The organism is Veillonella montpellierensis DSM 17217, assembly GCF_000426745.1.
In the GTDB taxonomy this organism is placed as follows: Bacteria; Bacillota; Negativicutes; order Veillonellales; family Veillonellaceae; genus Veillonella; species Veillonella montpellierensis.
Window position 1 is genome coordinate 115,343 of record NZ_AUFY01000001.1, and the last position, 57,671, is coordinate 173,013.

Genomic DNA, 57,671 nt, shown 5'->3' on the forward strand with positions numbered 1-57,671 from the left:
TGATCCATATATGGCATATATTTCATATGATCTGTTTTATTATTCGGAATAGCAACTCCATTCATATAAAAACTCCTATTCTAATTAGCAATATGTTTACTTTACTATCACCTATTCATGTATAAATGGTCGACCAAGCTAAACATACGACTAATATACATCACAAAATTCTAACTATTTAAATTATCACGCAAGCAGATTAAGAAAACCACTTAATCTATCAAAAATCCTGTTAATGGAGATGATGCTTCAGCCCCCGAATCTAATATGCGTCCTAATTTTGCTAAATATCCTAAACGGCCTGCTTCAACGGCTTGTCCAAAAGCTCGTGCCATCATAGGAATATCGCCAGCTGTAGCAATGGCCGTGTTCACCATAACTGCAGTAGCTCCCATTTCCATAACCATCGCTGCTTGTGATGGTGTACCTATGCCTGCATCTACAATAATAGGCACATCCACTTCATTAATTAGTAATTGAATAAATGCTTTTGTTTCTAAGCCACGATTGGAACCAATAGGTGCTGCTAAAGGCATAACTGCCGCTGCTCCAGCATTTACTAAATCTCTTGCCACATATAAATCTGGATACATATAAGGTAGAACCGTAAAGCCCTCATTAGCTAATATTTCTGTAGCCTTTATGGTTTCATAATTATTAGGTAGCAAATATTTAGAATCACCAATAACTTCTACTTTTACTAATTCACCACAACCACATTCTCTTGATAATTTAGCAATGCGAACTGCTTCTTCTGCTGTTCTAGCACCACTCGTATTAGGTAACAAACTAACCGTATTAGGAATATAATCCAATATATTTTCTATCTTTCCACCTACGGCACGTCGCAATGCCAATGTAACAATTTCTGCATGAGCTTCATTGATTGCTGCCTGAATTAAAGGTAAAGAAAACTTACCTGATCCTAAAATAAACCGCGATGTAAATGTATGATTTCCTAATGTCCATGTATCCATTATTATGTCTCCTTATTATATATCACTAACTATTACTCAAACACTGTATCATTTTATTCGCCATATGCCCGGCACATACCATAACACGAGCTGCGGTAATTTTTCCCAATTCATCAATATCACTTTGAAAGTCTCCGCACACATACCAATTATGACGGAACTGTCTACACAGGATATCATTACTATCACCCCAGCCGGCCATGCCAGAACATCCAATCAAACAAATAAGGTTAGGTAACTGCAAAATCTCCTCTGTAAGCCACGCTTTCGTAGTCGCCTTATCAACTGCCTCTATAATAAATTGTTCTTTCTCTAAAATATCTCCTATCGTATCTTGACTTACCCATCGTGATTCAACCTCAATGTGTACATTAGGATTAACCTGTTCTAAATACGCTTTTAAAGCTATTACTTTATCAATCCCAACGTCTGCATGCGTATAACATTGTCTTCCCAAATTACTCACATCTACCGCATCTCGGTCAATTAACCGTAAGGTTCCCACTCCAGCACGACACAAAGCTACCGCTACATGAGATCCAATTCCACCAACGCCTATGATTGTCACCCGCTTATGACTTAATGTATTTTCCATATATACCCTCTCTAAAACGACAATACTACTCTCTACTGTGCATTAGCCGCCACCAACAAACGATACAATTTCTATAATGGCTCCAGCTACGACTAATGTATGATTCCATACATCGCGCTTAACAATATTTCCATTATATTCAACCGCTACTCGTTCTAAACGATATCCTAGTCCTATAATTAGCTGTTCTAATGTTATTGATTTTTCTTGTTCATATCCAAGTTGCTCCAATAATATAGAGTACGAATACATCTGTCCATTAATCCTAAGTGTACACTCATCTTTCATACATATCACCTCTGTCCTATATATTATTATATATGTCTATATAGTATGTACCAATACAAATCAGTTACTAAAAAAAGACACCAAGAAATCATACCCGTGGTGGTATGCCCCTTCGTGCCTTAGCAGTCTAATCATATCTATTTAATTAATTAGTAATAAACTATACTATACTATTCACTATAATTAAAATACAGGAACACCAATGTAGTATCCCTGTTCTCTATTATGCATCCCTACGTTGGCATTATCCAAATCAGGTTCTAGGTCAAAACATTCGTTTACTCTCAGCCAACCAGTGTTAGCTCCCTTTTCATATATAATTATATTTTCATTATACTAAAATTTTCAAATTTATCAATAGGAATTTACTATTTTATAACGATCAATTCTATAGTAGTCAAACATTGGCGATATAAATCTATAAGAACCCTATATAAGAACTAATTATTATAGAAAATTATTTCTCATATTTCATAACATCTATCAAACTGTTTAAAAACTGACATCTACTAACATACTATCCTATTGATATGAATAGCCTACGGTGCATCAATTTTTTACCTATCCTCATAGCCTTTTACTATTACTAGGAAATTATTATACCATTACAGAGCTTCTTCTATATCTAATAAAACAGGCTTAGAAACTTTTAAACTTTTTTGTATATCAATAATTCGTTGATTTGATGATCCTCTAAATGGCAACGATGGATCTTTTAATGCATCTACAAATAATCCGTCAACTAATACATCGCACAATACTAATAATCTATATTTATGAGGGCACGCCATAATTTCTTCAAATGTATAACCAGAATACGCCCAAATGTCTTTATCCGGTATTGCCGCCCGTACATTAGTTACCAATTCTACTAATCCATCAACATTTTGAAAAGGTTCTCCCCCAAGTAATGTAAGTCCGCGAATATTTTCATCCTTTATATACTCAATAACTTGCTGTGTTTCTGTATCCGTCCATTCTGCACCTGCAGTAAAATCTTGATATGACTCATTAAAACAATTATAACATTTATGAGTACAACCAGTTACAAATACAGACGTACGAATCCCTATTCCATTAGCTATATCATACTTTCGTATTTGTCCATATCTCATAATAAATCCCTACCATCATCATAGCTATACAAACAATACTTATCATGAGAATTGCTTGTATAGCTATTTTTAATTTTACACGATATAAATCAACTTGCTCGTATATACGCATTTTTCTTACATTATATAATCCGCATCATATAAAAACATACCGTCTAGTAAGCTGATGCAACCTAACATGTCATCTAAATATGCATAACTCGATCTTTAATTTCTTTAGTGCGTCCTTCATTCCAAAAATTTTCACCTAAATAACCACAAGTGCGACGAATAACAGTTAATGTATCACGATTTGTATTATGACATCGTGGACATTCCCACTCATTATCATCATTTACAATGATTTCTCCATCAAATCCACATTCATGACAATAATCAGATTTTGTATTAAATTCAGCATACGAAATATTATCATAAATGAAACGAATCATTGATAGTACCGCTGGTATATTATGCGTCATATTAGGAATTTCTGCATACGAAATACATCCACCAATTGATTTTTTTTGAAATTCAGATTCATAAGCAAATTTATCAAACACATTAATCTCTTCACGTACATTCACATGATAGCTATTAGTATAATACCCCTTATCTGTAATATCTTCAATCATACCAAATCTAGCCCGATCAATAGATGAAAAACGATTTGTCAAACTTTCAGCTGGTGTTCCATAAATAGCAAACCCTATATTGGTTTCTTTTTTCCATGAATCTACGGCTTCATTCATAACGTCCATGATTTTCATAGCAAATTTTTTACCACGAGGGCTTGTGTTAGATTCACCAGTAATTAATCTAGTAGCTTCATAAATACCAATATATCCTAAAGAAGCAGTCGCATACCCTCCCAATAAGTATTTGCCAATACATTCGCCTTTTTTCAAGCGAGCAATGGCTCCATGTTGCCAATGAATTGGTGATACATCACTTGTTACATTTTTTAATAAATTATAGCGTAATAATAGTGCTTTTTTACAAAGCTCTAATCGTTTTTTCATAATTTCAAAAAATGTTTCTTCATCGCCATTAGCCAAGATTGCCATTTGTGGTAAGTTAATACTAACTACACCCATATTAAATCGTCCATCAAATACATATTCACCTTTTTCATTTTTCCATGGTGATAAAAAGGATCTACATCCCATCGGACTAAATACGTTACCTTCATAAATTTCTTTCATTTTCTTAGCGGAAATATAATCAGGATACATTCTCTTAGCTGTACAACGAGCAGCTATTTCCGTTAAGTAATAATATGGTGCATCTGGTGTCGCATTATGCTCATCTAACACATAAATCAATTTAGGAAACGCCGGAGTGATATATACATTAGCTTCATTCTTAACGCCAATAATCCGTTGTTCCAAAATTTCTTCGTCAATAAGTGCCGCTTCTTTGGCGTATTCACTATGAGGATCAAAATACATAAATAATGTAACAAATGGAGCCTGTCCATTCGTAGTCATTAATGTATTAATTTGATATTGAATCGTCTGTATTCCATCTTTTACTTCTTTACGTGTACGTTTCCATGCAATTTCTTTAGCTTTTTCTAAATTAGGTTCTATACCATAAATTTCAACTTGTTCTTCTAATACATTAGCCAAAATTTTATCATATGATTTTCTCACAAAAGGCGCTAAAATTCGATCAATACCGTTAATACTTTGACCCCCATACTGACCTGAAGCTACTTGTGCAATAATTTGTGTCGTTACCGTACAAGCCACTTGAAATGATTTAGGTGTATCTATTTTTTTACCATTAATCACAGTCCCATTTGTTAACATATCTTCTAAATTAATTAGACAACAGTTAAACATAGGTTGAATAATGTAATCCATATCATGAAAATGGATAGCCCCACTATCATGAGCTTCCAAAATATCTTCAGGAATCAGTTTACGTCGAGCAATATCTTTGCTAATCTCCCCGGCAATCAAATCTCGTTGTGTAGATACAATAGCTGCATCTTTATTAGAATTTTCATCTAATACGGCAATATTAGTGCTATCTAACAATCCAAGGACACCTTCATCACTGGTATTTACCTTTCGTTTAAAAGCTTGAACCGCCTTATATCCTTCATAAGCACGTGCTGTAGCTGGATTATTATATTCCAACAAACGATAATATACTTGATCTTCAATAGCATAAATCGTTATATCTTTATGTAACTTATGAGCATATTCCTCAATTTCAGTAGCAATCTTATCAGCTAGACCTTCTTCATATAAACCAGTACTACTGTGCATTGCTTTTTCAATGGCCACAACAATTTTATTTTTATCAAAATCAACTACTGTACCATCCCGTTTAACGACTCGCAACATAACGTCTCCTCCCCTTATACGCCATCTATTTAATTGCTCTATTTAAGATACAGATGCAAACTAATTGTAAAACACACTAGCCACATCCTATATTGCATAATATGTTTCTTTTCATAAATTAGAATTCTTATCAATAAGTATACTATATATAGTAATTTTACTCAACACAAATACTATATATACCAATTATGCGATTTTTTCATATGTATAGTATTGACATTTTATAAAATCCTAAACACCTCTATTTTCCTTAGCTATTACTCATGCATATAAAAATAAATGAATATTTTATCATGTTACACATCTTTATAAAGTAGCATAAATACTAGATATATTATTTTGGCATAGTAATAGCCTCACTATACCAATTACTCACACTCTTCTTATAAATGGCTTCTGTAAAAGTATCTATAACTATGCTAATCATCTAACTTCAAAACTATATATCTACAATTCAACGTATATAAAACTTCATAGAAAAAAGCACTCCTATGATATGTCCTCATAGGAGTGTTTATTATGTATTCTATATATTTGTACTACTACATGACTCATGATGAATATATACTTGCTCTCTCACTAAAGAGGCTATCTACTACCAATAGTCTGCTAAATTATTCACCGCCCATTAAGGTTTCCCACACTTCATATAAATGATCTAACTCTTTTTTCTCCATTTCTAATTCACAGGCTACTCGTTCTAATTCACCTATATCAGATTGTAGTGCTGGATCCATTAACTGTGTTTCATACATTTTTATAGTGGCTTCTGCTCTGGCAATATTCATTTCTACTTCCCCTATTTTCTTCTCGGCCATATATGAATTAGTAGGTTTAAGAATATGTGTATCCATTATACTCGTATCATCAGAGTCTTCAAGTTTTTTTCTAGTGGAAATAGTACTTTCTCCTACCTTGTCATCATTCGTGTTTTGAATAATACCTTCTTTATGCTGTTGCGACAAAAATTCTTGTTCTTTTATTTTTTCTTTATAATACGAATAGTTGCCTATATATTCTGTTATATGTCCATCTTTTAATGCCAATGTGCGCGTCGTTATTTGATCTAAAAAATACCGATCATGAGAAATAACAAAACAAGTCCCTTCAAAATCTTGCAAGGCCTTCTCTACTACTTCTCTAGTACCGATATCTAAATGATTGGTTGGTTCGTCGAGTATTAAAAAATTATTCCCTTCTAAAAATATTTTCAATAATGCTACTCTAGCTTGTTCTCCCCCAGATAGCTCCTTAACACGTTTAAAAACATCATCTCCTCGAAATAAAAATCTTCCTAATACATGTCTCGCTTTTTCTTCAGATCCATCAAAATAGCTCTTCACTTCATCAATCACTTGCCATTGTGGATGCAATGTTTCATGTTCTTGAGAAAAATACCCTACTTCTACTCGGTTTCCTACTGTAATTGTCCCATCAATAGGCGCTATATCTCCCATAATAGTCTTAACTAATGTAGATTTTCCTGCCCCATTAGGCCCAATCAACGCTACCGTTTCTCCTCTACGAACGACAGTTGATAATCCACTCGCAATAGGCTGCTGACGGTCATAGCCTACTGTAACATCATCTAAAATTAGTACCTTATCCGCACTCATAGACGGTTTAGGGAACGTAAACGCGATTTGTTCTGTTATTACCGGTGCCTCAATTCGTTCTAATCGATTTAATTGTGATTGTCGTCCTCGTGCCATTTTTGATTTAATTCCTGCACGATATTTATCAATATATGCTTCCGTTTTCTTAATATACTCTTGCTGTTTTTCATAAGCAGCTGCCATTGCTTTCATAGCATGCGCACGCTGATTAATATACTTTGTATAATTACCTTTGAATACATTGATTTTACATTGCTCTAATTCTACTACACTGGTAACAATATGATCTAAAAAATATCGATCGTGACTAATGACTAGAATTCCTCCTTTATAAGAAGATAAATAATTTTCTAGCCATTCTAGCATATCCATGTCCAAGTGATTCGTTGGTTCATCTAAAAACAAAAAATCTGGACTACGTACAAGTGCTTTCGCCAAATTAATACGTGTTTTTTGACCGCCAGAAAATTCATTAGCCGACTTTCTTAAGTCACTATCAGAGAATCCTAATCCCTTAATAATTCGTTTTGTTTTTAGTTCATATTCATAGCCGCCGAGCCATTCTAATCGATTCTGCAAATAATCTAATCGTTGTAATTCTTCTTGATTAGGTTCATGACATGCCATATAAGAAGTCAACTCTTCTAACTGACGTTCCAAGTGATGAATATCTGCCCAAGCAGATTGAATTTCCTCCTCTAAACTACTATCCCCTAAATTGACATCTTGTTGTAAATAACCAATTTTAACAGTACCGTTTTTAACAACCTGCCCTTTGTCTAGTTCCTCTAACCCTAAAATACATTTCATCAAGGTAGATTTTCCTGCTCCATTAGGTCCTACTAGGCCTATACGTTCACCTTGTTTTATCTCAAAAGACACATTAGAAAATATTTGGTCAATACCAAATGATTTTTCTAGCCCTATCATCTGAATGCGTTCCATATCATCCTCCTAGGATTTTAAACTCAATACTATTATCTTACCACGAGTACAGCAATTAAAAAAGAGAACTTATACGGCCTATCATGATAGAAATTTCTAATCTCTTTTACATATGATTAGAATAATACTTTCATAGTATACCTATAAGTTCTCTTATTATGTTCCATCGATACACGTATATAGAAATTCTCGTATACACATATATCGTCTTACTTATAAAATAGTAGCTTTTACCAATATCATAAGTTCCACCTTATCATTAGTTTTTCTACTATGTTTAAATAAATTTCCTAACAAGGGAATATCTCCTAACAGAGGTATTTTCTCTATTTGTGTGCCTTTTCTATGGTCCATTAGCCCCCCTATAATTAATACATCTCCCGGTTTCATACGCACTCTAGTTTTAGCTTGTCGTGTTGATATTTTATAAGCTTTCATTTCTGATACCATTACAGGATTGCTTACTTCTGCAGAAATCGTCGCATCTACCATACCATCTTCTAAAATATATGGCTTATAGTACAAACGTATACCTGACTCTTCATATCGAACAGAAGCCTTATGTCCGCCGTCACTATATATATCTTCTAAAACGGGAATTTTTTCACCTATAAGAATACTCGCTTCTTCTCCATTCATAGTTACAATAGATGGTCGAGCTACAATGACTGCTCTTCCTGAATTTTCCATAGCTCTTAATTCTGGGTTAATAAAAAATTTATTCGCCGCCCTTGTCGTATCTGTTTTAAAATGTATGCTCCCATCCCCACTTGATATATTCTGAGAACGGCTTAATAAATTGGCCCAGGACCATCTAAGTCCTACTTCTCGTACATAACTATTTTCAATGGCAACTACGATAGCCTCCAATTGCACTTGTTTAGGAATTTCATCAATCGTCTGTATAACAGTTTCTACTTGCTGGCGTTCTTGTGCTGTTCCATATACTACTAATTGATTCGTTTCTGGTACAATCGTCATACCTTCATCACCAACAATACCTGCAACCGATGCTTTAATAGACTCTGGTCGCAAATGAACAGGTTTTATTAACAATATATCTTTTTCTATATTGTTCCCCATTCCTCTACCATCAACAATAATCATTTGATTTTTTTCTTTTACTACAAAATGTTGTATCATTCCTAGTTGTCGCAGTATATCAATACCATTAGCACCTTTGATTTGTGCAGTAACTGTACCCTCTAATGTTTCAATACCTATAATATTCATTTTATACTCACGAGCAATGCCTCTTACCACATCAGAAAGTGATGCATCTTTAACAGATAGTTGTACTGTATTTTTCCTGTCTACCCTACTCCTATTCTTTATAGGATCTATATGATTTATAGTAGTCACTGACAAAGATTCTTCCTCATGATTATCTATTAAATTATTATTATCTCTATGAGAAGATACAGATGTTGCCATAGACTTTGAATCAGCGTTCCTATTCGTTTCCTTTCTATACGTACTAGATTCATTTATATCATTATTATTCATTGCATAAGCGGTATAACAATCTACATTGGTATCAATTAATAGGTTCGCATATACACCATGTATAACCACATATACAAGCAATACTTTTTTTATCAATCTAATGTAATCCATCGATCAACACTCCCTACTCGTATCAATACTCTCTCTGCCTCAATAGAAATAATCGTGCATCCCCTAACTATATCGCCCTCTGTACATATATAGTGTTCTCCTCCAATCTCTAACGCCGCTTGTCTTACATTCCCAATCATAACACCAGTCAACTTTATCTGTTGAGTTGGCCCCGTATTATATGTCAAGGTATTATGATGATTTCCATGGATATCACCTGATGAACTCATAGACGTAGTAGTATTGCTTTCACTAATGCCTTGCCATGTTCTAGAATTTGCCATGCCCATCCTCTGATCGATGTAATACCTAGGCATAGATCTAGGTTCTCTATAATTAATCGGCCTATTTTCATTTTCTATAGATTGGTTTACATCATAATCATCGATGGATTTCTCTTTCTTCATACTAGTGTCTGTAGAACCAAATACTTCTTTCAATGGATATGGTCGTATACTGCTCACAATATCATAAATACGGTGTCCTCTATTTTCTTGATCCTCCTCTACTTGTGTACTTTCTCCTTTAGTTTTACTATGCTCATTTGACCGTATAGTCTCTCTTCTTAATGATTCATTTTTATCTGATCTATTCTCTGAATAACTGTAGTTTTCTTCATTACTCCTATATTGGTTAATAGACCACGCATCTTTATAAATACCATATCCACAAACAAGGCAAAGAAAAAAGGTCATTCCCAAAAGGGAGCGACCTCGTTTACGTATCATATATTTTATATTTTCTTTTGTTGGCAAGTGTTGATCTAATAATGACATAAAAACTCCTTTATATTCGTAATCCCACGACAACTAGTAATAAATATGCATGCTATATATTTGCTATTAGTCATGCCATAGTCATATAAAAGTTCCACGTAATATGTCAAAATCCTTTATTGATTTAGAAATTTTATCTATCACCATAGCCATATGGATGTTGTTGATGCCATTGCCATGCATCGCTAATTATCTTATCTACATTACTATATTGAGGATTCCATCCCAGTAATCGCTTAATTAAATCGGACGAAGCAATGAGCACACTAGGATCACCAGCACGACGCGATCCATAAGAAACCGGAAAATCAATTCCTGTGACTCGTTTAGCCGTTTCAATAATTTCTTTTACACTAAAACCATGCCCACTACCAAGATTAAACGCAATAGAATTGCCGCCTTCTTTCAAATATTTCATTGCTAATACGTGTGCTTGTGCCAAATCATTCACATGAATATAATCGCGAATACACGTACCATCAGCCGTATCATAGTCAGTGCCAAACACTGTAATTTCTTTTCGTTGTCCTAAGGCTGTTGCTAAAACAAGTGGAATTAAATGTGTCTCTGGTGTATGATCTTCTCCAATTACACCCGACTCATCCGCACCAGCAGCATTAAAATAACGTAGTGCTACATAGTGCATGCCATAACTATCACTATAATCTTTCAAAATTTGTTCTATCATCAATTTAGTACGCCCATATACATTAGTCGGTGCTAAGAAAGCTGTTTCTATAATAGGTATTCTATCTGGTTCACCATATACCGCTGCCGTAGAAGAAAATACAAAATGTCTGATACCAGCTCTACGAGCCGCTTCAATTAGCCGATATGATCCAACTACATTATTTTCATAATATATAGATGGGTGTACCATCGATTCACCTACTTGTGAATGTGCTGCAAAATGCATAACACCTTCAATTTTATGCTCTTTTAGAATATTTTCCAACTCTGGATTGGCAATATCCATAGCAATATATGGTACCTCAGGCGGAATAGCACTACGATGTCCACGAGAAAAATTATCCAATACTATCACTTCATATCCTGCAGTCAATAATGCGCGTACTGTATGACTTCCAATATAGCCCGCACCGCCAGTAACCAATAGCTTCATATGTCCACCTCTTGCTTATCTATAATATTCCTTTAGAACATTTAATATCTCTTAATTTAGGTCCTAATATTTTTTTATATACTTCTACACCTGGCTGATTAAATGCATCAACACCTGCTAATTGGGCTTCGTAAAAAATCGCCCAAAAAAACATGAACATAACCTCGCCTAAATGAAAGGCATTTAATTTAGGAATTTCAATCGTCATGTTAAATCGATTATCGCTATTTAAGGCCTCTTGATTAGAAGCTAAGGCAGCCTGCATAATTTCATTTAAAGAAATACCTGTAAAAGCTTCTATCTTTGGAAATTCTTCATACACATGAGGAACTATAGCATCAACGTCCCACTCTCTTACTTTAATAAATTGAACCACTTTATTATATCGTCCTTCTTGATGCTCTTGTACTTGTGCATGCATATCAGTAGTACCTACCGCTGCAACAGGTGTACGTCCATATGGCAATCGACCTTTTTCACGATGTTTGCCCAAAGACTCTGCCACTAATTGTACATACCATTCACCTAAAGACTTAAATGAGTCTCCAAAGGGCATAAATATTTCTATGATTCGATCATATACTTCTGCACTAAGATATTTCAATACAGCACATAATAGAGCTGGATTCTCAAATAACTTCTTCTTACGACAAGCTATATCCATAGAGCGAGCTCCAGCCAAAAAGCTTTCTATATCAAATCCTATCAATGCAGCTATAACAAATCCTACGTCTGAAAATACTGAGAAGCGACCACCTACACCTGTAGGAACGGAGAAAATCTCCCATTCTTCGCGGCGAGCAATCGTATGTAACAATGTTTCTTCCATTCCCTCTGTTGGGTCTGTGACAGCTATCACCTCATAGGAAATGCCTGCTTTTTCTAAAGCATCACGAACAATAAAAAAATTGGCCATAGGCTCTATAGTAGATCCAGATTTAGAGATAACTACTAACATTACTTTAAAATCATCAGATCGGACTAATTTTTCATGGACTAAGTAGTTAATTAATTGAGTGACACTATGACCAGATGCAGTATTTCCAGAAAATAAAATTTTAGGATAGCCATGACGCGCTTCATCAGACAGTGTATTCCAATATTCTCCGCATTGTACGTCAAACAAAACTTTACTGCCTAAATAGGATCCACCAATACCAAAACTAATAACAATATCTATCGTTTCTTTTGCGTGCATGCCTAGTTTTTTTAATCTTTGAAGCGTAACTGTCGTATTAATTCCCTCATCTTCTATATATGGCAACTGAGAGAACATTACTTTTTCCGGTACTCCATCTTTTGATACATGTCCATCAATAAATCCTGTTTCGCACATTTGATGCGCCGCTACAACGGCAGTATCAATATTAGACTGTATACGTTCTATATCAGACAACGTCACAGCTTTATCGTGATATATACCCGAAATGTCTAAAGCAAAGCCAGATGGCAATTCTACAACACTCATTCTCTCTGTCCTTTCAGATGTTAAATTATAATCCATATAAAAAGAATATATAGCCTCCAAAAAATGATTGCACTAATGTGGCTACCCCCACAATAATTCTAAATTTCCACTTATTGGTTTTATGACAGAAAACTATCATTCCCATAATGGCCCCAATGCTTCCTAATACTATAGCACTGATTAGCAATGTTTTTTCAGAAATACGGTTCATATGCGTAATAGCTAGTCTCTTATCAATAGCATACATAATAAATACTATACAATTCCATACGCAAATTCCTATTACGATATAATCAAATATAGTCTTCATATTTATATATCCTTACTATACGTATCAAGATAAAAGCAATAAAAATCAATGCTATCAAGCACACGTATATATCGTTAACTTTTTCTACATGATTACTAGTTAAGTAAGAAAAGATTGTTGTTCTATACGGATACCCTATATCAAGCAACTAAATATATAAGCTCATTTATTTACACTTTTAAAATAGTCATAAGTACTTGTTAGGCCATCTATAAATGACATATGTGGTGTGAAGTTTAATTCACGTTGAATCTTATGGTTATCTAAACGAGAATGTCTAATATCTCCTTGCCGAGGGTCTGCATACATAACTTCTATAGGTCTATGGGCCACCGATCTAAAAGCATCAATCAATTGATTAACCGATAATGATGAATTAGTAGAGACATTATAAATTCCTACTTTTTCAGTGTGTTGTAAACCAGCAATGTTTGCTTCTACTACATCGCCTACATAAATAAAATCACGTGTTTGCTCACCATCGCCAAAAACAGTAATCGACTCTTCTTTCACTACACGTTGCCCAAAAATACTAACAACACCGCCTTCGCCACCATTTCCTTGACGAGGACCATACACATTAGAATAGCGATAGCAAATATAAGGTAATCCAAAAGATTCATAATATAAACGCAAATAACTTTCACTAGTCAATTTACTAAGTCCATAGAAAGAACTAGGTATACCTACACTAGTTTCACAAAGAGGTAACTCACTATTATCGCCATATACAGCGGCTGATGAAGGCATTAATATTTTTTTTACCTTACAGATGCGACAAGCTTCTAAAATATTAAGTAACCCCATCAGGTTAACATCACAATCATAGGCAGGTTGCTCCATAGAAACATCTACCATTGTCTGGGCTGCTTCATGAAAGACGTATTCTGGTTGAAACTCTTTGAAGATATGTACAAGATGTGTATCTCGTATATCAATTTTCTCAAAAGTAGCCCTATCATTAACAAACTCACGACAACCGGACACTAAATTATCGATTACTAATACAGTATGTCCTAGTTGAATTAAACGATCTACTAAATGTGAGCCAATAAAGCCAGCACCACCAGTAACTATGATATTCATGCCTCACAACCTCCTATACTACTAATAATGCTATACCAATATAACTAATTAAATGTATTCTGCTTTCTACATTATACAATATGGATTATCGAAATAGTGTACTAATTTACATTCGTGTTAACAAATTAATTCTAACTAATTTTCAAAATTAATTTTTTTATCATCACTATAAGTATACTAATACTTCACTTCTTAATAAACAAACATAAACTAACTAACTGTATAAATGCGAAGTAGATGCGCCTATTATGCTAGTAAACACGATAGTAATTATATGTATAAGTAATCTACATACATTAAATGAAATTACTATACGTGAAATCTAACTTTTTTTACGTTTTAGCGTTATTCATATAATTATATCATTTATCATAACTATTGATATGTAAATCCTTTTATTTTATATAAGTGTCCCTTTTTTAGCTAATTGATCTGCTATTTCATTATAAGTATCTCCAGTATGGGCCTTCACTTTACAAAAATGAATGCGCACTTGTTCCATAATAGACGTAGCAAACGCACTGTAACGTCGAGTTAAGTCATTATTACATTTCCATCGTTTAGTCGCCCACATTTCAATACCCATATAATCATAATAAATGGAACAGGTCTGCGCTCCTTTTTGTACGGCCAAGTCCATAACATGCATAGCCGCTAATAATTCTCCTGCTACATTCCAAAAAGTCGTATACATTGGGTCTTTTGTACCAAACGAAAAAGGTATTTCTTCACCATTATAAAATATAATGCCCCCTGCACCGACAATACCTTTTATCTTATCAAAACTGCCATCAATATAGGCAACCATATGAAACGGAGGTATGTCATGGATGGATTCATAACCGCTCTTTACATCTTCTACAATATTTTCATTGCTATCCATAGTAGATGTTGTTATATCTACGACGTTCTTATTAGTATGTATTTCATGATTAGTTGCTAAATGATCTGTTACAGATATACCTGTATTTTTCCTGATAAATAGACGTGCTTCTTCTTCTGTAGCGAATGATTTATATACAGCTCCACGATAACCTTTCACTTGTGCTTCGCATTCCGTCCATGTCCTATAAATGCCCACTCGACGTCCTCGTTGTACCGCATACCATTTATTACGTGCCATATAACTTCCTTTCCTCTTGTAGCAATACTATTTATATAAAGCAATACTTTTGTCTTATGATTATATTTTATTGTACAACCAATATTATTTTCATATGTCACAAAAACTACATGATAATATCTTCAAAATGTGCATCTACAACTGATGCCAATTTTTGTGGATTCACTTTAATTTGCATTCCTCGTTTACCGCCACTAATATAAATACAGTCTTGTTCTTGCATAGATTTATGAAAATAGGTAGGGAACAGCTTTTTCATTCCCACTGGGGAGCAACCTCCTCGAACATAACCAGTTAGCTTTTCTAGATCTTTAACATGCACTAAATCAATGGATTTATTACCACTCACACGAGCCGCATGTTTTAGATTCAGTTCTTCTGCTACAGGAATACAAAATACGACAGGCCCCGTTGTAGTGCCTATAGCTACTAACGTTTTAAATACTTGTTCCGTACGTAGTCCCAATGCTTCTGCGGCATGAACGCCTGTGCCGTGTCCTTCTTCCCACTCATATTCTAATACTTCATAGGCAATGCCCTGTGTATCTAATATGCGCATGGCATTGGTTTTTTTATGTTTTTCCTTCTTCATACTTCTAACCTCACTTATCTAAAGTATACCGCTTCATTTCTATGAATGTATACAGTGTATACTTCTACTACAATGTATAGCTATTTATTAATGATTTTATTAATATGTTTCAGCTCAATTCGTAACGTACCATCATCATTTGTCAAAATTTCAATAAATTCCTTATCCTGCATATAGCAAACAGGGAATGTAATCTCAATACCTGTATCTGTTTTTATTTTCTGATACGCTCCCTCTTTCGTGGCAAATTCTCTAGCTACAGGTAAAGGTCGCATCATATCGTGTTTTTCTAGTTCTGCTTTAGCTTCTGCTTGCTCCATTGGATGATGAGCGAATACTCTATCAATAATATGTTCTGGTTGTAACGTATCAGATACTTCTGCATTTTTAGCAATCAATGTTTTAGCCATAGCCAAAGCTTCTACACCATCAGATTCATGAGCTTCACAAACTTTACCAATAATATGTTTTACTTTTTTTACCGTATCTTTCGTTGATTGATTCGTTCCAATCTGTAATAGCTTGTCAGATAATAGATAACAAGATTCTCCATCATATGTGCCTTTAGGCTCAAAAATACGAACGGATAAATCAGATCGATCAATCGCCATAAAAGCTTGTAGTTTCTGTGATGGTGTTGGCAGCATAGCTTGATATAATACTAACTCTGCTCCTGTTTTACCATTTTCATCAGCGCGACGAATATGCGTATAGGCCGCATGCGCTTGACATACTAATACGCAAAAATAAGATTTTTCACCTTCCGCTTCACATACAATAATATCTACTATGCTAGACTCTGTAGCCTGCTTCATATACTCAAACAACTGTTGTGATAGTTGATTCGACATTTCTAAAAATGACACTCGTCCCTCATTATAAGAAGACAATGCTTGTGCCACACAGTTATGCATAGACAAAGACCCTGTTCTAAGTGCAGGGTCTTTTAATGCTTTTACAACATGTGATGAAATATAATCTTGTATCTGTGTATCACTTATATCTAATTCTTTATCCGAATAGGCTGCCATCGATGCATGAAAATCAAAAATTTCTAATACAGCTTTATTAATTTGCATAACTATACTCCTACCTATGTTTTTTCTTTTCATTATACCATGATTGTAATGTTACTTTATCTATTTTGGCACAATCTGTTAAAGGAATATAAGGAACTATATATATCGCCTGTGGTCGCTCAATAGGCGTTAATACGTCTTTGATACCTGTTTCTATTTCTTTTTGGGTAAATCCTTTTTTAATAACAATATATAAGACATACGTATCGCCTCGCAACGAATCATCGACGCGAATAGCAGCGGCTTGCTCTACCCCTAATACCTCATGAACAACCTGTTCAATAGAATCTATAAATAATTTATAGCCACCACGATTGATCATCGTTTCTTTACGTCCTTGCAAAATAATGCGACCACTGTTAGAGATAGTCCCCTTATCCCCTACTGTGTAAGGCATCGTAAGCCCTTCAACACCATAGGGAGTATCTATATATAGCAATCCTTCTCGCACCGTTACTGTCACTTGAGGAAATGGCTTGCCTACTGTACCAGGTTCATCTATCCAATCTTCATAATTGCACCAACTAATATAATTTAATTCTGACGCGCCATAATATAAAATCCACTGTGCGTTAGGGTACAAAATAGTAATTTCTTTCATTAAATTAGAATCTAACATTTGTGACCCCGTTATAATCCAATGAACAGAGTCTAATGGATCATGTATATGTCGCACTAACAACTTAATCTTAGTCGGTAACATATACATGTGAGACACTTGATGCAATTTCATTAGGTAGTGCCACTGTTTTACCAAAGAACTATCAGAACTGATGATCATACCGCCCATCCAAAGGACTGACAAAATCATATTTGTATTGCCGGTAAAACTAAAACTACCTTGTACAAATATTTTTGTATATTGATTTATATGAAAGACAGTATTTTGTGTGGAGAAATAATCTACCCAACTACGTTCCGATCGCCATAATACTTTAGGAATTCCTGTCGTTCCAGATGAAAGCACGGCAAAATCAGCTTCTTTAGGGATTTTCGTAATACTATGTTTCATCTGTTCTAACCGTTCTCTATTTAATTCTTTATGGCATACGACTGGATAGGCTCCCACTTTCAACAAGGCCAACCAATGAACTAGTTGTGACCATAGTTTTCGTTCTACTATAAGCGTTACTTCGCCTTTATTACTTATATATTGTTTAGCTAATGTATCAACTGCGTTAACAAGATCTTGATAGGTATACTTTCTATCATCAATGATACATGCATACGATGTAGGAGATGTTGCAGCCAATCGTACTAACCGATCATACAATATACTCATAGTTATCACATCCTCTACCTATTACCTATATCATACTACCTTTATGTACATACACTACGATATATCTTCTTTACTGGGTAACTCTCTAGTATATGACAAAAGCTAATAAGCACTAGAACTATCTATCAGTCATAGTATACTTATCTGCTCCATTCTCTCTAACAATATAGCAACACCTGTACCACCAGCACCTGCGATGGCACAAATAGCATATTTACCTTGACACGCTTGTAACGCTGCCATAGCATGCAATAGAATAATGGCTCCAGAAGCACCATAAGGATGTCCATACGCCAACGCACCACCTAATCGATTATATTTGTCTAACTGATTAGGATACGTTCTAGCAAATAACACATCAATAACAGCAAATGCTTCATTCCACTCAATTACGTCTATATCATCCATAGACAACTGTGTCCGATTTAATAATAATTCCGTACTTAGCCAAGCACCTTCTGGACTATACAGAGGGTTTCCTGCCCACGATTCTATATGAGCGATTCTAAATTCACTAGGTGTATCTGTGACTACTAAAAAAGCCGCACCATCGTGTGTTAAACAAGCATTGCCTGCTGTTACCTGTGTACCTTCACCTAATATAGGTTTCATACGATTTAAGAGCGATGCGCTCATGGTTTTTCTAATACATTCATCTATGCAATAACGTTGGTGTACAATCACTGGCAACACATACGGCTCTAATACACGTTTTTCTTTCGCCTCTTGTGCTAATCTATGCGATCGTAGCACGTGATACTTCATCTCTTCATCACTCACTGCATGCTTTTTTATTGTCCGTTCTGCGCCCCACAACATAGCATCTGAACTAATCTCATGCGGTGAAAATTGTGCTACATAATAATCTCCTTCACGTCTATCTAGTGCCGCATACGATCGTTTAGGTTGTAAAGAAGCACTTTCAATCCCCCCTGCTATCACCGTATGAGATATTCCTGCCTTTATTTGTGCATAAGCCCATGCAACAGACATACCGCCTGATGCACATTGTGTATCTACTGTCATAGCTGGCACTGTATCTGGAAATCGACTCATCAGTGTCATAAGGCGGCCTATATTTCCACCTGTACCAGTCGCATTACCACAAATAACGCTATCTACTGACTCCAATCGATAGGCATGACGCAATTGATTTAATATACGTGATCCTAGGACTTCTGGTAAAATCTCTTTGTATTGTCCATGAACAACACCAATAGGCGTACGTAAGCCGCCTTTAATATATACTTGTCTATCCATATAGCGCACCTACTACTTATACAATCAATACAATACGTATACTCTCCTTATTTATAAATCCCACCTAGTCCACTGATTTTCAACATATTTGTATATACCAGAATGACTAATTTTTTCTTCTTCTAATATGCCTATAACATACTCTATATCCAATGGGAAGATACGTATACATAAACCACAGTTACTATGCAACGCAGGTGGTGTCGCAATCAAATCATGCCTAATATGTCTATTATCTAAAATACTATCTGTTTTAGTAGCAAAATAATAAGAAGTAAACATAATTAGATAGGTGCCAATTTTCTGTTTATCACAATGTAACAATATCTTCTCCCACAATAGATTCCGTAATGGTGTACATATTAGTAATAGTTCCTACAGCCACACGATCCGTTAATCCATAATAATTTAAGCAAATGCCACAAGCCGCAATATCAACACCTGCTGTTACTAATTGTTTCAGTACGTCTATATAATCTGATGTAACACAAACCATTTTAACAGCACTATTAATAAAATAAATCGCTTTAGGATACGTATCTGCTTCCACTAAACAATTCCAAAATGTTTTCATCAATGTACGTCCTAGCTCTTCACTGCCTTCACCTAAATAATCTTTTGTTACTAAAATAATCCTATGCCTACTAAGGGACGCATCCTGAAAACTATGACTATTCTCAGTAATATCTGGTATAACTATTTCATCATCCCTAACGATTCCTAGCGTATGAGACTCTACGGTCTGTCCTCTTTCCGGTGTACTCGTGGTACGCTCTTTTGGCTCACCTAGCTTGTGATTATTTTCACCTACATGCTTAGTTAAAATTCTTTGCAATGCCTCTTCATCTGTTCCAGGCAATCTAGGCGTCAACACGATAAAATAATCACGCCCTTGTTTATTAGTAATAACAGCATATCCTTTTGATTTGCCAAATTTTTCAACATTTTCTTTACTAATATCATTATCTACAATCGTAATAATTTCCTCATAAGGATAGGAATCCGATATTTTTTTAGTTTCTATCACTGGTGTAGGGCATAACTCACCTCTCACATCAATAATAATTTGGTCATCCATCTTGGTTATATTCACTGTATTTTCCTTTCTTATAGTACATCGTGAAAGTCTCATTATATATACTCGTACAATCTAGTACTACAACAAATTATCCATCGCCAATAATTTAATACTATCAATCATGCTATAGAAAAGTCCATAATCATCACAGAATATACTCATTATATAATTATCATCTAAAAATAACCTGACTAATCACACTAGTAAAACAGGGTATAAATTATCTAGAAAAAGTTGTATTCTAATAAATTAAAGAATCCTACTTCAACAATAATTTTCTACTAATTACTATTTTCTTCCTATCTAATCATTCCTTTATAAAACCATACTTCTATACTTTCATACCAATATATACCAATTTCATGTTTATAATCTATAACACCATAAATACGTACTAATTGGCAAGTAGTAACATCTATTCTACAATAACTAAATTCTTACCTTGTCGCTGTATAACATCGCCAATATAAGCTGCATATATAACTCCTGATTGATGTAAGCTTTTCACGCACGAATCCACTTCATTTCTAGGGATAGCGATTAATAGTCCGCCTGACGTTTGTGGGTCAAAACAAATATCCCCCCATGTAGGTTCCATATCATTCTTAATAAAAATACCAGAGCTTGCTTTTCTATTTCCATATGTAGCAGCTGGTACTAGTCCCATGCGAGCTGCTTTTACCACATCAGAAAATAAGGGAATACACGAAAAACGTAATTGCAATGATACACTCGAATTATACGCCATTTCATAGGCATGTCCCATCAATCCAAAGCCCGTAATATCTGTACAAGCATGTACTGTGTAATGACTCATTATTTCTGTTGCAGTTTGATTCAATGTACACATACTATGAATCGCTTCCTCTGTTCCTTTCGTAAACAAGTTTCCTTTTAAAGCTGTACTCATAATGCCAGTGCCTATTGGTTTCGTCAGAATTAATGCATCGCCCACCATTGCACCGCTATTTTTCCAAATAGAACGAGGATTAACAACTCCTGTAACCGATAACCCGAAAACAGGTATAGGATTTTCAATACTATGCCCACCAATAGCAACCGCTCCTGCTTGTTTAACTACTGCCATAGCACCATTTAATATACGCTCTACTTGTTTTTCTTCCATCAGCACCATAGGAACTGCAAGAACATTCATTGTTGTAAGAGGTTTACCTCCCATCGCATAAATATCGCTTAAACTATTAGCTGCGGCAATAGTGCCAAATATATACGGGTCATCTACAATGGGGGTAAAAAAATCAATAGTTTGTACTAATGCCATATCAGGTGCGATTCGATAAACACCTGCATCATCTGATCCAGTCATGTCTGTTAATACATCACTATTAGTTACACCTTCTACTTGACTTAGCATAGAGGCCAACAGATGTGGTCCAATTTTACAAGCACACCCTCCTTGACCTACCAATGATGTTAATCGTACCATGTATCACTTATCTCCCTCTACACGAGATATAATTTTTTTAACGGCTTTTTCAAATTTAGGTCTAGGAATCAACACTTGATGTCCACATCCATTGCACAGTATCGAAAAATCAGTGCCAATTCGTTTTACAGTCCACGTGTCACTACCACATGGATGTTTTTTCTTCATCTGTACTATATCACCTACATAATATCGTATAAATGCCATATCTATTCCCTCTTTTATATATAATTCAAAACTATATCATATACAACCTGTCTGCAGTACTATAAAATTATTTATAACAACAATACAATAACACATGTATTAATGCTAGGCACTCTCACAAAATACTGCGATTTATATTTATTATACACGGTAACCAACATAGTATCTAATAAAATATTACTTCTAACATAATCATACTACATCCTCAATATAATCTATTCACTATGTAATCTACTCGATAAATCACGTCTAAGATAAAACAGATGTGACTTATAGTATAAACAATCTTTAAAGAATATACAGAAATAATAGTATAAAAATATACCCCATTAATTACATTACCAACAATTATTCAATTATATTCACTATACAACACACCATTTCCTATCCTTTTTATATTGAAACTGTCAATGCGTACTCTATTCTAACTTAATAAATGATGCTATGAATATCCTTTGTAATATCATTCCAGTTCATTAGGAAATATATCCATAGAAAGTGAATGATTATCTGAAGTATCAACTGTGAGTACCTTCGCATGAAACATAGGGAATTGACCTTCTTTCTGAAATGTCCCTCAGTAACTTACTCATAAAGAATATCTGTTCCCCTTTTAAATATTTCATAATAACTTACGCAAACTATATTGCTCTACCATGTATCATGTATTTGATTATGAAATAATAAATATATATTTTATATCTAACATCTAACATCTAAAACAATTATATTATTGATTATCATTTGCATGTAATGTATGTTCAACATTTTCATTTTAATTTTTAGTCACTATAAAATACTTTATAGTACTATAATGCTAATTTTTCTTCAAAATACTTACTTGATATTTATTACTATTTAGTTTAATTTATATTTATTTATTTTAAATTTTACAATTTTGCCCTTGCTTTTCTCATTCTCATATACTATAATGTAATTAACAATAATTATTCTTTAAGAATTATTTGAATAATAATTATAATGTAAGTTAACTACGTGTATGTACAATATATACACGAATAAGTAGGTTATTATAACCATATGTAAGTACATATTTAAGGAGAAAAACAATGGCAGAATTAAAAGGTACAAAAACAGAACAAAACTTAGCTGCAGCTTTTGCAGGTGAATCTCAAGCATTCCAAAAATACACCTATTATGCAAGTGCAGCTCGTAAAGCTGGAATGAATAAATTGGCTGACTATTTTGAAGAAACTGCTCGCAATGAAATGGCACATGCTAAGTTATGGTTCAAAGAATTACACGGTGGCGATGTTCCAGCTGATATGTTAGTAAATTTAGCTGATGCTGCTGCTGGTGAAAATTATGAACAAACTGAAATGTATCCTTCTTTCGCTGCACAAGCTAAAGAAGAAGGTTTCACTAAAATCGCTTATTTAATGGAACAAGTTGGTAAAATTGAAGCTCGTCATGAACAACGTTACAATGATTTAGCTGCTGCAGTTCGTGGTGAACGTGTTTTCAAATCTGAAGAACCAGTTGCTTGGATCTGTGCAAATTGTGGTTACATTCATGTTGGCACTGAAGCTCCAAAGGTTTGCCCAGTATGTGCACATCCACAAGCATTCTTCTCCAGACATAACGAAGTTATCTAATAAATATACTAGACTATATACGTCAATATATTTATTGTGATATACTCCTATCATAACAATAATATACAGAGAAAGTGTACTTAATACACTCTCAATACAATAGAGGAAAGTTGATTAAATGACATCAACTTTCCTCTATTGTATCTTTTACCAATAAAAGGGATCTAAAAGACCTTTTTATTAGTAGTATATAATTATAGATAATCTTACTATTAATGCATTAAACGATACCACATGAGTGTAATCGCGCCATTAATTTTCCATTGAATAGTAACATTTCCTCTAAAAGAATAACAACTATAAGAGAACTACTTTATAGCACTTCATCTAATTATAATACTAATTAGATATCCGTAACTTCTAACTTTCCCTTCTCGCAATACCATTGTCTTTCGCCTACTAACTGAGCCTCTTCTTTATCATGAGTTACCCATAAACAAGGAATTTCCCATTCCTTAATGGTATTTACTAAATCTTGACGAACTCGATCTCTCAAATTCCAATCAAGCGCTGATAAAGGTTCATCTAATAGGAGAATCACAGGTTTTGCATATAATGCACGACCTAACGCAACACGTTGTTGTTCTCCACCTGACAAGCACCCTGCTTTTGTATCTTTATAACTAGTAAGATGCAAAGACTCAAAAATTTTCTTTAATAGTATCCTATCTCCTCGTTGACTATAGGTAATATTACGAAGCACTGATAAGTGAGGAAATACAATATTTCCTTGTGGCATATATCCTACATATCGTTTTTGTGACGGGAGCCAAATTTTATGATCTCTATCGAACCATGCTATGGTGTCCGAATAAATAAAGCCCTCATTAGGCTTTACAAGTCCAGCAATACTTTTAATAATAGTGGATTTACCGCTACCTGACTGTCCTGTCAACACAGTAATTCCTGAGGCTAGTGTGCCTTTCCCTTCTACGGTCATAGATGGACGTTTTACAGTAATATCGAATGTAATCATACCTACTAACTCCTATTACTCATGAGCACTAAACAGTTTGCCTTTTGTTACAATATGGATTCCCCATAGTAATGATAATGTTAAGATACAAATATATCCAACAATGGTAAAGGCATCTGTATAATTTCCTTCTTCGACTAATGAATAGATAGCTAGTGGCATAGTACGTGTTATCCCCGGCATATTACCAGCAATTAAAATAGTTGCGCCAAACTCACCCATGGCACGGCAAAAGGAAAGGATGATACCCGTTAATAGACCTTTCCATGCTAATGGTATGGAAATCGTAAAAAATATGCGTAACTCCGATGCTCCAAGTGTACGAGCTACGTCTTCCATATCATGATCAACCGACTCAATAGAAGCACGTACTGTCTGATAAAACAATGGAAATGCAATAACAGTAGATGCTAAAATAGCTCCTACTACAGAAAAAACAATCCCCATCCCATGTGTATCTAGCCAACGACCTAAGCTATTACCTGGTGAAAAAATCATTAATAATATAAATCCTACAACAACTGGTGGTAACACTAACGGCAATGTTACTATAGCATCAATAATCCCCCGTACTTGACGCGGACATTGTTTCATAAAAAAACATAATGCTAATCCTGTTACTATAATAATACTAACAGCTATAGAAGCTACATAAATTGATAACCAAAATGGACTCATAATGCATTCCTACCTACTTAATCCTATCTATTATTGAGGCATAGTAAATCCGTATTTTTCTAAAATAGCTTTACCCTTAGGACCAGTCGCATAATCGTAAAAATCCTTGGCAAAATCTGTTGTATTCTTAGTAATTAAGGCAATCGGATACACTACCGCATCATGACTATCTGCAGGTGTTTCGGCCGCAATAGTAACAGTGTCTTTTGCCGCCAATGCATCTGTTTTATAAATGAACCCCCCATCAACAGCACCTTGAGATACATAAGCAGTTACTGCTTTTACATCTTTAGCAAATACAATTTTATCTTGCATAGTATCCCATAGATTCATGTGATCCAAGACTTGTTTACCATATCTACCAGCAGGTACAGTAGCTACTTCCCCCAAAGCGAAACGATTCATAGTAGGAATATCTTGCAGAGAACTAGCTTTGCTGGATTTAGGAACGACTAATACTAACTCGTTAAGTACAAATGGTTTAACATCACTAACCAATTGTTTTTCTTCCAACATTTTCATATTTTTTTCGTCTGCGGAAATGAATATACTAGCCGGTGCACCTTGTTCAATTTGTTGTCGTAATGTACCAGAACCGGCAAAGTTAATGACAATTTGATTGTCAGATAAGTTCTTTTCTTTTTTATATTCATCAGCAATTTCTGTCAAAGCACCTTTTAAACTAGCAGCTCCGGAAATTGTCAATGTTTGATTAGCAAATGTTTGATTCTTACTATCCCCCATTGTAGGATTAGTATTGCCACAACCAACTAACAATCCACACACAAACAATCCTACTATGATTCCTACAATACGCTTCTTCATAGTACTACTCCTTTTCTATAACTAACACATTCGTCAATACTATACTTCCTTTTTTACTACTATGAGCGCTAACTATGATTATCCTTTATACTGATATCTTTTCTACCATACTATCTTTATATAATTAGATAATACACGCGCTCTTAGTAGTTCAAATTTTCATCTATATTTTATTATATGTATAGAAACTGTGCAATCTGTGAACTTTATCACTTTTTTGCTATCTTATTACACCTTATATGTGTATAATAAGTATATAACTATTTAGAAATTTAGGTGATCCAATGAACTTATTAACTCATATTTTTATTAACACAATGATTCCTATTTTTATGTTATTAGGAACAGGTGTTCTATTAGACAAAAAATTTAAACTCGATTTATATACATTAAGTAAATTAAATTTTTATATATTCTTGCCTACTTTTATCTTTCGTTCCCTTTATGAAGCAAAGTTCACATGGAGTAATTTGGAAATTGTCCTATGTGCAATTACAGTGGTAATTGCCAATTTTATCATCGCTAGTATTGCTGGTAAAATAGCACATTATGATACACAAAAACTAGGTACACTGCGCAATGTAACCATGTTCAATAATTGTGGCAATATGGGTATTGCCTTAGCTGTATTTGTATTTTCTAATGTTCCTTATATTGTAGACGGACAAACACCCTATTTAGATATAGCCCTCTTGTCAGTTGTATCCATCATGGTCATCCAAGCCATTTCTAGCAATACCTTTGGATTTTATCAGGCAGGTATAGGTAAATTAACTCCTCTAGATGCCTTGCGCGTCGTATTTCACATGCCACTAGTATATGTCGTACCGGCAGCACTATTACTAAAACTAGCCCCCTTTGACTTACACGGTTTCTTTTTCTATGCACCAATCAGTCTTTTTGCTAAAGCTTTCGTTGGCGTAGCTATGATTGCCTTAGGTGTTCAAATTAATCGAACTCCTATGAATTTTTTTAAACGCGATGTAATTCTAGCTGCTTTTTTACGGCTGATCATAGGGCCTATCCTAGCCCTATTAGTGACATTATCTTTTATCCATTTCTATGGTCCTTTAAACCCTATTTCAGCACAAGCTATTGTTATTACCTATAGTGTACCAACTTCTATTAATATGGCTCTCGTTGCCGTAGAAATGAAAAATAATCCTGAATATGCTACGCAATGTGTCATGGCTAGCACCATACTATCAGCACTTACTATGCCTCTATTTATTATGCTAGCCTACTATGCATTTCCTCTATAAGAACGATCAATAAAACAACCAAGTAGATATGTAAATACTGTGCCGTACAAATCAATCTTATGTGCCCACATACCAATCTCTTTCTTATTGATTATACAACAATTCAAATACCTATATATTAAATGGATTGTATATACAACACTTTTTGCACACCCATAGCCGACAAATTATGACGTTATTTCTCAACTACACCTAAATCTTTTAAAAACACATAAAAAGCTGTGACATTTACAGTATCAATAATCTGTAAATATCACAGCTTTTTTTATATTTTATGGTTCTATTCACAACTATAAAGTATCACTGCTAGTTAATACCTATAGTAATGACATATCTTCAAAAGCTTTATAACGTATAATTACTATTTATTTATGCCCCACATGTTCAAGACCTTGGTTTACCAAAGTAACTACATGATCATCATTTAAAGAATACCATGCCGTTTTACCATCTTTTCTGAAGGTCACTAATCGAGCTTGTCGTAACACGCGAAGCTGATGTGAAATCGCTGATTGCCCCATATTCATATGTTCTGCAATATCAGATACGCACATTTCATGTTGTAACAATAAATGAACAATGCGTAATCGTGTAGGATCTCCTAAAATTTTAAATAATTCTGCTAGTAATTGTAATGACTCTTGGTCATATTGAAATTCCATTATACACTCCTTATACATCCACTATATTATGAAACGTCTTTTATCTCTTACTTATCATTATACCATAAAATATGAGAATGAAAGTATTCCCTCGCTAATTAGAAAGAATCATTTTTTACTTTCTCTGCTAACTATAAAATGTTTTATAGTATCACATTATGTATTCTCTATGCTAATGTTTACTTTCATCTTCTAGTATACAATACCATATATCATACTAAATAATAATTCATTCTACGACAGAAGGTATACAATATCATAGATTATACTCGATAAAATCATTCTTCCCTAGCAGGACCATTTTCAGTATCTGTTACATTCGTAAATGCCTTATTGTTTTCTAGATACTCCAAGACTGCATCGGTAGGTATTACTAACTTTTTACTTTGTTCTGCCAAACTATCTGGATTGGCATTCTCTATGGCTACACCTTTATCATAAATACCAGTAACAACGCCATATCCATCACTGATTTTTATCGTAGCTAGCAAAACTCCCTTATAGGAATGATAAAATTGAGGATTCACTTTTGATAAGTCTAGTTGCACTCTATGAAATGGAATTTCAAATTCTACTATCTCTTGATTGATTCGTGTTATGCGCGCTCGAATATATACATCAGTGTTAGGTTTCTCATAAGAAGCTTCTTTAGCAGCTACTAATCCATTCTGTTTAACATCTAATGTGACATATACACTATCTCCTATTTTAGGCGTGGCATTACTCTTCCATTTTGCAATATTTCCCAAAAAATGAACATCTAAATAATCTGTAGGAATCCATTCAACCGACTTACAGAGCATAACAGGCCATTGATATTCTGCACCGCCTTGTAAAATATGAGTATATCGTTGTTGTACATAAACTTGACTAATGAGTGTAGACAAAATGATCATGCCAAAAACAATGATTTTTTTATAAGATATCATTCATTACTCCTCCCCTCATTTTCAGAAGAAGCATTATCTACCACAGACATAGTATCACTATGCCGCTCCCTTCGCCTACCTCTACTTTGTTTTATATGTTTTCTCCATACATAGACTCCATTAATAAGTAAAATAAATAGTCCTATGATTAAAAAGGCTAACCCTCTTTCAATGAATGAGAAACTAGGATCAAAAAATCTTGCCCCCACAATACCAAAAATAGCAATAATAGATCCATTAATATAGCCAATATGTTTCTCAATCGTTCCATGCACAAACATAAAAATGGCCAATACCATAACATATACATTTAAAAGTAATGATATAGTAAGAGGAGAAAAATCTTGATTTGATAGTATATATAGTAAGCCTATAAGCCAAGGTAAGCAACCGATAAAAATTGGTATGCGTAGTTTTGCTTTTATTAATTGCCACAAACATACGCCTACTGCGATTGCTAAAAATATATAGGCTACTATTTCTGATGCCGATATAACTATCTGATTAGCTTCTAACCAAGTAGATAGTAACGTTCCTTTGACGATAGTATATAATAGTCCTAGCAATCCTACTGTCCTAAATGGCAATGTCCAAATTCCTTTTGTTTGAATACATAATCCCAAACTATAGGTAATCATAGATAAAGCAGCTATCACATATACATCTAACTGTATTTTATATACTTCAACAGTTGTAAAGAATGCTGAAAAAATGGCAATAATATATAACCATGACACACACACTAAAGATGTATATCTATGATGATGTGTAACGGATTTAATATAAAATGGACTAGCCGCTAACAATAAAATCCATAGCATATAAGATTCACTATACTGACTAATACTAGATGGTGCAAAACAACATAAAATAATGCCTAATAAATAAACTATCATGCCTAAATCCGATTGCAGTAAATAGATGGCAGGTAAAGATATAACCATACTAATCAATAGATAAAAAGCATATGATTCCCCTAAATAGTATGTATCGGCTACTAACAATAAACCAGTGGTAAATATACCCATATATAGTAATGTACATACGTCAGCCATCATAGAAGCCGGCGTTGTTTTCCATATTCCTGCACCTAACACAGTAAGTGCAATTACCATTAGGACAATAATCCAATCAAATCTTCCATTAGGAGAAAAACTATACCAATAACCAGCAAATAGCAAAAAAATTCCAGCCATAATAAGAAGAATAGATAATGCTATAACTAATAGTCGCCCCCAAGAAGGTGATGTATTCGCTATATGAGGTCGATAATAGGCTTCTAATTCTTTAGCATTCTCATCTGTCATCCATCCTTTAGCTTTCCACAGAGGAAGTTCATCCGCAAGCCAACGCACTATTTTTTTATTCATACCGTCCCCCTTATGATAAAAAAAGGCTTTGCCATCAGACAAAGCCTTTTTTATAAATTCTTTATTTTACAATAAGTACTGGGCAAGAAGAATGGCTAGTAACATAACTACTTACACTACCCATAAATAACCCTTTCAATGGGCCAAGGCCACGACTCCCCATAACAATTAAATCAGCATCATATTTTTTAGCAATTGCTAGTAAGGCAGGTCCAGGAGATCCTACTTCAAACACGCTCTTTACATTTACATCTTGCGGTACTGCTTTTAATACATCCGCTAAAATTTCTTTACCTGTTTCTTCCATATCTTCAGCGATTTGCTCAGATACATAACCACCACTAATAGAAGTTTGGTCAAAGTTAGAAATTGCAGAAACTATATTCGCCACATGCACAACAATTAATTGAGCTTTATTGCGACTAGCTACTGCTAAAGCATGTTCTAATGCACGTTTAGAGTTATCAGAACCATCAGTTGGTACGAGAATAGTTTTATATTCAACCATATTAATCCCTCCTATACGGGCATACTTATGAGTATGTCAACGCTTCATATCTTCTTTATACTGTTATTATAGCACATTTATATAAATCCAGTAATACAAGTTTAATATATTTATACAATTTATGCATATCAAGTATGAATACATGTTTATGTATATTTAATATATATATCTTTACTAAATCTAAAATAATATCACATTTTAATTATAACATAGATTCCAAAAATGATTTTGTTCGTTCATTAGTAGGATGTACAAATATACTTTCTGGATCCCCTTCTTCTTGAATGAATCCATCGGCCATAAAAATAACACGATCAGATACTTCTCTAGCAAATGCCATTTCATGCGTAACAATAATCATAGTCATATGTTCTTCTGCTAATTGTTTAATCGTTCGCAAAACTTCCCCTGTCAATTCTGGATCTAAAGCAGAAGTAGGTTCATCAAATAACATGATACTAGGATTCATTGCCAATGCCCGTGCAATTGCTACACGTTGTTTCTGTCCCCCAGATAATTTTGATGGATATACATCTCGTTTATCCCATAATCCAACACGTTTTAATAATCGTTCAGCAATAGGTAGTACATCAACTCTTTCCATTTTTTTTACCATCACTGGAGCAATCATAATATTATCAAGTACTGTCATATGAGGAAATAAGTTAAACGACTGAAACACCATGCCCATACGTGAACAAAATTGATGTGCTGCTGTATCAGATACATATTCAGCTATACCAGAACTATTATTTTTAACTAAGTACTCATCTTCTATAAAAATATTTCCCTTATCAATTGTTTCTAAGTGGCACAAACATCTAAGAAATGTAGATTTACCAGAACCAGAAGGGCCTATAATTGATACTACTTCTCCTTTTTCCATATGCAAAGATACATCGTTTAAGACCATATTTTTACCAAAACTTTTTTCTATATGTTCCATATTTATAAAACTCATAGATAACTCCTTTACGATTTCTTCATTACATGACTCTATGATTTCATCTCATCTGCGTATCAATCACATAGGTCTTAAAGAAAGATCAGTAATAATATCCATCACCTCTAGTGATATATAAATTATTATTAAATGGCCCATCACCTACATAGTGATACGTTTATCCTACGCATTAGATGAAATGAATATACTAATCCTCGTAGACAGCATATAATCGTTCTAAATAATCAAATATTTTGGTTAATACATAGGTCATTAATAAATAAAAGACACCAGCTACTACGAAGGCGGTTAAATCAAAATCACGTTGTACAATCCCTCTCGTAATACGCAATACGTCATTCATTGCTAAAATATAAACAAGAGAAGTATCTTTTAATAAGTTAATGGTTTCATTCGCCAACGGTGGTAATACACGTTTTACCATTTGTGGCAAAATAATTTTGATCATAGTTTGTTTATAAGTAAATCCAAGTACACGTGCCCCTTCATATTGGCCTTTGGAAATAGATTGAATACCTGAGCGGAAAATTTCACATAAATAAGCAGAATAATTAAGTACAAAGGCAACCACAGCTACTGTTGTATCATCAAAGATAAATAATGATGTGGAATTAGGAAATAAAAATTTCATAATAGCTGGTAATCCATAATACATAACTAAGATTTGTAGCATGAGTGGTGTGCCCCTCATTAAATAGACAAACCATCCCACTAATTGTGAGGCCCACCTAACCTTAGAAATTCGTACTAAAGCTAATAAAATACCTCCTGGTATGGATAATATAGCAACAATAAAAAATAAAGAAATAGTTACTTTTAATCCTTCTGCTATATTAGGAATAATCGTCAATAAGTAATCCATCATAGGCCTCTCTTCAAAATATCAAGAGAAGGTACCTATGTACCTTCTCTTGTACTATTTTATATCTACACACTGTATCTAGTATCAACTATACTCATGTATGGTAAAATCTACTATTTTACCACCATTTCTGTTGTACCAAACCACTTTTCTGCTAATTTATCAACAGTACCATCTTTTTTCATGTCTGCAAGAATACTATTAATTTTATTCCGCAATGCTTCATCGTTTTTACGAAGTCCTACTCCAATTAAGTCTTTATCAAAGATAGTGTCTACCATTCTAAAAGAGCCTGGTTTTTGTTTCATAATATAAGCTGCATTAATTTCATCAACAATCAATGCATCTACTCGACCTAATTCTAAATCAGAAAAAGCGTTTGTGAAATCTGGATATGTTTTCATTTCTTTAATAGTTTTTTTATTTTCTTCCTTTTCATACATAAAATCGCCTGTACTTGCTTGTTGTGTACCTAACACCTTGCCATTTAAGTCAGCTTTTGATTGAATCGGTGAATCATTACGAACAACAATCATTTGACTATCGGTTAAATAAGGATCCGAAAAGGAAATTTTATCTGCCCGGTTTTCCATAATGGTTAAACCATTCCACAAAATATCAATATGTCCACTTTTTAATTCAGCTTCTTTACTATCCCAATCAATTGGTTTAAATTCAACTTCCATACCAGCTCGTTTAGCAAATTCTTTTGCCATATCAATATCAAATCCAACAATTTCATTCGTATTAGGATCACGAAAACCCATTGGAGCAAATGCGTCATCTAAGCCAACCACAATTTTTTTAGGTAATTCTTTTTGTCCTGATTGTGTACTACCACAACCACTAACGCATATAAGTAATGATATAAAAGCCATGCCAACTGCTACTATTTTTTTGATACCCATAGTAAATCCCCCTCTACAAAATGTACCATATAATTATGTTATGATGTTATTATACTTTAGTTTGCTAAATTTGTAAAGGAATAAATTATTATTATTTTTTATTATGTTATGATATCAGTTAATAGAGTGACAAACTGAATTCTAATATTCATACTGCCCCTTACTAAGGTTCACTTTTATATGTGTCTACTACAGATAATAATTCGTTCTTGTCTTTAGTGGACACAAATACTAAATCAACAGAAATTGTCATAATAGCCCCTGTAGATGTAGTCATCTGTAACTCTTTCCAGTCTGCTGTAAAACCAATGATATTCTTATAAGCCACATAGTAATAAAAGTCTATAGGATTAATAATTCTATCAATATACTCTTGTGTGCTCATAGGTCTACGTTGTATTACAATGCCTTCTGTTCCTATATAGAGCAACGGTTCTCCCATACGTGATAATTTCCAGATAATGATAGCCACTATGCCATAGTATATCATTTTTAGTCCTATAAAGCCTGTATGTCCACTGAGCCACACCATTAACACACTAATGCCAATATAGATAATATACCATAACCATCGTATCACATAATATTCAGATACAGCTTTTTTCACCTTACCAATAGGAAAGTGAGTTTGTACATACTCTTGACTCATAATGACCTCTGTTTACAAGGAACTACTTTCTTCAATGATAAAACTAATCTCTAGCATAATCATATCACAACTATAAAATAATTCACTAGTCTATCGGACAGTGCCTAATAAGAAAGTATATATTACACAGTAACACACATTCGCAATAACGATTAATTTACTAACAATAGCATACAGCAGTCAGGGAATTTTATCTACTTCACGATATGAGTCCATGTATACATAATAACCTTCGTAATATACCTATCTATATAGACGACACAATCATATATCCTACATTTACTACATAAATTCTTATAGTACATTGCTATATTTCGTGCTATAGAAATTATACCTTATACAAGGAATCGTTTACTCAAACATTTCCTTGCATAAGGTATACATATTGCTAGGTATAAAATTTTCCTATCCATAAGTATATCAATGTAAAGGAAGTACATATAAACTTCTAGATATACTCTATATAGTCTCTTAATTACGACATAACCCCATAGCTTGTTCTACTTTTCGATACATAGCACTTGCTTTTTTATGTGCTTTTTCAGCACCTTCATTGAGAATAGCATCTAATTGATCTCTATCTTCAATCAATTCATAATACCGTTGTTGAATTGGTTCAAGGGCAGAAATCACTAATTCTGCAACATCTTTTTTGAAATCACCATAGCCTTTGCCTTCATATAATGCTTCAATATGTTCATAACTATCATTAGTAATAGCTCGATAAATGCCCATTAAATTAGAAATACCTGGTTTATTATCTTTATCATAATATACACGATTATCAGAATCAGTTTGTGCTCGTTTTAACTTTTTCAAAATTACATCTGGTGCATCTAATAGACGAATCGTCGCATTTTGATTATCATCAGATTTACTCATCTTCTTAGTTGGTTCTTGCAAACTCATAACACGTGCTCCACCTTCTACCAGTTGAATCGAAGGTATAACAAATGTTTCACCATATATACGGTTAAAGCGTTGTGCTAAATCACGAGTCAACTCCATATGTTGCCGTTGATCTTCACCTACAGGCACTAATTCTGTGCCATATAATAAAATATCCGCTGCCATCAATGGTGGATATGTCAAAAGTCCTGCTGGAATAGAGTCCCCTCGTTTTTGTGATTTATCTTTATACTGTGTCATCCGTTCCAATTCGCCTACATAACTAATTGTTGTCATAACCCAACCTAATTTAACATGTTCCGGCACTTCTGATTGCACAAATAGTATACTTTTTTCTGGGTCAAGACCTGCTGCTAAATACAACGCTGCTAAACTACGCGTTCTTTGAAATAATTCCTTTGGATCTTGTGGCACTGTAATAGCATGTTGATTAACAATACAGTAATATGCTTCATTATGATCCTGTAAATTAACAAAATTTCTTAATGCACCTAAATAATTACCTAATGTTAATTCTCCACTAGGTTGAATGCCAGAAAAAATAACAGCCATTCCTATGCCTCCTATAAATGAATAAATAGAAGTGGTTAGCAATGTAACCACCTCTATCATAAATATATAAAATAATATATTCCTATATATCAACGATTAGCTATATGGTAAATACATATTGATTATTATACACCTTACGTTAAAAGTAAGAAACGCCGATTAATACGAAATGGATACTATGGACATCCTATAGAAATATCTATTCTACAGTAACCGACTTAGCTAAATTACGTGGCTTATCTACATCAGTACCACGAGTAATAGCCGCATAATATGATAATAATTGTAATGGTATAACCGTCAAAATAGGAAGTGTAAAGCGATCTGCTGCTGGTACATAAATAGTGTGGTCTACAAATTTAGCAAGTTCTACGTCTCCTTGTATACCTACACCAATAACAATAGCATCACGAGCCTTTACTTCTTTGATGTTACTCAACATTTTATCTCGTACATCATCTTGCGTTGCCAATCCAATAACAGGAACACCTTCTTCAATCAATGCTAATGTTCCATGTTTTAACTCACCACCAGCATATGCTTCTGCGTGAATATAAGAAATTTCTTTTAATTTTAAAGCCCCTTCCATAGCTACTGCGTAATCCATAGAGCGACCTAAGAAAAATGCATCTTCTTTAAATCCATAATGCCGAGCAAATTCTTTAATCTCATCTACATTTTCAAAAATTTTATGACATAACTCTGGTAGTCTATGTAAATCTGTCAAAATAGTTTCTGCTAATGCAGGGGATAATTTTCCATTAAGTTGCCCCAAATAGATAGCCAACAATAATAATGCGGCTAGTTGTGTCGTATATGCCTTTGTAGAAGCCACTGCAATTTCTGGGCCAGCCCATGTATGAATCGTTTGATCTGCTTCACGAGCAATTGAGGACCCCACCACATTCGTAACTGCTAAAGAACGTGCACCTAATCGTTTTGCTTCTTTTAATGCTGCCAAGGTATCAGATGTTTCTCCTGATTGGCTAACTACAATGGCTAATGTTTTATTATTCGTTAACGGGTTGCGATATCTATATTCTGAAGCAATATCTACTTCCACTGGAATACGCGCCAATTGCTCAATATAATATTTAGCCATTAATCCTGCATGATAAGCTGTACCACAGGCAGTAATGAGGATTTTATCGATAGATGCCACATCGGCTGCATCCCAATTAAGTTCTTCAAAAATAACTTGTTTATTATCTTTTGAGATACGACCTGTCAAAGTGTCTCGAATAGCCTTTGGTTGCTCATGAATTTCTTTTAACATGAAATGCTCATAACCGCCTTTTTCAGCCGCTTCTGCATTCCAATTAACATGAAATACTTTTTTATTGATTGGATTCCCATCACGATCCGATACAGACACAGAATCCTTCGTAATAACCGCAAACTCTCCGTCATTTAAAATATATGTATCACGCGTATATTTAATAATAGCAGGAATATCAGAGGCAACAAAGTTTTCTCCGTCACCTAATCCAATGACTAAAGGATTTTCTTTTTTCGTAGCAATAATTGTATCTGGATAGTCCGCACAAATGATTGCTAGTGCATAGGCACCTTCTACTTGTTGTAGCATGCGTCGAACTGTACTTTCAAAGTTACCATCATATAAATCAGATAACAAATGAGCTACTACTTCTGTATCTGTTTCAGACGTAAATTTATATCCTTTGGCAATCAATTTTTCCTTAATAGGCATATAATTTTCAATAATACCATTATGCACAACAGCAAATTTACCATCTGCCGAAGCATGTGGGTGAGAATTCATATCCGATGGTCGTCCATGCGTCGCCCAACGGGTATGACCAATGCCCAATGTTCCTTCATTAGGTTCTCTCTCTACCATCGCCTCTAAATTAGCTAACCGTCCTACTTTTTTTTGAATTTTAATAATGTGATTCGGCCCTAGTACAGCAATACCCGCTGAATCATAACCTCTATATTCTAGTTTCGACATGCCTTCAATCAAAAAATCTGTTGCTTGTCGATGTCCAATATATCCAACAATACCACACATAATATTTCCTCCATCTATTAGAAATCCCATATATGCATATGAGAAATATTCAGTTTTCAGTTACAAGTCCTTTGTTCTATTATTCCTAATAGTTTTTACTACTTGTATAACGATGTGAAATCACCGAGAAAGCATCCGCTGATTATTCGACAACTTTCTACCTCGTCGGCCCCTACGTCTGTCTACGCGTGGCACTTGCGCTATTCGTATATACGAATTAAAAACTCCTTTCTTAGTGATACGACAGTCTCTCGTATGTATCCTATATATCAGTACGTGTACATACTATTAAATATTATATATGATATAAGCTAGCTTTGTAAAGAATTGGCTAATGCCCCATAAAAGCCTAGTAAAAACACTGAATAAATGCATTTTTTCTATTGACAATATATATATATATAATTGATGTAAAATTATGCGTTATTATGCGTCCATTTTATGTAGAGGAGTGTTACTATGAGTGCAAAATTGAAACGAATTGTAAACTATACTATTTTTGGTCTCTCTCCATCGTATTATTTTAGAAATTTCCTATTTGGTTTAATCCCCGTCTATATGAATATTTTCTTCATGTTCAGTTACAATGCAAAATTTGATAGTACAACGTTACTATTCATATTATTGGCCGCTTGTTTTCCATACACCAGATTGGTATATGATGAAATCACTAATTTCTTAATACGTGATACATGGTTCATCAATGGTTTTCTATACTTATTTTTCTACGTAATTAGAAATATGGTTTTACTAGCGATTACACCTTTTGTTACCCCTTTTTCACTACTATATTTATATTTCTATCACGCACGTCAAGAAAAGAAATTAAATGCCTACTATGACACAATGGATCAGGATTTTTAAGTATATACTTAGAATATGATTGTATACATAAACTCTATCATATTCCCCTGTTAACATAGACTATTTTAACAGTAACTAAAAAACTACTTTATATGTTATGAAAGTTTCTAAAATTCTTACACCTATGGCCCACATACACAGTAATTACAAAATCAATGATTAGAACATCTACAAATAATCTACTATATTCATAACAATGATATAGTATGATTTACATCGTATCATTAGAAAGAGCGTATTTTCTATATTCTAAGAATCTAGAAAATACGCTCTTTTATTACAATTATTCTTCCTCTGGAAGAATAGCATTATGATACACATCTTGTACATCATCTAAATCATCTAACGCATCAAGCATTTTTTGCATTTTTACTGCATCGTCTCCAGATAATTCAATATAATTATCTGGCATCATAGTAATTTTAGCCACTTCAGTTTCAATGTTTGCCTCTGCTAATGCTGCTTCTACAGCATCAAATTCTTCTGGAGTAGTATAAATCTCAAAAGCATCATCTTCTACTTTCAAATCTTCTGCTCCAGCATCTAGAGCTAATAAAGTTAATTCATCTTCATCATGCCCCTCTTTAGATACCACAAAAATCCCTTTCGAAGTAAACATCCATGCTACACAACCAGATTCACCCATATTACCGCCTTGCTTAGTGAATGCATGGCGTACATCTGCCGCCGCACGGTTTTTATTATCTGTCATAGCTTCTACACGAACAGCCACACCGCCTGGTCCATATCCTTCATAGGTAATTTCAACATAATTACTTGTATCAGAAGCACCAGCCCCTTTTTGGATTGCTCGTTGAATATTATCTTTCGTAATATTATTTTCACGAGCTTTTTGTAAAGCTAATTTCAATCGCATATTGCCAGTAGGGTCACTGCCTCCCATGCGAACAGCTACTGTAATTTCACGGCTAATCTTAGTTGTCACTTTTGCTTTCAATGCATCCGTTTTTCCTTTTTTATGTTTAATATTAGCCCATTTTGAATGTCCAGACATATTATACCTCCTAGTGTTTTTTCCACCAAAGTTCACCGCGTAAACGGTCTAAAATAATTGAAACAGCACTGCGTACAGACAAATGGTTATAGGCACCATGTCCATAAATTGGCTCTAAAATATAATCAAATTTTTTCATAGTTTCTTGCGTCATACCATAACCAGTACCAAATAATACTAACACAGGACGTGTTCCTGTTTCAAGTTTTTTACGCATTGAAGCATAGGTTATTGTATTTTCATAGGTTCTGGCATCTGTTGTTACCACGATTGGCATTTCATTTTCTTTTTCTTTAATCCGCTCCAACGCCATTCGAATCGAATTAACTACCTCTACTCCAGAAAAAGCTTCTTTTCGATCTGGATTATATACACTACCAAAACCAGTTTTCCAATGTTCCATTATTGATGTCACCATATCACGTTGTGCTGGTATGGTGTGAATCACAAAATAATTAGATACATCATAAGTAATAGCTGCTCTTGCAATATCATGAATATCATAATTAGTAATTGCCGTAGTAATGATTTCACCATGCTTATTCATAATAGGGTAATGTACTAAACCAATGTATAAATTAGCCATTCATATCCTCCTGAATTATATCGTATACCATAAGAATTTTGAGAAATATAGAAAAGTTTCACGCCTATATGCCACCTCTACCGTATAAGAACAATTACCTCTATACATAGAATCGATGGATATATCACAACTATACAGTAGAATCAACTATTTCTTTTCCCGTAATCGTTTAACTATCTTATATTCCTCGTTAGATAATTCCCGTTCTAATAAATCAGGTCGTAATTGTATGGTTCGCTTAATCGCTTCTTCTAAGCGCCATGTAGCAATATTGGCATGATGTCCACTGCGCAATACGTCTGGGACGGTCCAGCCTCTGTATTCAGGTGGCTTTGTATATTGTGGACATTCTAATATAGGTCTATAAAAAGAATCTTCCGCACTTCCCGTTGGTGCTCCTAACACCCCAGGAATCATACGAGCCACTGCATCAGCTACAACCATCGCGGGCAATTCGCCTCCAGTAACAACAAAATCACCAATAGAAATCGTTTCATCCACTAAATGCTCTTCTACTCGATAATCGATTCCTTCATAATGACCACACACTAATACAAGTTGATCATATGTAGCCAACTCTTTCGCTTTATCTTGCGTAAATCTTTCTCCCGCAGGGCCTAAAAAAACAATTCTTCGATGAGTCGCCTTATGCGTAATAACATGTTCCACTGCTTCAAAAATAGGTGGGGCCATCATAAGCATCCCCGATCCTCCACCATAAGGTGTATCATCAACTTGTTGGTGCTTATTATGAGAAAAGTTACGAGGGTTTGTAACAGCCATATCTAATAATCCAGAGGAAATCGCTCTTTTTATAATCGAATGAGAAAAAAAAGCATCAAAAAACTCTGGAAATAAAGAAATAAAGTCGATTCTCATAGGTTGTACCTTTCCATACTACATAGTTTTATAATAGTAAGCGTATGTCTTGCATAGTATAAAACATATTCCATTTTCTTGCATAGAAACAATACTATCTCATATACATGAATAACACTCTCCTCTAAGCAGTACACTGATATGGAATATCTTTTATAATATACGAAAACCGCCTAAGAATTAAATCCACTCAGGCGGGTCAACAATCATAGTTCTATTATTCATATCAATATCTATAATGACACCATCAATAGCAGCAAGTAATAGATCTGGCTCACCTGGTTTTGTGACAACATAAACATCATTGGCACCAGGTTGCAACACATCTGACAACGTGCCAAGTAAGACACCTTCTTTGTTATATACAGATAAACCAATCATATCAAATATATAATAGCGTCCTTCTTCTAATGGCACCAATTGCTCTCTAGTAATTTGAATGTCCTTCTTGCTAATTAGTTCTGCAGCATTTCTATCAACAATCTCATCAAGTGTAATTAATACAAATTGCTTATGAAAACGAGCCGATGAAAGATGATAAAGTTTACCATCAATATAACAGTCATCCATCGTTAGAAACCGATCAGGAAAATCGGTTTGCGGTATAACTTTAAGTTCGCCCCGCACACCGTGCGGGGCAACAATTACACCTATAGTAATTAAATCATGCTGCATTATTAAGAACGGAATGCAATAATTTTGCCATCTTCTAGCAAAATTTCTGATTTCATACAATCATCTAAATTATCGCCAACTTTAACAGTAATAGTCTGTTCGATAGTTCCTTGTGCGATTTCAGAACCGATTTCAAGCTGCTCTGCTTCTTCCAATTTAGCTGTTACTTCTACCTTGAATTGTAAGCGTTTTTGTTTTTCATCTTCAATCTGTTGACGTAATTCAATTAAACCTTGTGCATCAATTTTAGCTTGTTCTGTTAACATTCGTTTTGCTTGCACTTCGATTTGTTCTAATTCTTGTTCAACCATAGTAAGACGAGTTTTCAAATCAGATAAAATATTGTTTTTCAAAGTTTCTGTAACTTTTGCTTTCACTGTCACAGGAACACGTAATGTCATTTCTTCCATCTATTCATCCTCTTAGACAATATCAACGGATATCTTTTTATTCTCTTTAATAGCCGCCGCTTTAATAACAACACGAATTGCTTTAGCAATCCTGCCTTGTTTTCCGATTACTTTTCCCATGTCTTCTGGTGCTACATGAAGTTTATATACTTCAACGGCACCTTCTTGAACCATGGTAACAGAAACGGCATCAGGCTGTTTAACTAATGACTTAGCAATTAATATAATTAATTCTTTCATCATAGATATGCCTTTCTATTAATTACTTTTTAGCGTCAGCAAATTTTTGCATAATGCCTTGTTTTTTGAACAAAGAGCGAACTGTATCAGTAGGTTGTGCACCTTTCCCCAACCAAGATAATGCTTTTTCTTCATCAACGTTTATGATAGCAGGATCTTTCGTTGCATCATATTGACCGATTGTATCAACAGGACGACCTTCACGTGGAGCGCGAGCATCTGCTACTACGATACGATAAAAAGGAGCTTTTTTAGCACCTAAACGAGTTAAACGAATTTTTAACATGTATTTCACCTCCTTAACAATATAGCTTGACCATATCTAAATTATACGGTCAAGATTTATCCCATAAACGGAAACTTAGGTAGTTTAGGCATTTTGCCTCCTTTGCCTCCGCGGAATGCTTGCATTTGTTTCATCATTTTACGTGCTTCATCAAATTGCTTGATGAGACGATTTACCGATTGCACATCCGTACCTGAACCCATGGCGATACGTTTACGTCGAGAGCCATTTAATATGTTAGGATTCTCGCGTTCTTGTGACGTCATTGATGTTATAATAGCCTCGATATGTCGTATTTCTTTACTATCCATATCAATATTTTTCAATTGCTCTTTAAACTGACCCATACCTGGTAACATACCAATAATATTTTGTAAAGGCCCTAATTTACGCACTTGATTCATTTGCTTTAGAAAATCATCCAAGGTGAAATTATTTTTGGCCATTTTTTTAGCCATTTCTCGAGCTTCTTCTTCATCAATAGCACCTTGTACATTTTCAATCAAGGTTTTAAAATCACCTAAATCCAAAATGCGTGATGCCATACGATCAGGATAAAACACATCGAGCCCATCCATTTTTTCACTGACCCCAGTGAATTTAATTGGCAACCCAGTAACAGCTTTTATAGAAAGAGCTGCCCCGCCACGAGCATCGCCATCTAGTTTCGTTAAAATAACGCCATCAATACCGAGCTTTTCATTAAATGTTTGCGCCGTAGTAACCGCATCTTGCCCAATCATAGAATCCACTACTAATAAAATTTCATGTGGTTTAACCGCCTGTTTTATATTGACTAATTCATTCATTAACGCTTCATCAATAGCTAAACGACCGGCCGTATCGATAATAACAACGTCTTTTAACATAGATGTACTAGCCATAATAGCTTCACGAGCAATATCAACAGGGTTAGCTTGATCTTCTTTAGCAAATACAGGTACATCTATTTGTTTGCCTAATACTTGTAACTGTTTTATAGCCGCTGGTCTATACACGTCAGCTGCTACCATCATAGGATGTTTGCCTTGCTTGCGTAAATATACCGCTAGTTTACCTGCTGTAGTTGTCTTACCAGCACCTTGTAGACCTACTAGCATAATAATAGTAGGCGGCTTCGAAGCAATCATAATGCGACTTTGCGTGCCACCCAATAAGTCAGTTAATTCATCATTAACAATCTTAATAACCGTCTGTGTTGGATTCATCGATCCAAACACATTTTCACCTAAAGCCTTTTCTTTAACATTATTGATAAAATCTTTAGCTACTTTAAAGTTTACATCTGCTTCTAGTAGCGCTGTACGAACTTGTCGCAAAGCTAGATTGACATCATCCTCTGTAATTTTACCTTTACCTTTTAAAGAAGCAAAGGCTTCTTGAAGTCTATCTGACAAACTATCAAAAGCCATTCTACCCCTCCATTTGCATCAATAATTTCTGCACATTTGATACAGAGATAATTTCCTTTGATAGTTCACTTTTCATGGCCGCTATAAGTGCTTTACGTTTTTCATATTGAGCTATCAAATGTAATTTTTCTTCATAACCAGTTAATAGTTGCATTGCTTTTTTTAAATTGTCATATACCGCTTGACGAGATACTCCTAACTCTTCAGCAATTTCGCCCAACGACATATCATCTTCATGATGTAACTGCAAACAATGCTTTTGTTTATCTGTTAGCAACATCCCATAGAAGTCAAGTAGTAGACTCACTAACACTCTTTCTTCCATATGTTGTCACCTTATTAAACTTATGTAAAGTAAATTTACTTTACGACTTATTTTAGCAATACCATAAATGGTTGTCAAGTATTTTTACTTGTCTTTCATTTTCTTTTACAAGTCATCTACACAGCTAACTGTATCATTTCACAATTAATTATTTTGTTAACGCCATGCGATCACTAATAGCGCCTTCACTAGCCACTTCAAATCGTTCCAACAAATCTTTCACTGTTAAACGTGCCTTGTCGTCTCCTTTGACATCAAAGATAATCTTACCACTATCCATCATAATAAGACGATTACCAAAACGTAATGCATCACGCATATTATGTGTGATCATAAGTGTTGTTAATTGATTATCGGTAACTAGTTTTTCTGTCAATTGCAATACATTTTCTGCTGTTTTAGGATCAAGTGCCGCTGTATGTTCATCCAATAATAACAATTCTGGTTTCAGCATAGTTGCCATTAACAGTGTAATCGATTGTCTTTGACCTCCACTTAATAAGCCCATCCGTGCTGATAAACGGTCTTCCAAGCCAAGCCCGAGTAATGATAGCCGTTCTTTGAAAAACTCTCTTTCTTCTGGCACAAATGCCCATTTTAACCCCATTCGCTTACCACGACGCATAGCAAGTAATAAGTTTTCTTCAATTTGCATACTCCCCGCTGTTCCTAGCATAGGATCTTGAAAAACACGACCAATAAAAGCAGCTCGCTTATACTCTGGCATATTGGTCACATCGCATTCACCAATAGTAATAGATCCATCGTCTATAGGGAATACGCCAGCAATCGAGTTTAATAAGGTACTTTTCCCAGCACCATTGCCACCTATGATAGTGGCAAAATCACCAGGTTCTAATGTTAAATTAATGCCTTGTAAGGCTGTTTTCTCATTAATAGTGCCTTTAAAAAATGTTTTAACTAAATTATTAATAACTAACATAGGGCACCCTCCTAACGATTTAACCATTTTACTTTTAATGTAGGTAATGACAATGCAATCGCTACTAAAATTGCGGTAAATAATTTTAAATCATTTGGTGGCATTCCTAAATACAATACAACAGCGATAACAATTCGGTATACAACAGATCCAAGAATAACAGCTACTAAGTTACGTACAAATGACTTCACACCAAATAATACTTCTCCAATAATAACGGAGGCTAACCCAATAACAATAGTACCGACTCCCATACCAACATCAGCAAATCCATTGCCTTGCGCAATTAAAGCTCCTGAAATAGCTACAAATCCATTAGAAATTAATAAACCTAACACAATCATAGCATCTGTATTGACTCCTTGTGCACGAATCATTTGTGGATTAACACCTGTAGCACGTAGGGCTGCACCAATTTCGGTGCCAAAGAACCACATAAGTAGCAAACAACATAAAACAGCAATAATAAGTCCTACTACCGCTAATGCCCAAGTGTTCGATAGCCCTATTTGCATAAAAAAACTATAAATTGTATCAATACGCAATAGAGATACATTCGCTTTACCCATAATATGTAAATTAATTGAATATAAAGCAATCATTGTTAAAATCCCTGCCAATAGTGCTGGAATTTTTAATTTTGTATGGATTAATCCAGTGATTGCCCCTGCTATCATGCCACCTATAGCGGCTACAATAATAGATACCAATGGATGATATCCATTGACTAACATAATCGCCGAAATAGCAGCTCCCATAGGGAAACTGCCCTCAACAGTTAAATCGGCTACATCTAATACACGGAATGTAATAAATACACCAATCGCCAACATAGACCACAATAAGCCTTGTGCCAATGTACCAATTACTAAATCTATCATAGTTCCTCCTTCTCTATAACAAAATGCGTATTGTAAATACATGATTATCTACAATACGCATTATTACTTATTTACTTACATACTATTACTAATTATAACTATATAAATGCTATTTGTTAGCTTCATTTCGTAATTCTTCAGGAATAGTAAGTCCTAATGCAGCAGCAGCTTTTTCATTAATTTTTAATCGTAAATCATTTTGTATTTCGATTTTCATGTCTGCTGGTTTAGCTTCGCCTGCTAAAATCTTAGCAGCCATTTCTCCTGCTTGGAATCCTAACTGATAGTAATCTACAGAATATGTAGCAATCGCGCCAGATTTTAACAAGTTTTCTTCTGCTGGGAATACAGGTATCTTAGCTGCATCCGTAATACCAATTAAATTAGATATAGCAGATACTACAATATTGTCAGTCGGCACATAAATAGCCTGCACTCCTTGTGTTACTAAGTTTTGTGTTGATTGCTGTATATCATTAACATTCGATACAGTAGCTTCTTCTACAGTGATTCCCTTCGTAGCTGCATAGGCTTTCATTTTTTCAACTTGAACTTGTGAATTAACTTCACTAGACGTATAAACAACACCTATCTTTTTTAGATTTGGAATAAATTTCATCATCAAATCAATTTGTTTCTCTACAGGACTTAAATCGCTAGTACCAGTTACATTCGTACCTGGTTTATCATTAGACTTAACTAATTTAGCTAATTCATAATCAGTAATTGCAGTCCCCACAATAGGGATATCCTTGCTAGCATTCGCCATAGATTGTGCTGCTGGCGTAGCAATCGCTAAGACTAAATCTTTTCTGTCTGATACAAATCGTTGTGAAATACTATTTAAATTAGATTGATCGGCTTGCGCATTTTGTTGATCAATCTCTACATTATCCTTATAGCCCTTCGATGCTAATCCATCAATAAAGCCTTTATTCGCTGCATCCAATGCGGGATGTTCTACTAACTGAATGATTCCTACTTTGTAGTGATCTTTTTTGCCTTGATTATTACCACATCCTGCCATCACTCCAATTGTAAGTATGGCACCTACTGCTAAGGCTAATCCTTGCTTCCATTTCATAATAAAATCCTCCTCTACCTACTATTCTACAATTAACTTCTCCCAAGGAGATACTAATACAACGATTATAGACGTTTTTCCATAAAAGTTCAATAGATTTTACCAAAATACATACCCTATTCTTTTTTATAGTAATTAGTAATATGTCAAAGCTATCCTATTTAATATAGCCATGTTGCACTAATGTTTCATGCCACACGTCTTCTTTAAATCCTACCAACACTACATCATCAACTACTAAAATAGGACGTTTAACAAGCATACCATTCGATGCTAGTAATGCGATCTGCTCATCTTCTGTCATAGTAGTTAATTTATCTTTTATATTTTCATTGCGATATACTTGTCCTGACGTATTAAAAAACTTCTTAAGTGCAAGTCCACTATGACGATACCACTTTGTTAATTCAGTAATGTTAGGATTATCTAGTTTAATATCTCTCGCAACAAAATCAACGCCTTGGTCTAGTAAATATTTTTTAGCCCGTTTACAGGTCGTACATGTAGGATACTCTACTAATAACATGACTATCTCCTTATCATTTTTCAATCGTTGCTAACATGTCTTCTGTCAACTCATTAGCCGCCAAAATATATTCTCGTAACTTACCTCGTTGTAAAGCTATTTTCATAACAGGCACTTCAAAAGGATCTAATATAACAGCAAATAAAATATCTCCAGTGACAAAATAGCCGACTACTGCTTCCCCTTCTTGTTCATCCAAAGTTTCTCGTACTACTTTAACGCAATATGGCTGCATAATACGTGCCGCTTCAGTAGCTACTAATTCGCGATCAGCTATATATTCCTCTGCCTTTGCTTCTGGAATATCAAAAATATCAACTTTTACTGTTTTTATATTAGATTTCTCACCTAAAAAAGACATTAATTAGTCAACCCCTCCGCTGCCGCTGTCAAAAATGCAATATAACATTTTTTTGCTTCATAAATATCTGCCTTACTTGTAATTTCCCATGGTGCATGCATACTAAGAACAGCCACACCACAATCAATCACATTCATGCCGTATAGAGCCATAATATAAGCGATAGTACCGCCGCCACCTAAGTCAACACGGCCCAATTCAGCAGTCTGAAAGGCCACTTGATTATCATCCATAATGCGGCGAATAAACCCCATATATTCAGCATTAGCGTCATTGGATCCGGATTTACCACGAGATCCTGTGAATTTATTAAAGACCACCCCTTTACCCAAGAAAGAGGCATTTTTCTTTTCGAATGCCGATGCATACAAAGGATCATAACCAGCACTTACATCAGAAGAAAGCATGCGAGAATTTTCCAACGTGCGACGAATTGCTAAGGTGCCTGTTTCGCCCATTAATTCTAACACTTCTGCAACCGCATTTTCGAAAAATTTTGATTGCATACCTGTAGCACCTACAGAACCAATTTCCTCTTTGTCAACTAGTAAACAGCACGTCGTACGTTTCACTTGATCCACTTCAAGCATTGCTACCAACGACGTGAATGCACACACGCGGTCATCTTGTCCATAACCAATCACCATACTCCGATCAAAGCCTAACTCTCGAGCTTTGCCAGCAGGAACAATTTCTAATTCAGCAGATAATAAGTCTTCTTCTTCAAATCCATATTCCTTACTAAATATGACATTTAAAAATTTAGTAACACCCTCTTTTAATTCACCTTTTACTGGCTGACTACCAATTAATACATCGAGAGCTTCCCCTTCAATCACTTTAGAAGCCTTCTTTTCCATCTGCTCCTGCCCCAAGTGTGGTAACAAATCGGTAATGCAAAATACTGGATCACTATCCTTTTCACCAATTGTTATATGAATCGTAGTGCCATCCTTTTTTACGATTACTCCATGCAAAGCAAGTGGCATAGCTACCCACTGATATTTTTTTATTCCCCCATAGTAATGGGTGTCAAAAAATGCTAAATTGCTATCTTCATAGAGAGGATTTTGCTTAATATCAATACGCGGTGAATCAATATGAGCGCCTAATAAATTCATTCCTTTTTGAATATCATCTGTACCAATATTAAATAAAGCAATCGATTTTCCCATATGAACTTTATATACTTTATCACCTGGCTGTAAATTTTTGCCCGATTGTATGTAAGAATCTAAATCACTATACCCAGCTTGCTTGGCTTGTTGTACAGCTTGGACAACACATTCTCGTTCTGTCTTACCATCATTTAAAAACTGTATATACTCTTGGCATAACAATTCCAACGCTTCTATGTCTTTTTGTTCATACTCATGCCATGCAATTTTTCGTTCCATATAACTACTCCTTTTCTAACGATTTGCCATGCGTTTATGATAACGCTCTCTAGCTCGTTCTTCCTTTTCTTTATTAATCATACCACGTTGTGTATAAAATTGCTCAACATCTTTGTTACTAGCCCCGATAGACTTAGTAACATAAACACGTCTTTTACCTCTTCTGCTTATATATTTTCCTATTTTCCATTGGACTGAAAATGTTCCATGTGTATCACAATGGGCGATAGACATATATTTACCATGGCCTACTTTTTCTGGGCGAAGACATGTCATCTTAGCTTGACAATTAGGGCAGTAAACGGTTCTAATCTTATTATCCGCCATGACCTTATCCGTCACAGAAAAATTCTCATATAAAAAGAAAGCCTTTACATCAATCCCTAATAGAGGATTTCTACTTCTTATATTGCTAGATGAGTATCTTTTAATACCTTCTAGCAAATTAATTTTTTGACAAATTTTAGCCGTAAAAATAGCATCATGTAAGGCATCATGAGCCTCTAATTGACCCGATTCTATATCCAATGAATCCATTGCTTTTTGTAATCCTACTTGTTGATATGTTCCTAAAACATGATAGGAATAAATTAATTGAGCATCATACCATACTGGTAGTTGAGGCGTAAAAAGACGATGTAACTGCATGTTATCACGGAGCATAGTAAAATCATCATGGCCCCAACTTAACAATACCGAATGAGCCCCACACCAATGAATAAACATAGTATAGGCCGTTTTAAACGAGACTCCTTTAGCTAAATCACTGGAAGAAATTCTTGTCAATGCCTCTACATGCGTATTCATCGTTTTTAAATACTTAGGTTTTACAAAAACTTTAAACCGGTCAATAATATGAAGTCTCCCATCTAATTTTATCGCACCAATTTCTATAATTTCTCCTGCTAAAGGAAATCCTGTATACTTTAAAAAAGAAATATCATTATGAAATGGCTGATTCCATTCCAAATCAAATACAATATATTCCATTATGCACCTGTACTAACAATGCTTTCTACCGCATGGATAACATCATCAGTGTTAATAACGCTTAACCCTTTATAAGTGCCTTCACGAATAACTTGCTTCATATTTTTATGAATATCATAAGAATCCATAGATTCTAGCACAATAGCTTTGGACTTGTAGGGGCCGTAAAAGAAAGGATTAGATGGACCATATAGGGCTACAATAGGTACACCTTGACTAACGGCCACATGCATAGGACCAGAATCATTTGTCACTAGTACTTGACATCGTCTCATTGCCGCCGCCAATTCACCAATAGAAAATTTACCAGTACCTATAATAGGAGAAGATTTCATTAATTGTTGTACATCACAGACCATATCTACATCCATCTGTCCACCGAAAAAAATAGTTTTATACCCTCTATTAGCAAAATAATCTGCTACTAACGCAAATCTCTCTTTAGGCCATCGTTTTTCGATAACAGCACTCCCAATATTAAAACCAATCACCTTATCACTATCTACCACGCCTGACTGGCGATAAAAATCATCTGCTATTTTATCCCACGTTGGACAAGTTTCGATATGCAAGCCATGATTTTCAATATTACTAACACCTAACTCTTCTAGCACATGTAAATACATATCTGCTGCATGCCTAGTACGTCTATCAAGTCGAATATATTGACTCATAAAGGGGCGAAAGAGAAAATGACTCATCCCCGTCGTAAAATGACCCCCAATTTTCCAAGCCAAATATGACGTTCGTTCATTAGGATGCAAATTAATAACTATATCCGGAACTTTATCCTGCCTAATTTGTCTAGCAATCTCATTTAATCCTCTAATACTATTATGTTTTCCTTTTTTATCTACTACTACTAATCGATCAATATAAGGACTATAACGCATAACATCCGCTAATTTTTCATCAATTACATACGTTATATGACTATTAGGTGCTGCTCTTCTTAACACCTCTACAAAAGGAGATGTTAATATGACATCTCCCAAATGCATAAGAAATGTAACCACTATATGCTTATGATTTAATTCTATCATATGACATCTCCTTATTAACATCTATTTAAAGTCATGTAAAGTAAGCACTTATATAGTCTGTTAAGTACAGCTCCTGCTTAGCAATTATACTCTTTCCTATTAATACGCTCTATAAGATATGTTCATACATATTCCATACATCATCTATCGTAATTTGTTTCATACATTCTGTATCATTAACTAATGGTTTTTTTGGTGTTGCTGCTGATGTAGGAGATACAATTAGATGAATATGATTGCCTCCATATGGTCCTGTGCGTTCTGGAGAAGTAGTACCAAATAATGCAATCAATGGTTTTTTTAAAGCATTGGCAATATGCAATGGTCCTGTATCTGCACTAATATATAAATCACAGATACGAATTAGTTCAATTAATTCAGGCATTGTAGTTTGTCCAATCAAATTAATTAAATTGCTATGACACACTGCTTTTTCTATAATCGCTCCTTTAGGAATATCATCAGCTGCTCCAATCAATACTACTTTACGATTATCTAGACATAGGCGTTTACATAGTGCAGAGAATGAATCAACAGGCCACTCTTTGACGGTCCATCTAGCACCAGGAGCAACTACAATATATGAATCATGTTGACTACTACGAACAGAAAGCAGCTCATGTACATGTTGAGCTGCTGCTTCATAATACGGTAATGGGAACTCGATATCATCAACTACACCACCCAATACGCGTACCGTATCTAAATAACGTTCAATAACATGATCATATTTATGTGGCCCTATCAATGGTGTATTGATAAAGCGACTTCCTTCACGTAATTCCCAATAACCATATTTCTCCTTAGCACCCGAACACCAAGACACAATGGCACTTTTAGCTAAACATTGCAAGTCTAGTGTCATATCAAAGTGGCAAGCATGCAGATCTTTCCACAACGTTTTAATATACGAAATAGATGTTAATTTATGTTTATCAATAAAAATAACATCATCCAACCATGGTTTACCTGGTAATATATCAGCAAATTGTTTGTGAATAGCCCATGTTATGTTAGCTTGAGGGCAATTATGTCGCAATGCAGCTAATGTAGGCAATGCATGAACCACATCACCTAAAGAACTCATTTTTATGATTAGTATATTTTTATATTTCTTCATTAACTCGTTGCTCCCATACTTGTTTCATAAATAGATCGAGACGACCTCCAGAAAATAGGTACCCATCAATACCTGCATTATGAGCAGCTTCTACATCTCGAGTACTATCCCCTATTAAAAAACTAGATGCCCTGTCTATATCATACTTTCTCATGGCTTGAAATAGCATGCCAGGTTTTGGCTTTCGACAATCACAGTCCTTTGTATACATAGGAATAATTCCATCTTTATGATGAGGACAATAAAAAATATCTAAAATAGGCACTCCATAACCACGTAATTCTTCTACCATATAGGCGTGTAAACGATTCATATCATCTACTGTATAGTACCCTCTTGCGATACCGCTTTGATTAGTGACAATAATAATTTCATAATTTCTGTGATAGGCTTCAATCAGTGCAGCAATAGCCCCATCAATCCATTCAAATTCTTCAATTTTATATAAATAGGATACATCGCGATTGAGTACACCATCACGATCTAAAAATAAAATTTTCTTCTTCATGATTGTCTACTCCTTTTATAGAATGTATTCTATATAGTACTATCTACCAATTCTTTATAAGAAATTATATATATAGCCCTAATTAAATTTTCTTCTCCATAAAAGTATGCTCCTAGAATTCCTTTCTATACATTTATGATACTTCCACAGAAAAAATACTATTTTATCGCAAGTAGCCTTCATTATTATCTAATAACTCACAGTATTCATGAACTGCATCCGTCAACTTAGTAAAACCTTTATCATAACCTACTGCCATAAGTTTAGTTGTATCTGCCTCTGTATAACTTTGATATTTTCCTTTTAATACCTCTGGAAATGGAATATATCGTATCTGTCCACTACCATGATAATCAATGACAGCTTGCATAAATTCATTAAATGTATGTGCCTGACCTGTGCCGCAATTAAAAATACCACTAATTTCAGGATGCTCCAAAAAAAATAAATTCACATTTACCACATCTTTTACGTAAATAAAATCACGTTTTTGTTCCCCGTCTGCATAGCCGTCAGTGCCTTTAAATAAAGTAATCTCACCGGTTTCACATAATTTATAAAACATTTGGCGAACTAAAGAAGCCATATTATCTTTATGTGATTCATTAGGCCCATACACATTAAAATAACGTAATCCCACTACTTGCGATTCTAGGCATCCCTCAAATTTTCGTAAATACCGATCAAAAAATAATTTAGAGTATGCATATGGATTTAAAGCTTCTTCACAACTAGGATTCTCAGTAAAGCCATTCTTCCCACTCCCATAGGTAGATGCAGATGAGGCATAAATCATTGGTACACGACGTTCTTGACAATAATGAAATAAATTTTTTGTGCCTTCAAAATTATTTTTCATCATATATTTTCCGTCATATTCCATTGTATCTGCACAAGCACCATCATGAAATACAACTTCTATCGATCCACAGTCAAACGTATTTAACGCCACCGCTTCATCAAAATCTTCACAATCAATATAATCATAAAAGTCAAGATTTTGTAAATTGCGAACTTTTCGTCCATCGGTCAAATCATCTACAACGAGTATATCATTGCGACCTCTATTATTTAGTTCTTTCACAATATTACTGCCAATAAAGCCAGCTCCACCTGTTACGATAATCATAATTTATTCTCCTTCGCCAATGTAGCTATACGATTTATAATACTCGATGTAGAATATCCTTTCTTAAAGGATAGGATTCTAACATCTTCTACAAACTCACGACCAATAACATCTTCCACTTCATAGTCGCCACCTTTAACGAGAATATTTGGTCGCAACTCAGCGAGTAACTCAGCTGGCGTATCTTCATTAAATATAACAACCCCATCAATGCAACCTAATGCTTGTAATACAGCTGCTCGATCATTTTCACTAACAATTGGCCTTGTTTCTCCTTTTAAACGTCGTACCGACTGATCGCTATTTAGGCCTATAATTAAATGATCTCCTAATGTAGCAGCTTCCTGTAAATAAGAAATATGACCCTTATGAAGAATATCGAAGCAACCATTCGTAAATACAACGGTGTCACCTTGTGCTTGCCAATGATCAATTAATTCTTTCATAGTCTCCCAAGAATATACAGATGTATGTAAAAGTTTATCTTTTTGTAAATCGTGCCATAATTCTTGTAATTCTTTACGATGAATTGGATAAGTACCAACTTTAGAAACTACAATACCTGCTGCGCCATTCGCAACATGTAAAGCGAGACGTAACGATAAATTGCCTGCCAGTGCTGTAATCATCATAGCCACTACTGTATCACCTGCACCGCTCACATCAAATACTTCTTGTTGTGTAGCCGGGTTATGCCATACCTTTCCTTCTTGACTGACAAGAGTAATCCCCTCCGCAGAGCGAGTAACAATCATATAGGAAATATCTAAATTACCTAGAATCGATGTTGCTCCTTTTACAATCATCGTGTTCGTATTTTCTAACTCATAGCCTACAACTTCACTTAATTCTTTTACATTCGGTGTAATACAAGTGGCACCTTCATACTTAGACCAATCAGAACCTTTAGGGTCAACAATAGTAATAATAGAGTGCTCCTTAGCAAGTGCCCATATTCTATTTAACAGACTAGGTGTGCAAACACCTTTGCCGTAGTCTGATACAACAATTCCATCAATGCCTTGACGACATAATGCACTTAGCCATTGAATTAACTGTTCTTCTTCTTCTAAAGATGATGTTTGTACAGTCTCAAAATCAAGGCGCATCATTTGTTGTCGATTACCTAATACCCTCATTTTAGTAGTAGTACTATGAGATTTGCTATATAAAATACCATTTCCATCAATATTTTCATGGGCTAATAATTGTTGTAACATAGTCCCATGATCGTCATCTCCTGCAATGCCCCCTAAATACACATAACAGTCTAAATTTGCTAAGTTCGAAGCGACATTCGCAGCTCCACCTAACACTTCTTTAATCTGCGACACCTTATTAATAGGTACAGGTGCTTCTGGTGAAATGCGATTAACATTGCCATATATATAACGATCAAGCATAATATCACCAATAACAGCAATTTTTAAATTTGGTAATGTGTGATTTAAAAATTCATTAATTGTTGTGTTAATCATAATCTTCTTCCACCAACTCACATATAATATGCCCTGCTAAGATATGCATTTCTTGAATGCGTGCGGTTATACGGCTAGGCACAGTCAATGTTAAGTCACATATGGATTTTAATTTTCCACCATCTTCACCAGTGAGCCCAATCGTATGCATGCCTATATCACGAGCTTTTTTCATCGCGCGCAACACATTTTCACTATTTCCTGAAGTAGAAATACCAATTAATACATCTCCAGCACGCCCTAATCCTTCTACCTGTCGTTCAAACACAGTATCATAACTATAGTCATTAGCTATAGATGTTAAAATAGAAGTATCTGTAGTCAACGCGACTGCTGCTAATGAGCGACGTTCTTTAACAAACCGTCCTATCAATTCCGCTGCTAAATGTTGTGCATCTGCAGCTGACCCACCATTACCGCATAGCAGGATTTTATAGCCATCGGCTACTGCTTGTTTACATCGCTCACCAATTTCACTAATAATAGATAAATAGTCATCTTCTATAAATTTACCGAACACATCTAAATGTTCAATGCATCTTTGTTTCACAATAGGATTCGTATCCATATGTCTCCTTTCTATATGATATAAGCATATTCTTGTTCATGCTAAGATCATGTAATTCTACGATGTAACTATATGTATTACATGAATCAAAAAACATAGATCTTGTAATCTCATAATGGTGATTAACGATCACTATTTTTTAAATGTTTTAATTCTTCCATAAAACTATCGATATTATCAAATTTACGATATACAGAGGCAAATCGTACATACGCAATTTGATCAATTTCCTTTAATTGATTCAACACTAGTTCACCAATATGATCCGTTGTAACCTCATCTTCTGATTCATTGCGGATCTGATATTCTACATCATTAACAACTTGTTCCATCCTTGCCATAGGCACAGTTCGTTTATCACAAGAACGTAATAAACCATTGAGTAATTTACCACGATCAAATAACTCACGATGACCACTTCGTTTTAATACCATCAAAGGTACTTCTTCAATAATTTCATATGTCGTAAATCGACGACCACACGCCATACATTCTCTACGTCGGCGAATGCTATTGCTATCATCCGTAGCACGTGAGTCTGTAACCTTAGTTTCTGTATGTTGGCAAAACGGACATCTCATAATGTTACTCCTATCTAATTTATATATACTATACAACATATTGTACTAAATAACGTTCAATATGTCATCTATCTTCCTTTCTTGAATAGATGACAATATATATTCATGAACTCATATCGATTTTAACCTATCTATAGCAGAATCTTGTTCGCACATCATAAAAAATCTCCTAAATAAGTACTATGAGTGAATTGTATTCACAAACTTACTTATTTAGGAGATTATATACCTACTATTTTTTATTTACACTATCTTGAATCTTAATCAAGCAATCGCCACTTTCAATACGACTACCTTCGCGAACAAAAATAGTTTCCACTATACCATCAATAGGAGATGTGATCGTAG

General features: G+C 34.6%; 61 protein-coding genes and 1 riboswitch (2 of these 62 running past the window's edge). Of the genes, 2 read left to right on the top strand and 59 right to left on the bottom strand.

Going from position 1 to position 57,671, the window contains the following annotated elements; translation table 11 throughout:
- The 22 genes from thiH to K357_RS0100660 all read right to left on the bottom strand — a co-directional run.
- On the bottom strand, positions 1 to 65 hold the 5' end (the start) of the coding sequence (thiH, locus tag K357_RS0100555; protein ID WP_028256963.1) for a 2-iminoacetate synthase ThiH. Its footprint begins 1,120 nt before the window's first position; only the first 65 of its 1,185 coding nucleotides appear in the window; its start codon is at positions 63 to 65; the stop codon falls past the left edge of the window.
- A gap of 147 nt (positions 66 to 212) precedes the next feature.
- Complete coding sequence (locus tag K357_RS0100560) at positions 213 to 977, bottom strand: thiazole synthase (RefSeq protein ID WP_028256964.1); 765 nt, start codon at positions 975 to 977, stop codon at positions 213 to 215.
- 25 nt (positions 978 to 1,002) lie between these two features.
- The gene (gene thiF / locus K357_RS08455; protein ID WP_051211924.1) at positions 1,003 to 1,572 is read right to left on the bottom strand and encodes a sulfur carrier protein ThiS adenylyltransferase ThiF; all 570 of its coding nucleotides are present in this window, start codon (positions 1,570 to 1,572) and stop codon (positions 1,003 to 1,005) included.
- Positions 1,573 to 1,614: 42 nt separating this feature from the next.
- Positions 1,615 to 1,860, bottom strand: a complete 246-nt coding sequence (thiS, locus tag K357_RS0100570) for a sulfur carrier protein ThiS (protein ID WP_051211926.1) — start codon at positions 1,858 to 1,860, stop codon at positions 1,615 to 1,617.
- A gap of 213 nt (positions 1,861 to 2,073) precedes the next feature.
- Positions 2,074 to 2,179, bottom strand: a riboswitch (TPP riboswitch).
- A 286-nt stretch (positions 2,180 to 2,465) separates the two neighbouring features.
- On the bottom strand, positions 2,466 to 2,975 hold the full coding sequence (gene nrdG, locus K357_RS0100575; RefSeq protein WP_028256966.1) for an anaerobic ribonucleoside-triphosphate reductase activating protein: 510 nt from the start codon (positions 2,973 to 2,975) through the stop codon (positions 2,466 to 2,468).
- Positions 2,976 to 3,160: 185 nt separating this feature from the next.
- On the bottom strand, positions 3,161 to 5,311 hold the full coding sequence (gene nrdD / locus K357_RS0100580) for an anaerobic ribonucleoside-triphosphate reductase (RefSeq protein ID WP_028256967.1): 2,151 nt from the start codon (positions 5,309 to 5,311) through the stop codon (positions 3,161 to 3,163).
- Between the two features lie 614 nt (positions 5,312 to 5,925).
- The gene (locus K357_RS0100585) at positions 5,926 to 7,872 is read right to left on the bottom strand and encodes an ABC-F family ATP-binding cassette domain-containing protein (protein WP_028256968.1); all 1,947 of its coding nucleotides are present in this window, start codon (positions 7,870 to 7,872) and stop codon (positions 5,926 to 5,928) included.
- A 213-nt stretch (positions 7,873 to 8,085) separates the two neighbouring features.
- Positions 8,086 to 9,489 (bottom strand): type II secretion system protein GspD, encoded by a 1,404-nt coding sequence (locus K357_RS08460; protein WP_028256969.1) that lies wholly within the window; start codon positions 9,487 to 9,489, stop codon positions 8,086 to 8,088.
- A complete protein-coding gene (locus tag K357_RS0100595; protein ID WP_028256970.1) occupies positions 9,471 to 10,265 on the bottom strand; it encodes a hypothetical protein in 795 nt (264 codons plus the stop codon). Before K357_RS0100595 ends, K357_RS08460 begins: the two co-directional genes overlap by 19 nt.
- A 133-nt stretch (positions 10,266 to 10,398) precedes the next feature.
- A complete protein-coding gene (galE, locus tag K357_RS0100600) occupies positions 10,399 to 11,388 on the bottom strand; it encodes a UDP-glucose 4-epimerase GalE (RefSeq protein WP_028256971.1) in 990 nt (329 codons plus the stop codon).
- A 19-nt stretch (positions 11,389 to 11,407) separates the two neighbouring features.
- The gene (locus K357_RS0100605; protein ID WP_028256972.1) at positions 11,408 to 12,856 is read right to left on the bottom strand and encodes a glucose-6-phosphate isomerase; all 1,449 of its coding nucleotides are present in this window, start codon (positions 12,854 to 12,856) and stop codon (positions 11,408 to 11,410) included.
- A gap of 25 nt (positions 12,857 to 12,881) precedes the next feature.
- Complete coding sequence (locus K357_RS0100610) at positions 12,882 to 13,166, bottom strand: DUF1294 domain-containing protein (RefSeq protein WP_038113250.1); 285 nt, start codon at positions 13,164 to 13,166, stop codon at positions 12,882 to 12,884.
- A 162-nt stretch (positions 13,167 to 13,328) separates the two neighbouring features.
- On the bottom strand, positions 13,329 to 14,252 hold the full coding sequence (locus K357_RS0100615) for an NAD-dependent epimerase/dehydratase family protein (RefSeq protein ID WP_028256974.1): 924 nt from the start codon (positions 14,250 to 14,252) through the stop codon (positions 13,329 to 13,331).
- 400 nt (positions 14,253 to 14,652) lie between these two features.
- The gene (locus K357_RS0100620) at positions 14,653 to 15,375 is read right to left on the bottom strand and encodes a ribonuclease H1 domain-containing protein (RefSeq protein WP_028256975.1); all 723 of its coding nucleotides are present in this window, start codon (positions 15,373 to 15,375) and stop codon (positions 14,653 to 14,655) included.
- Between the two features lie 106 nt (positions 15,376 to 15,481).
- A complete protein-coding gene (gene ybaK, locus K357_RS0100625) occupies positions 15,482 to 15,967 on the bottom strand; it encodes a Cys-tRNA(Pro) deacylase (RefSeq protein ID WP_028256976.1) in 486 nt (161 codons plus the stop codon).
- Positions 15,968 to 16,047: 80 nt separating this feature from the next.
- The gene (locus K357_RS0100630; protein ID WP_028256977.1) at positions 16,048 to 17,046 is read right to left on the bottom strand and encodes a nucleoid-associated protein; all 999 of its coding nucleotides are present in this window, start codon (positions 17,044 to 17,046) and stop codon (positions 16,048 to 16,050) included.
- Positions 17,047 to 17,056: 10 nt separating this feature from the next.
- Positions 17,057 to 18,328, bottom strand: a complete 1,272-nt coding sequence (locus tag K357_RS0100635; protein WP_028256978.1) for an AMP-binding protein — start codon at positions 18,326 to 18,328, stop codon at positions 17,057 to 17,059.
- A 129-nt stretch (positions 18,329 to 18,457) separates the two neighbouring features.
- A complete protein-coding gene (locus K357_RS0100640; RefSeq protein ID WP_028256979.1) occupies positions 18,458 to 19,588 on the bottom strand; it encodes a thiolase family protein in 1,131 nt (376 codons plus the stop codon).
- 51 nt (positions 19,589 to 19,639) lie between these two features.
- A complete protein-coding gene (locus K357_RS0100645; RefSeq protein ID WP_051211928.1) occupies positions 19,640 to 19,912 on the bottom strand; it encodes a putative Se/S carrier protein in 273 nt (90 codons plus the stop codon).
- Positions 19,899 to 20,681: a sulfurtransferase-like selenium metabolism protein YedF gene (yedF, locus tag K357_RS0100650; protein ID WP_028256981.1), complete on the bottom strand. Its 783-nt coding sequence runs from the start codon at positions 20,679 to 20,681 to the stop codon at positions 19,899 to 19,901. The genes K357_RS0100645 and yedF overlap by 14 nt, the downstream gene beginning before the upstream one ends.
- A gap of 400 nt (positions 20,682 to 21,081) precedes the next feature.
- Complete coding sequence (gene selD, locus K357_RS0100655) at positions 21,082 to 22,113, bottom strand: selenide, water dikinase SelD (RefSeq protein WP_028256982.1); 1,032 nt, start codon at positions 22,111 to 22,113, stop codon at positions 21,082 to 21,084.
- Positions 22,114 to 22,116: 3 nt separating this feature from the next.
- Positions 22,117 to 22,320 carry a DUF951 domain-containing protein gene (locus K357_RS0100660; protein ID WP_028256983.1) on the bottom strand — a complete coding sequence of 68 codons (204 nt, stop codon included), beginning with the start codon at positions 22,318 to 22,320 and terminating at the stop codon, positions 22,117 to 22,119.
- Between the two features lie 1,070 nt (positions 22,321 to 23,390).
- On the opposite strand from K357_RS0100660, the gene rbr reads away from it, so the two are divergent.
- Complete coding sequence (gene rbr / locus K357_RS0100665) at positions 23,391 to 23,936, top strand: rubrerythrin (RefSeq protein ID WP_028256984.1); 546 nt, start codon at positions 23,391 to 23,393, stop codon at positions 23,934 to 23,936.
- 343 nt (positions 23,937 to 24,279) lie between these two features.
- Here the strand turns inward: rbr and K357_RS0100670 are convergent, their stop codons facing one another.
- Genes K357_RS0100670 through modA form a run of 3 tightly spaced genes read right to left on the bottom strand, consistent with a single transcriptional unit; the run spans position 24,280 to position 26,415 of the window.
- Positions 24,280 to 24,912 carry an ATP-binding cassette domain-containing protein gene (locus K357_RS0100670; RefSeq protein ID WP_028256985.1) on the bottom strand — a complete coding sequence of 211 codons (633 nt, stop codon included), beginning with the start codon at positions 24,910 to 24,912 and terminating at the stop codon, positions 24,280 to 24,282.
- Positions 24,913 to 24,927: 15 nt separating this feature from the next.
- Positions 24,928 to 25,590 carry a molybdate ABC transporter permease subunit gene (modB, locus tag K357_RS0100675; RefSeq protein ID WP_028256986.1) on the bottom strand — a complete coding sequence of 221 codons (663 nt, stop codon included), beginning with the start codon at positions 25,588 to 25,590 and terminating at the stop codon, positions 24,928 to 24,930.
- A gap of 30 nt (positions 25,591 to 25,620) precedes the next feature.
- Positions 25,621 to 26,415, bottom strand: a complete 795-nt coding sequence (modA, locus tag K357_RS0100680) for a molybdate ABC transporter substrate-binding protein (protein WP_028256987.1) — start codon at positions 26,413 to 26,415, stop codon at positions 25,621 to 25,623.
- A 284-nt stretch (positions 26,416 to 26,699) separates the two neighbouring features.
- Between modA and K357_RS0100685 the strand changes: the two genes are divergently transcribed.
- A complete protein-coding gene (locus tag K357_RS0100685; RefSeq protein WP_028256988.1) occupies positions 26,700 to 27,677 on the top strand; it encodes an AEC family transporter in 978 nt (325 codons plus the stop codon).
- A 365-nt stretch (positions 27,678 to 28,042) separates the two neighbouring features.
- Here K357_RS0100685 and K357_RS0100690 read toward each other — a convergent pair whose 3' ends face one another.
- From K357_RS0100690 to K357_RS0100860, 34 genes are all read right to left on the bottom strand, one after another.
- The gene (locus K357_RS0100690) at positions 28,043 to 28,339 is read right to left on the bottom strand and encodes an ArsR/SmtB family transcription factor (protein ID WP_028256989.1); all 297 of its coding nucleotides are present in this window, start codon (positions 28,337 to 28,339) and stop codon (positions 28,043 to 28,045) included.
- Between the two features lie 278 nt (positions 28,340 to 28,617).
- A complete protein-coding gene (locus K357_RS08465; protein ID WP_051211930.1) occupies positions 28,618 to 29,268 on the bottom strand; it encodes a hypothetical protein in 651 nt (216 codons plus the stop codon).
- A complete protein-coding gene (locus tag K357_RS0100700) occupies positions 29,265 to 30,638 on the bottom strand; it encodes a DUF2157 domain-containing protein (protein WP_028256990.1) in 1,374 nt (457 codons plus the stop codon). Before K357_RS0100700 ends, K357_RS08465 begins: the two co-directional genes overlap by 4 nt.
- A gap of 61 nt (positions 30,639 to 30,699) precedes the next feature.
- Complete coding sequence (locus tag K357_RS0100705) at positions 30,700 to 31,146, bottom strand: universal stress protein (RefSeq protein WP_028256991.1); 447 nt, start codon at positions 31,144 to 31,146, stop codon at positions 30,700 to 30,702.
- A gap of 202 nt (positions 31,147 to 31,348) precedes the next feature.
- Positions 31,349 to 32,107, bottom strand: coding sequence for an amino acid ABC transporter ATP-binding protein (locus K357_RS0100710; protein WP_028256992.1), 759 nt, complete (start codon positions 32,105 to 32,107; stop codon positions 31,349 to 31,351).
- A gap of 190 nt (positions 32,108 to 32,297) precedes the next feature.
- Entirely contained in the window at positions 32,298 to 32,975 is a 678-nt protein-coding gene (locus tag K357_RS0100715; protein WP_028256993.1) for an amino acid ABC transporter permease, read from the bottom strand.
- A 110-nt stretch (positions 32,976 to 33,085) separates the two neighbouring features.
- The gene (locus K357_RS0100720; RefSeq protein WP_028256994.1) at positions 33,086 to 33,880 is read right to left on the bottom strand and encodes an amino acid ABC transporter substrate-binding protein; all 795 of its coding nucleotides are present in this window, start codon (positions 33,878 to 33,880) and stop codon (positions 33,086 to 33,088) included.
- Between the two features lie 163 nt (positions 33,881 to 34,043).
- The gene (locus K357_RS0100725) at positions 34,044 to 34,529 is read right to left on the bottom strand and encodes a hypothetical protein (RefSeq protein WP_028256995.1); all 486 of its coding nucleotides are present in this window, start codon (positions 34,527 to 34,529) and stop codon (positions 34,044 to 34,046) included.
- 471 nt (positions 34,530 to 35,000) lie between these two features.
- The gene (trpS, locus tag K357_RS0100730; protein WP_028256996.1) at positions 35,001 to 35,990 is read right to left on the bottom strand and encodes a tryptophan--tRNA ligase; all 990 of its coding nucleotides are present in this window, start codon (positions 35,988 to 35,990) and stop codon (positions 35,001 to 35,003) included.
- Between the two features lie 199 nt (positions 35,991 to 36,189).
- On the bottom strand, positions 36,190 to 38,022 hold the full coding sequence (glmS, locus tag K357_RS0100735) for a glutamine--fructose-6-phosphate transaminase (isomerizing) (protein ID WP_028256997.1): 1,833 nt from the start codon (positions 38,020 to 38,022) through the stop codon (positions 36,190 to 36,192).
- Positions 38,023 to 39,169: 1,147 nt separating this feature from the next.
- A complete protein-coding gene (locus tag K357_RS0100745; RefSeq protein WP_028256999.1) occupies positions 39,170 to 39,901 on the bottom strand; it encodes a YebC/PmpR family DNA-binding transcriptional regulator in 732 nt (243 codons plus the stop codon).
- 10 nt (positions 39,902 to 39,911) lie between these two features.
- Positions 39,912 to 40,487 (bottom strand): RNA methyltransferase, encoded by a 576-nt coding sequence (locus tag K357_RS0100750; protein ID WP_028257000.1) that lies wholly within the window; start codon positions 40,485 to 40,487, stop codon positions 39,912 to 39,914.
- 147 nt (positions 40,488 to 40,634) lie between these two features.
- A complete protein-coding gene (gene trmD, locus K357_RS0100755) occupies positions 40,635 to 41,366 on the bottom strand; it encodes a tRNA (guanosine(37)-N1)-methyltransferase TrmD (RefSeq protein ID WP_028257001.1) in 732 nt (243 codons plus the stop codon).
- A gap of 180 nt (positions 41,367 to 41,546) precedes the next feature.
- A complete protein-coding gene (gene rimM, locus K357_RS0100760; RefSeq protein WP_028257002.1) occupies positions 41,547 to 42,041 on the bottom strand; it encodes a ribosome maturation factor RimM in 495 nt (164 codons plus the stop codon).
- A gap of 2 nt (positions 42,042 to 42,043) precedes the next feature.
- Complete coding sequence (locus K357_RS0100765; RefSeq protein WP_028257003.1) at positions 42,044 to 42,451, bottom strand: YlqD family protein; 408 nt, start codon at positions 42,449 to 42,451, stop codon at positions 42,044 to 42,046.
- A 12-nt stretch (positions 42,452 to 42,463) separates the two neighbouring features.
- Positions 42,464 to 42,691, bottom strand: a complete 228-nt coding sequence (locus K357_RS0100770; protein WP_028257004.1) for a KH domain-containing protein — start codon at positions 42,689 to 42,691, stop codon at positions 42,464 to 42,466.
- A gap of 22 nt (positions 42,692 to 42,713) precedes the next feature.
- A complete protein-coding gene (gene rpsP, locus K357_RS0100775) occupies positions 42,714 to 42,977 on the bottom strand; it encodes a 30S ribosomal protein S16 (protein WP_028257005.1) in 264 nt (87 codons plus the stop codon).
- A 56-nt stretch (positions 42,978 to 43,033) separates the two neighbouring features.
- Positions 43,034 to 44,389 carry a signal recognition particle protein gene (ffh, locus tag K357_RS0100780; protein ID WP_028257006.1) on the bottom strand — a complete coding sequence of 452 codons (1,356 nt, stop codon included), beginning with the start codon at positions 44,387 to 44,389 and terminating at the stop codon, positions 43,034 to 43,036.
- Between the two features lies 1 nt (position 44,390).
- Positions 44,391 to 44,714: a YlxM family DNA-binding protein gene (ylxM, locus tag K357_RS0100785; protein ID WP_028257007.1), complete on the bottom strand. Its 324-nt coding sequence runs from the start codon at positions 44,712 to 44,714 to the stop codon at positions 44,391 to 44,393.
- A gap of 148 nt (positions 44,715 to 44,862) precedes the next feature.
- Complete coding sequence (locus tag K357_RS0100790; protein WP_028257008.1) at positions 44,863 to 45,657, bottom strand: ABC transporter ATP-binding protein; 795 nt, start codon at positions 45,655 to 45,657, stop codon at positions 44,863 to 44,865.
- Positions 45,658 to 45,668: 11 nt separating this feature from the next.
- Positions 45,669 to 46,538, bottom strand: a complete 870-nt coding sequence (locus K357_RS0100795) for an ABC transporter permease (RefSeq protein WP_028257009.1) — start codon at positions 46,536 to 46,538, stop codon at positions 45,669 to 45,671.
- Between the two features lie 109 nt (positions 46,539 to 46,647).
- Positions 46,648 to 47,622, bottom strand: a complete 975-nt coding sequence (locus K357_RS0100800; RefSeq protein WP_028257010.1) for an ABC transporter substrate-binding protein — start codon at positions 47,620 to 47,622, stop codon at positions 46,648 to 46,650.
- Positions 47,623 to 47,779: 157 nt separating this feature from the next.
- Positions 47,780 to 48,148, bottom strand: coding sequence for a Spx/MgsR family RNA polymerase-binding regulatory protein (locus tag K357_RS0100805; RefSeq protein ID WP_028257011.1), 369 nt, complete (start codon positions 48,146 to 48,148; stop codon positions 47,780 to 47,782).
- Positions 48,149 to 48,161: 13 nt separating this feature from the next.
- Positions 48,162 to 48,509 carry a hypothetical protein gene (locus K357_RS0100810; protein WP_028257012.1) on the bottom strand — a complete coding sequence of 116 codons (348 nt, stop codon included), beginning with the start codon at positions 48,507 to 48,509 and terminating at the stop codon, positions 48,162 to 48,164.
- Positions 48,509 to 49,906, bottom strand: a complete 1,398-nt coding sequence (locus tag K357_RS0100815) for an aminopeptidase (protein ID WP_028257013.1) — start codon at positions 49,904 to 49,906, stop codon at positions 48,509 to 48,511. Before K357_RS0100815 ends, K357_RS0100810 begins: the two co-directional genes overlap by 1 nt.
- 15 nt (positions 49,907 to 49,921) lie before the next feature.
- Complete coding sequence (locus tag K357_RS0100820) at positions 49,922 to 50,896, bottom strand: 3'-5' exonuclease (protein ID WP_028257014.1); 975 nt, start codon at positions 50,894 to 50,896, stop codon at positions 49,922 to 49,924.
- Positions 50,896 to 51,936, bottom strand: a complete 1,041-nt coding sequence (locus K357_RS0100825; RefSeq protein ID WP_028257015.1) for a glycosyltransferase family 9 protein — start codon at positions 51,934 to 51,936, stop codon at positions 50,896 to 50,898. The genes K357_RS0100820 and K357_RS0100825 overlap by 1 nt, the downstream gene beginning before the upstream one ends.
- Positions 51,937 to 52,048: 112 nt before the next feature.
- On the bottom strand, positions 52,049 to 53,059 hold the full coding sequence (locus tag K357_RS0100830) for a glycosyltransferase family 9 protein (RefSeq protein ID WP_028257016.1): 1,011 nt from the start codon (positions 53,057 to 53,059) through the stop codon (positions 52,049 to 52,051).
- Positions 53,046 to 53,567, bottom strand: coding sequence for a D-glycero-alpha-D-manno-heptose-1,7-bisphosphate 7-phosphatase (locus tag K357_RS0100835; protein WP_028257017.1), 522 nt, complete (start codon positions 53,565 to 53,567; stop codon positions 53,046 to 53,048). Before K357_RS0100835 ends, K357_RS0100830 begins: the two co-directional genes overlap by 14 nt.
- A gap of 163 nt (positions 53,568 to 53,730) precedes the next feature.
- Positions 53,731 to 54,696: an ADP-glyceromanno-heptose 6-epimerase gene (gene rfaD, locus K357_RS0100840; protein ID WP_028257018.1), complete on the bottom strand. Its 966-nt coding sequence runs from the start codon at positions 54,694 to 54,696 to the stop codon at positions 53,731 to 53,733.
- Entirely contained in the window at positions 54,693 to 56,174 is a 1,482-nt protein-coding gene (rfaE1, locus tag K357_RS0100845) for a D-glycero-beta-D-manno-heptose-7-phosphate kinase (protein WP_028257019.1), read from the bottom strand. Before rfaE1 ends, rfaD begins: the two co-directional genes overlap by 4 nt.
- Positions 56,167 to 56,742 (bottom strand): D-sedoheptulose 7-phosphate isomerase, encoded by a 576-nt coding sequence (gene gmhA, locus K357_RS0100850; protein ID WP_028257020.1) that lies wholly within the window; start codon positions 56,740 to 56,742, stop codon positions 56,167 to 56,169. Before gmhA ends, rfaE1 begins: the two co-directional genes overlap by 8 nt.
- 122 nt (positions 56,743 to 56,864) lie before the next feature.
- Complete coding sequence (gene nrdR / locus K357_RS0100855) at positions 56,865 to 57,323, bottom strand: transcriptional regulator NrdR (protein WP_028257021.1); 459 nt, start codon at positions 57,321 to 57,323, stop codon at positions 56,865 to 56,867.
- Between the two features lie 232 nt (positions 57,324 to 57,555).
- Positions 57,556 to 57,671 carry the final stretch of a pyruvate carboxylase gene (locus tag K357_RS0100860; RefSeq protein ID WP_028257022.1) on the bottom strand. It continues 3,334 nt past the right edge of the window, so 116 of the gene's 3,450 nt are visible here — the last part of the coding sequence; its start codon lies off the right edge, out of view; its stop codon occupies positions 57,556 to 57,558.

Bases quoted from the DNA above. Each gene is read 5' to 3' on its own strand.
- K357_RS0100560 (WP_028256964.1), bottom strand. From the start codon at position 977: ATGGATACATGGACATTAGGAAATCATACATTTACATCGCGGTTTATT.
- thiF (WP_051211924.1), bottom strand. From the start codon at position 1,572: ATGGAAAATACATTAAGTCATAAGCGGGTGACAATCATAGGCGTTGGT.
- thiS (WP_051211926.1), bottom strand. From the start codon at position 1,860: ATGAAAGATGAGTGTACACTTAGGATTAATGGACAGATGTATTCGTAC.
- nrdG (WP_028256966.1), bottom strand. From the start codon at position 2,975: ATGAGATATGGACAAATACGAAAGTATGATATAGCTAATGGAATAGGG.
- nrdD (WP_028256967.1), bottom strand. From the start codon at position 5,311: ATGTTGCGAGTCGTTAAACGGGATGGTACAGTAGTTGATTTTGATAAA.
- K357_RS0100585 (WP_028256968.1), bottom strand. From the start codon at position 7,872: ATGGAACGCATTCAGATGATAGGGCTAGAAAAATCATTTGGTATTGAC.
- K357_RS08460 (WP_028256969.1), bottom strand. From the start codon at position 9,489: ATGGATTACATTAGATTGATAAAAAAAGTATTGCTTGTATATGTGGTT.
- K357_RS0100595 (WP_028256970.1), bottom strand. From the start codon at position 10,265: ATGTCATTATTAGATCAACACTTGCCAACAAAAGAAAATATAAAATAT.
- galE (WP_028256971.1), bottom strand. From the start codon at position 11,388: ATGAAGCTATTGGTTACTGGCGGTGCGGGCTATATTGGAAGTCATACA.
- K357_RS0100605 (WP_028256972.1), bottom strand. From the start codon at position 12,856: ATGAGTGTTGTAGAATTGCCATCTGGCTTTGCTTTAGACATTTCGGGT.
- K357_RS0100610 (WP_038113250.1), bottom strand. From the start codon at position 13,166: ATGAAGACTATATTTGATTATATCGTAATAGGAATTTGCGTATGGAAT.
- K357_RS0100615 (WP_028256974.1), bottom strand. From the start codon at position 14,252: ATGAATATCATAGTTACTGGTGGTGCTGGCTTTATTGGCTCACATTTA.
- K357_RS0100620 (WP_028256975.1), bottom strand. From the start codon at position 15,375: ATGGCACGTAATAAATGGTATGCGGTACAACGAGGACGTCGAGTGGGC.
- ybaK (WP_028256976.1), bottom strand. From the start codon at position 15,967: ATGAAGAAGGAAAAACATAAAAAAACCAATGCCATGCGCATATTAGAT.
- K357_RS0100630 (WP_028256977.1), bottom strand. From the start codon at position 17,046: ATGCAAATTAATAAAGCTGTATTAGAAATTTTTGATTTTCATGCATCG.
- K357_RS0100635 (WP_028256978.1), bottom strand. From the start codon at position 18,328: ATGAGTATATTGTATGATCGGTTAGTACGATTGGCTGCAACATCTCCT.
- K357_RS0100640 (WP_028256979.1), bottom strand. From the start codon at position 19,588: ATGGATAGACAAGTATATATTAAAGGCGGCTTACGTACGCCTATTGGT.
- selD (WP_028256982.1), bottom strand. From the start codon at position 22,113: ATGGTACGATTAACATCATTGGTAGGTCAAGGAGGGTGTGCTTGTAAA.
- K357_RS0100660 (WP_028256983.1), bottom strand. From the start codon at position 22,320: ATGGCATTTATACGATATTATGTAGGTGATATAGTACAGATGAAGAAA.
- rbr (WP_028256984.1), top strand. From the start codon at position 23,391: ATGGCAGAATTAAAAGGTACAAAAACAGAACAAAACTTAGCTGCAGCT.
- K357_RS0100670 (WP_028256985.1), bottom strand. From the start codon at position 24,912: ATGATTACATTCGATATTACTGTAAAACGTCCATCTATGACCGTAGAA.
- modB (WP_028256986.1), bottom strand. From the start codon at position 25,590: ATGAGTCCATTTTGGTTATCAATTTATGTAGCTTCTATAGCTGTTAGT.
- modA (WP_028256987.1), bottom strand. From the start codon at position 26,415: ATGAAGAAGCGTATTGTAGGAATCATAGTAGGATTGTTTGTGTGTGGA.
- K357_RS0100685 (WP_028256988.1), top strand. From the start codon at position 26,700: ATGAACTTATTAACTCATATTTTTATTAACACAATGATTCCTATTTTT.
- K357_RS0100690 (WP_028256989.1), bottom strand. From the start codon at position 28,339: ATGGAATTTCAATATGACCAAGAGTCATTACAATTACTAGCAGAATTA.
- K357_RS08465 (WP_051211930.1), bottom strand. From the start codon at position 29,268: ATGATATCTTATAAAAAAATCATTGTTTTTGGCATGATCATTTTGTCT.
- K357_RS0100700 (WP_028256990.1), bottom strand. From the start codon at position 30,638: ATGAATAAAAAAATAGTGCGTTGGCTTGCGGATGAACTTCCTCTGTGG.
- K357_RS0100705 (WP_028256991.1), bottom strand. From the start codon at position 31,146: ATGGTTGAATATAAAACTATTCTCGTACCAACTGATGGTTCTGATAAC.
- K357_RS0100710 (WP_028256992.1), bottom strand. From the start codon at position 32,107: ATGAGTTTTATAAATATGGAACATATAGAAAAAAGTTTTGGTAAAAAT.
- K357_RS0100715 (WP_028256993.1), bottom strand. From the start codon at position 32,975: ATGATGGATTACTTATTGACGATTATTCCTAATATAGCAGAAGGATTA.
- K357_RS0100720 (WP_028256994.1), bottom strand. From the start codon at position 33,880: ATGGGTATCAAAAAAATAGTAGCAGTTGGCATGGCTTTTATATCATTA.
- K357_RS0100725 (WP_028256995.1), bottom strand. From the start codon at position 34,529: ATGAGTCAAGAGTATGTACAAACTCACTTTCCTATTGGTAAGGTGAAA.
- trpS (WP_028256996.1), bottom strand. From the start codon at position 35,990: ATGGCTGTTATTTTTTCTGGCATTCAACCTAGTGGAGAATTAACATTA.
- glmS (WP_028256997.1), bottom strand. From the start codon at position 38,022: ATGTGTGGTATTGTTGGATATATTGGACATCGACAAGCAACAGATTTT.
- K357_RS0100745 (WP_028256999.1), bottom strand. From the start codon at position 39,901: ATGTCTGGACATTCAAAATGGGCTAATATTAAACATAAAAAAGGAAAA.
- K357_RS0100750 (WP_028257000.1), bottom strand. From the start codon at position 40,487: ATGGCTAATTTATACATTGGTTTAGTACATTACCCTATTATGAATAAG.
- trmD (WP_028257001.1), bottom strand. From the start codon at position 41,366: ATGAGAATCGACTTTATTTCTTTATTTCCAGAGTTTTTTGATGCTTTT.
- rimM (WP_028257002.1), bottom strand. From the start codon at position 42,041: ATGCAGCATGATTTAATTACTATAGGTGTAATTGTTGCCCCGCACGGT.
- K357_RS0100765 (WP_028257003.1), bottom strand. From the start codon at position 42,451: ATGGAAGAAATGACATTACGTGTTCCTGTGACAGTGAAAGCAAAAGTT.
- K357_RS0100770 (WP_028257004.1), bottom strand. From the start codon at position 42,691: ATGAAAGAATTAATTATATTAATTGCTAAGTCATTAGTTAAACAGCCT.
- rpsP (WP_028257005.1), bottom strand. From the start codon at position 42,977: ATGTTAAAAATTCGTTTAACTCGTTTAGGTGCTAAAAAAGCTCCTTTT.
- ffh (WP_028257006.1), bottom strand. From the start codon at position 44,389: ATGGCTTTTGATAGTTTGTCAGATAGACTTCAAGAAGCCTTTGCTTCT.
- ylxM (WP_028257007.1), bottom strand. From the start codon at position 44,714: ATGGAAGAAAGAGTGTTAGTGAGTCTACTACTTGACTTCTATGGGATG.
- K357_RS0100790 (WP_028257008.1), bottom strand. From the start codon at position 45,657: ATGTTAGTTATTAATAATTTAGTTAAAACATTTTTTAAAGGCACTATT.
- K357_RS0100795 (WP_028257009.1), bottom strand. From the start codon at position 46,538: ATGATAGATTTAGTAATTGGTACATTGGCACAAGGCTTATTGTGGTCT.
- K357_RS0100800 (WP_028257010.1), bottom strand. From the start codon at position 47,622: ATGAAATGGAAGCAAGGATTAGCCTTAGCAGTAGGTGCCATACTTACA.
- K357_RS0100805 (WP_028257011.1), bottom strand. From the start codon at position 48,148: ATGTTATTAGTAGAGTATCCTACATGTACGACCTGTAAACGGGCTAAA.
- K357_RS0100810 (WP_028257012.1), bottom strand. From the start codon at position 48,509: ATGTCTTTTTTAGGTGAGAAATCTAATATAAAAACAGTAAAAGTTGAT.
- K357_RS0100815 (WP_028257013.1), bottom strand. From the start codon at position 49,906: ATGGAACGAAAAATTGCATGGCATGAGTATGAACAAAAAGACATAGAA.
- K357_RS0100820 (WP_028257014.1), bottom strand. From the start codon at position 50,896: ATGGAATATATTGTATTTGATTTGGAATGGAATCAGCCATTTCATAAT.
- K357_RS0100830 (WP_028257016.1), bottom strand. From the start codon at position 53,059: ATGAAGAAATATAAAAATATACTAATCATAAAAATGAGTTCTTTAGGT.
- K357_RS0100835 (WP_028257017.1), bottom strand. From the start codon at position 53,567: ATGAAGAAGAAAATTTTATTTTTAGATCGTGATGGTGTACTCAATCGC.
- rfaD (WP_028257018.1), bottom strand. From the start codon at position 54,696: ATGATTATCGTAACAGGTGGAGCTGGCTTTATTGGCAGTAATATTGTG.
- rfaE1 (WP_028257019.1), bottom strand. From the start codon at position 56,174: ATGATTAACACAACAATTAATGAATTTTTAAATCACACATTACCAAAT.
- gmhA (WP_028257020.1), bottom strand. From the start codon at position 56,742: ATGGATACGAATCCTATTGTGAAACAAAGATGCATTGAACATTTAGAT.
- nrdR (WP_028257021.1), bottom strand. From the start codon at position 57,323: ATGAGATGTCCGTTTTGCCAACATACAGAAACTAAGGTTACAGACTCA.